The sequence below is a fragment of the Ellagibacter isourolithinifaciens genome (assembly GCF_008831035.1).
Lineage (GTDB): Bacteria > Actinomycetota > Coriobacteriia > Coriobacteriales > Eggerthellaceae > Ellagibacter > Ellagibacter isourolithinifaciens.
In genome coordinates this window covers 1-57,671 of sequence record NZ_WAJR01000003.1, presented here as the reverse complement: position 1 = coordinate 57,671, position 57,671 = coordinate 1, and the positions used below count along the sequence as shown (strand labels likewise).

The 57,671-nt window shown below is 61.1% G+C and carries 50 protein-coding genes, 1 tRNA gene and 1 rRNA gene; 45 read left to right on the top strand and 7 right to left on the bottom strand.

Translation table 11 applies throughout. The annotated features are described in order from the left end of the window. The first annotated feature begins 321 nt into the window (after positions 1–321). The 8 genes from F8C90_RS02390 to F8C90_RS02355 all read left to right on the top strand — a co-directional run bounded on the left by F8C90_RS02390 (position 322) and on the right by F8C90_RS02355 (position 10,889). Positions 322–2,637, top strand: a complete 2,316-nt coding sequence (locus F8C90_RS02390; RefSeq protein ID WP_158048852.1) for a molybdopterin-dependent oxidoreductase — start codon at positions 322–324, stop codon at positions 2,635–2,637. 17 nt (positions 2,638–2,654) lie between these two features. Next, on the top strand, positions 2,655–3,014 hold the full coding sequence (locus tag F8C90_RS02385) for an oxidoreductase (RefSeq protein ID WP_158048851.1): 360 nt from the start codon (positions 2,655–2,657) through the stop codon (positions 3,012–3,014). Between the two features lie 83 nt (positions 3,015–3,097). Next, positions 3,098–3,373 carry a hypothetical protein gene (locus F8C90_RS02380; protein WP_158048850.1) on the top strand — a complete coding sequence of 92 codons (276 nt, stop codon included), beginning with the start codon at positions 3,098–3,100 and terminating at the stop codon, positions 3,371–3,373. Positions 3,374–3,599: 226 nt separating this feature from the next. Further along, entirely contained in the window at positions 3,600–3,935 is a 336-nt protein-coding gene (locus F8C90_RS02375) for a hypothetical protein (protein ID WP_158048849.1), read from the top strand. A 155-nt stretch (positions 3,936–4,090) separates the two neighbouring features. Continuing rightward, complete coding sequence (locus F8C90_RS02370) at positions 4,091–6,397, top strand: leucine-rich repeat domain-containing protein (protein WP_158048848.1); 2,307 nt, start codon at positions 4,091–4,093, stop codon at positions 6,395–6,397. Positions 6,398–6,406: 9 nt separating this feature from the next. Continuing rightward, a complete protein-coding gene (locus tag F8C90_RS02365; protein WP_158048847.1) occupies positions 6,407–8,053 on the top strand; it encodes a vWA domain-containing protein in 1,647 nt (548 codons plus the stop codon). A 27-nt stretch (positions 8,054–8,080) separates the two neighbouring features. Further along, entirely contained in the window at positions 8,081–10,513 is a 2,433-nt protein-coding gene (locus F8C90_RS02360) for a methyltransferase domain-containing protein (RefSeq protein WP_158048846.1), read from the top strand. Between the two features lie 97 nt (positions 10,514–10,610). Beyond that, positions 10,611–10,889, top strand: a complete 279-nt coding sequence (locus F8C90_RS02355; RefSeq protein WP_158048845.1) for a hypothetical protein — start codon at positions 10,611–10,613, stop codon at positions 10,887–10,889. 84 nt (positions 10,890–10,973) lie between these two features. Here the strand turns inward: F8C90_RS02355 and F8C90_RS02350 are convergent, their stop codons facing one another. After that, a complete protein-coding gene (locus tag F8C90_RS02350) occupies positions 10,974–12,023 on the bottom strand; it encodes a DUF262 domain-containing protein (RefSeq protein ID WP_170264499.1) in 1,050 nt (349 codons plus the stop codon). Between the two features lie 10 nt (positions 12,024–12,033). Continuing rightward, a complete protein-coding gene (locus F8C90_RS02345; protein ID WP_158048843.1) occupies positions 12,034–13,113 on the bottom strand; it encodes a DUF262 domain-containing protein in 1,080 nt (359 codons plus the stop codon). A 278-nt stretch (positions 13,114–13,391) separates the two neighbouring features. On the opposite strand from F8C90_RS02345, the gene F8C90_RS02340 reads away from it, so the two are divergent. From F8C90_RS02340 to F8C90_RS02265, 16 genes are all read left to right on the top strand, one after another. Continuing rightward, positions 13,392–14,213, top strand: a complete 822-nt coding sequence (locus F8C90_RS02340) for an arylamine N-acetyltransferase family protein (protein ID WP_170264498.1) — start codon at positions 13,392–13,394, stop codon at positions 14,211–14,213. A gap of 40 nt (positions 14,214–14,253) precedes the next feature. Beyond that, positions 14,254–14,328, top strand: a tRNA-Val gene (locus F8C90_RS02335). A 26-nt stretch (positions 14,329–14,354) separates the two neighbouring features. Further along, positions 14,355–14,555 (top strand): hypothetical protein, encoded by a 201-nt coding sequence (locus tag F8C90_RS02330; protein WP_158048841.1) that lies wholly within the window; start codon positions 14,355–14,357, stop codon positions 14,553–14,555. A 98-nt stretch (positions 14,556–14,653) separates the two neighbouring features. Next, positions 14,654–15,508: a Flp pilus assembly protein CpaB gene (cpaB, locus tag F8C90_RS02325; RefSeq protein WP_158048840.1), complete on the top strand. Its 855-nt coding sequence runs from the start codon at positions 14,654–14,656 to the stop codon at positions 15,506–15,508. After that, positions 15,498–16,766, top strand: a complete 1,269-nt coding sequence (locus tag F8C90_RS02320) for a CpaE/TadZ family protein (protein ID WP_170264497.1) — start codon at positions 15,498–15,500, stop codon at positions 16,764–16,766. Before cpaB ends, F8C90_RS02320 begins: the two co-directional genes overlap by 11 nt. Further along, a complete protein-coding gene (locus F8C90_RS02315; RefSeq protein ID WP_158048838.1) occupies positions 16,763–18,088 on the top strand; it encodes a TadA family conjugal transfer-associated ATPase in 1,326 nt (441 codons plus the stop codon). Before F8C90_RS02320 ends, F8C90_RS02315 begins: the two co-directional genes overlap by 4 nt. A gap of 224 nt (positions 18,089–18,312) precedes the next feature. Next, entirely contained in the window at positions 18,313–19,035 is a 723-nt protein-coding gene (locus F8C90_RS02310) for a type II secretion system F family protein (protein WP_246155746.1), read from the top strand. Beyond that, the gene (locus F8C90_RS02305; RefSeq protein ID WP_158048836.1) at positions 19,035–19,964 is read left to right on the top strand and encodes a type II secretion system F family protein; all 930 of its coding nucleotides are present in this window, start codon (positions 19,035–19,037) and stop codon (positions 19,962–19,964) included. Before F8C90_RS02310 ends, F8C90_RS02305 begins: the two co-directional genes overlap by 1 nt. Positions 19,965–19,993: 29 nt before the next feature. Then, on the top strand, positions 19,994–20,206 hold the full coding sequence (locus F8C90_RS02300) for a Flp family type IVb pilin (RefSeq protein WP_246155745.1): 213 nt from the start codon (positions 19,994–19,996) through the stop codon (positions 20,204–20,206). Next, positions 20,203–20,445 (top strand): hypothetical protein, encoded by a 243-nt coding sequence (locus F8C90_RS02295; RefSeq protein WP_246155744.1) that lies wholly within the window; start codon positions 20,203–20,205, stop codon positions 20,443–20,445. Before F8C90_RS02300 ends, F8C90_RS02295 begins: the two co-directional genes overlap by 4 nt. Positions 20,446–20,453: 8 nt before the next feature. After that, a complete protein-coding gene (locus F8C90_RS02290; protein WP_158048834.1) occupies positions 20,454–20,957 on the top strand; it encodes a TadE family protein in 504 nt (167 codons plus the stop codon). After that, a complete protein-coding gene (locus F8C90_RS02285; RefSeq protein ID WP_158048833.1) occupies positions 20,947–23,094 on the top strand; it encodes a molybdenum cofactor biosynthesis enzyme in 2,148 nt (715 codons plus the stop codon). The genes F8C90_RS02290 and F8C90_RS02285 overlap by 11 nt, the downstream gene beginning before the upstream one ends. Continuing rightward, a complete protein-coding gene (locus F8C90_RS02280; protein WP_246155743.1) occupies positions 23,094–23,558 on the top strand; it encodes a TadE/TadG family type IV pilus assembly protein in 465 nt (154 codons plus the stop codon). Before F8C90_RS02285 ends, F8C90_RS02280 begins: the two co-directional genes overlap by 1 nt. Next, positions 23,558–24,082 carry a hypothetical protein gene (locus F8C90_RS02275; RefSeq protein WP_158048832.1) on the top strand — a complete coding sequence of 175 codons (525 nt, stop codon included), beginning with the start codon at positions 23,558–23,560 and terminating at the stop codon, positions 24,080–24,082. The genes F8C90_RS02280 and F8C90_RS02275 overlap by 1 nt, the downstream gene beginning before the upstream one ends. After that, positions 24,079–24,429, top strand: coding sequence for a DUF192 domain-containing protein (locus tag F8C90_RS02270; protein ID WP_246155742.1), 351 nt, complete (start codon positions 24,079–24,081; stop codon positions 24,427–24,429). Before F8C90_RS02275 ends, F8C90_RS02270 begins: the two co-directional genes overlap by 4 nt. Continuing rightward, positions 24,426–24,776, top strand: a complete 351-nt coding sequence (locus F8C90_RS02265; protein WP_158048831.1) for a hypothetical protein — start codon at positions 24,426–24,428, stop codon at positions 24,774–24,776. The genes F8C90_RS02270 and F8C90_RS02265 overlap by 4 nt, the downstream gene beginning before the upstream one ends. Here F8C90_RS02265 and F8C90_RS02260 read toward each other — a convergent pair. Beyond that, positions 24,773–25,117, bottom strand: a complete 345-nt coding sequence (locus F8C90_RS02260) for a winged helix-turn-helix domain-containing protein (RefSeq protein ID WP_158048830.1) — start codon at positions 25,115–25,117, stop codon at positions 24,773–24,775. The two genes, F8C90_RS02265 and F8C90_RS02260, sit on opposite strands and share 4 nt — an antisense overlap. Before the next feature lie 48 nt (positions 25,118–25,165). After that, positions 25,166–26,746: a threonine synthase gene (gene thrC, locus F8C90_RS02255; RefSeq protein ID WP_158048829.1), complete on the bottom strand. Its 1,581-nt coding sequence runs from the start codon at positions 26,744–26,746 to the stop codon at positions 25,166–25,168. 292 nt (positions 26,747–27,038) lie between these two features. Between thrC and F8C90_RS02250 the strand changes: the two genes are divergently transcribed. From F8C90_RS02250 to F8C90_RS02235, 4 genes are all read left to right on the top strand, one after another. After that, on the top strand, positions 27,039–27,308 hold the full coding sequence (locus F8C90_RS02250; protein WP_246155741.1) for a FeoA family protein: 270 nt from the start codon (positions 27,039–27,041) through the stop codon (positions 27,306–27,308). A 158-nt stretch (positions 27,309–27,466) separates the two neighbouring features. Continuing rightward, entirely contained in the window at positions 27,467–27,706 is a 240-nt protein-coding gene (locus tag F8C90_RS02245) for a FeoA family protein (protein WP_158048828.1), read from the top strand. A gap of 145 nt (positions 27,707–27,851) precedes the next feature. After that, positions 27,852–30,482, top strand: coding sequence for a ferrous iron transporter B (feoB, locus tag F8C90_RS02240; protein WP_158048827.1), 2,631 nt, complete (start codon positions 27,852–27,854; stop codon positions 30,480–30,482). A 78-nt stretch (positions 30,483–30,560) separates the two neighbouring features. Further along, positions 30,561–30,785: a hypothetical protein gene (locus F8C90_RS02235; protein ID WP_158048826.1), complete on the top strand. Its 225-nt coding sequence runs from the start codon at positions 30,561–30,563 to the stop codon at positions 30,783–30,785. A gap of 579 nt (positions 30,786–31,364) precedes the next feature. Here F8C90_RS02235 and F8C90_RS02230 read toward each other — a convergent pair. Next, positions 31,365–31,808, bottom strand: coding sequence for a GatB/YqeY domain-containing protein (locus tag F8C90_RS02230; protein ID WP_158048825.1), 444 nt, complete (start codon positions 31,806–31,808; stop codon positions 31,365–31,367). Positions 31,809–32,046: 238 nt separating this feature from the next. On the opposite strand from F8C90_RS02230, the gene F8C90_RS02225 reads away from it, so the two are divergent. From F8C90_RS02225 to purB, 9 genes are all read left to right on the top strand, one after another. Continuing rightward, complete coding sequence (locus tag F8C90_RS02225; protein ID WP_158048824.1) at positions 32,047–32,535, top strand: PH domain-containing protein; 489 nt, start codon at positions 32,047–32,049, stop codon at positions 32,533–32,535. After that, positions 32,535–34,325, top strand: a complete 1,791-nt coding sequence (locus F8C90_RS02220; RefSeq protein ID WP_158048823.1) for a PH domain-containing protein — start codon at positions 32,535–32,537, stop codon at positions 34,323–34,325. Before F8C90_RS02225 ends, F8C90_RS02220 begins: the two co-directional genes overlap by 1 nt. A gap of 281 nt (positions 34,326–34,606) precedes the next feature. Then, positions 34,607–35,209 (top strand): PAQR family membrane homeostasis protein TrhA, encoded by a 603-nt coding sequence (gene trhA, locus F8C90_RS02215; RefSeq protein ID WP_343030121.1) that lies wholly within the window; start codon positions 34,607–34,609, stop codon positions 35,207–35,209. Positions 35,210–35,290: 81 nt separating this feature from the next. Next, positions 35,291–36,166, top strand: a complete 876-nt coding sequence (locus F8C90_RS02210; protein WP_158048821.1) for a hemolysin family protein — start codon at positions 35,291–35,293, stop codon at positions 36,164–36,166. An 18-nt stretch (positions 36,167–36,184) separates the two neighbouring features. Continuing rightward, positions 36,185–36,523 carry a PspC domain-containing protein gene (locus F8C90_RS02205; RefSeq protein WP_158048820.1) on the top strand — a complete coding sequence of 113 codons (339 nt, stop codon included), beginning with the start codon at positions 36,185–36,187 and terminating at the stop codon, positions 36,521–36,523. Positions 36,524–36,802: 279 nt separating this feature from the next. Further along, complete coding sequence (locus tag F8C90_RS02200; RefSeq protein WP_158048819.1) at positions 36,803–37,558, top strand: CMP-2-keto-3-deoxyoctulosonic acid synthetase; 756 nt, start codon at positions 36,803–36,805, stop codon at positions 37,556–37,558. 92 nt (positions 37,559–37,650) lie between these two features. Further along, positions 37,651–38,313, top strand: a complete 663-nt coding sequence (locus tag F8C90_RS02195; RefSeq protein ID WP_158048818.1) for a potassium channel family protein — start codon at positions 37,651–37,653, stop codon at positions 38,311–38,313. 67 nt (positions 38,314–38,380) lie between these two features. Beyond that, a complete protein-coding gene (locus F8C90_RS02190) occupies positions 38,381–39,052 on the top strand; it encodes a potassium channel family protein (protein ID WP_158048817.1) in 672 nt (223 codons plus the stop codon). 77 nt (positions 39,053–39,129) lie between these two features. Then, positions 39,130–40,473, top strand: a complete 1,344-nt coding sequence (gene purB, locus F8C90_RS02185) for an adenylosuccinate lyase (RefSeq protein ID WP_158048816.1) — start codon at positions 39,130–39,132, stop codon at positions 40,471–40,473. 428 nt (positions 40,474–40,901) lie between these two features. Here purB and F8C90_RS02180 read toward each other — a convergent pair whose 3' ends face one another. Continuing rightward, a complete protein-coding gene (locus F8C90_RS02180; protein ID WP_246155751.1) occupies positions 40,902–41,990 on the bottom strand; it encodes an FAD:protein FMN transferase in 1,089 nt (362 codons plus the stop codon). A gap of 237 nt (positions 41,991–42,227) precedes the next feature. On the opposite strand from F8C90_RS02180, the gene F8C90_RS02175 reads away from it, so the two are divergent. Next, the gene (locus tag F8C90_RS02175; protein WP_158048814.1) at positions 42,228–45,188 is read left to right on the top strand and encodes an S-layer homology domain-containing protein; all 2,961 of its coding nucleotides are present in this window, start codon (positions 42,228–42,230) and stop codon (positions 45,186–45,188) included. Between the two features lie 39 nt (positions 45,189–45,227). On the opposite strand, the gene F8C90_RS02170 is transcribed toward F8C90_RS02175, so the two are convergent. Then, positions 45,228–46,517, bottom strand: a complete 1,290-nt coding sequence (locus F8C90_RS02170) for a twin-arginine translocation signal domain-containing protein (RefSeq protein WP_158048813.1) — start codon at positions 46,515–46,517, stop codon at positions 45,228–45,230. Positions 46,518–46,853: 336 nt separating this feature from the next. Between F8C90_RS02170 and F8C90_RS02165 the strand changes: the two genes are divergently transcribed. From F8C90_RS02165 to F8C90_RS02135, 7 genes are all read left to right on the top strand, one after another. After that, positions 46,854–47,564 carry a response regulator transcription factor gene (locus F8C90_RS02165; protein ID WP_158048812.1) on the top strand — a complete coding sequence of 237 codons (711 nt, stop codon included), beginning with the start codon at positions 46,854–46,856 and terminating at the stop codon, positions 47,562–47,564. 110 nt (positions 47,565–47,674) lie between these two features. Next, positions 47,675–49,282, top strand: a complete 1,608-nt coding sequence (locus F8C90_RS02160; RefSeq protein WP_158048912.1) for a sensor histidine kinase — start codon at positions 47,675–47,677, stop codon at positions 49,280–49,282. Between the two features lie 105 nt (positions 49,283–49,387). After that, positions 49,388–50,269: a phosphoribosylaminoimidazolesuccinocarboxamide synthase gene (locus tag F8C90_RS02155; protein ID WP_158048811.1), complete on the top strand. Its 882-nt coding sequence runs from the start codon at positions 49,388–49,390 to the stop codon at positions 50,267–50,269. A 103-nt stretch (positions 50,270–50,372) separates the two neighbouring features. Continuing rightward, the gene (locus tag F8C90_RS02150; RefSeq protein WP_158048810.1) at positions 50,373–51,020 is read left to right on the top strand and encodes a Rossmann-fold NAD(P)-binding domain-containing protein; all 648 of its coding nucleotides are present in this window, start codon (positions 50,373–50,375) and stop codon (positions 51,018–51,020) included. A 27-nt stretch (positions 51,021–51,047) separates the two neighbouring features. After that, on the top strand, positions 51,048–54,869 hold the full coding sequence (locus F8C90_RS02145; RefSeq protein WP_158048809.1) for a phosphoribosylformylglycinamidine synthase: 3,822 nt from the start codon (positions 51,048–51,050) through the stop codon (positions 54,867–54,869). Positions 54,870–55,007: 138 nt separating this feature from the next. Next, entirely contained in the window at positions 55,008–56,375 is a 1,368-nt protein-coding gene (gene hisS, locus F8C90_RS02140; RefSeq protein ID WP_158048808.1) for a histidine--tRNA ligase, read from the top strand. A gap of 716 nt (positions 56,376–57,091) precedes the next feature. Next, positions 57,092–57,671: ribosomal RNA gene (locus F8C90_RS02135) — 16S ribosomal RNA — on the top strand; the annotation flags it as partial.

Here is a 57,671-nt window from a genome sequence, read left to right as displayed (position 1 = left end):
CAGCGTGTGATTCCGCGCCTTTTCATACCTGATTTCAGGGGAGCGAAGCGAAATGCCAAAAAGTTGAAAAATGGACATGCCGTTCGCGGAATATTTCATGACCAGGGGAAATAGAGGGTCATATCGAGAAAATCAACCTGAAAGGATGAGGTTGAACTACCCAAAAACAACCCGCTGATTCGATTCCAAACCCCGTAATGTCTCTAATATGAAACGTGCCTTGAGGCGGTGACGCGAGGAAGCAAGACAGCGGCTTCCAAGCAACCCCGCTCGGTAAATGTGGAGAAAGAAATTGGCGAGGGAAAAGGAAGGAAGAAGACTATGGCATATGGTAAGCAGTGGCGTACCGAGCTTGAAGACGGTACCGTAGTCACTCGTAGCAACACTTGGTCTCCTCCGGGATCTCACCCGGTTGGATACGGTGTCAAGGTCGTTACGAAGGGCGATCAGCTCATCCGTATCGAAGGCGACGACGATAACCCGATCACCACTGGTCGTGTTAACGCCATGAACCTTGCTCTTCGCGAGTACACCCATTCTCCGAATCGCGTCATCTACCCGATGAAGCGCGCATTCGAAGATCGCGGCAAGGACAAGTGGGAGCGCACCACTTGGGACGAGGCAATGGACACGATCTGCGAGAAGGTCCGTTACTTCCAGAACACCTACGGCCCCGAGTCCATCGTTTGCTTCGGTGGTACCGGCCGTGAGGCTTGCATTTACTACTACGCGCTGACGTTCTCCGTTCTGCAGTCCCCCAACTGCTGCTACACGCAGTCTGGCTGGTCCTGCTACGGTCCTCGTTGCTCCATCTCTGACTACGTGCTCGGCGCAGGCTATCCTGAGCTCGACTACGCTGGTCATCTGCCCGGTTCTTATCATGACCCGCGTTACACGCTGTCCAAGTGGGTTGTGGTTTGGGGCAAGGAGCCGCTGCCCTCCAACGGTGACGGTTTCTTCGGCCACTGCCTCGTCGACATGATGAAGCTTGGCACGCACATCATCTCCATCGATCCCCGCATCACCTGGGTCGGCGCTCATGATGGCAACATCAACCTGCAGGTTCGTCCGCAGACCGACACGGCTCTCGCACTCGGCCTCATCAACCTCCTCTTCGAGAACGATGAGTACGATCACGAGTTCGTCGAGAAATGGATTTATGGCGTTGACGAGCTGAAGGCTCGCGCCGCTGAGTATCCCGTGGACAAGGTCGCCGAGATCACCACGGTCGACGCTGAGGATATCAAGCGCGTCGCCCACATCATCGGCACCGAGCGTCCTATCGGTTGGGCTTGGGGTCTGGCATTCGACCAGAACAAGAACGGCGTTCAGCTGTCCCAGTCCTTCATCATCCTGGCTGCTATGTGCGGTTCTATCGACCGTCCTGGCGGACTTACCCTTGGTCCTCCGTCGGCACTTCTCGGCAAGTGGCGCATGGAGCAGCGCGGCGCTATGACCGACGAAGTTTGGTCGAAGCGTATCGGTGCTGCGCAGTGGCCTGGCCTGTCCACCGGCATGGCTACCACCCAGCCTGACGAGACCCTGAACACCATGGAGACGGATCAGCCGTACGCTCTGAAGATGGGCTGGTTCAACAGCTCCAACTTCCTGACGCCGACCTGCTCTGCTCAGCCGAAGCGTTGGCACAAGGCTCTCCAGAAGCTCGAGTTCGTCGTCATCCAGGACCTCACCCAGACGCCGACTTCCATGGCTCTCGGTGACTACTTCCTGCCCATGTCCACCTGGGCTGAGCATGACGGCATCGTCCTCACCCACTATGGCCGCAACACTGTGTTCATGGGCCCCATGAACAAGGCTCTCACGGTTGGCGAGTGCAAGTCCGACATCGAGATCTGCCTCATGTTCGGTCAGCGCCTCAACCCCGAGTGGTGGCCGTGGTACAAGCCTGCAGACGGCAAGTCGCTTGACCTCCCTGCTCTGCAGCAGGCAGTCGAAGACTTCTTCAGCGATCAGCTCAAGGAACTCGGCTTCGACTGGAAGACCTTCCAGGAGCTCGGCCTTTATCAGCCTGGTGCTCATGGCTTCGAGTACGAGAAGTATGAGAAGGGCATGCTCCGCTTCGATGGCGCTCCCGGCTTCAACACCATTACCGGCCAGATCGAAGCCTACTCGATTCTTTACGAATCCTGGGGCGAGGATCCGCTGCCGTACTACGAGGAGCCGAACTACAGCCCGATCAGCAAGCCCGACTTGGCTGGTCAGTATCCTCTGATCACCACCTCTGGTTCTCGTCGCTACAGCTCCTTCCATTCTGAGCATCGTCAGGTTCCGTCCCTGCGCCAGATCGATCCGTGGCCGTGGTGCCAGATCAATCCGGAGACCGCTGCAGAGTACGATGTGACCGACGGTGACTGGATTGAGGTCTACAACATGTTCGGCGAGGCTCGCTTCAAGGCAGAGATCACGCCGGTCATGAAGCCTGGTATCCTCAACTGCGCTCACGGCTGGTGGTTCCCTGAGCAGGACGGCGAAGAGCCCAACCTGTTCGGCGTTTGGAAGTCCAACTTCAACAGCCTCGTGCCGCATCAGAACATTGGTAAGCTTGGCTTTGGCGCTCCGTACAAGGGTGTTATGTGCAACATCCGCCGCGTCCATAGCCTGAACTCCGACGACTAAGAAAGGAAGTGGCATAAATGGCAGATCAGAAGTACGCACTGCTCGTAGACTACACGTACTACTCCGGTAACCATGCCGCCGAGATCGGCTGCAAAGAAGAGCTTGGCCTTCCTCTCGAACAGTTCGGTATCAAGGAAGTTCAGGTTGGTCCCTTCAAGAAGGGCGAAGGTAATGACGGCGACGCTTGGGAGTGGTTCTACATTCCTTGCCCGACGTCCATCTTCTCCGAGCATTGGGGAACCAATGGCGACAAGGCCGGCCAGCGTCCGCTCGCGGTGCAGGTCGACGAGTCCGCTTCGATGTACTACGGTACCGTCGAAGAGATGGTCGCTAAGATGGCAGAGTTCGATCGACCGATGGTTCTCTTCCAGCTGTAACTCTTTAGTGTGTTAAGATGTCCGTGGTCGCTAGGCGACTGGCGACCACGGCATCGTGCGATAGACCAATAAGGAGGGAAAACATGACCCGCGATGAATTTTTTGAGCTCGACGCTGCAGCAGCAGCTGCTGAGCTGAACGCAGGCCTCGAGGCTGGCAAGAGCAAGGACGAAGTCCTCGCCGATCATGGCATTGCTCAGGCTGACCTTATGAAGGCTCAGATCTTCTTCGTGAAGGACAAGTTCATTGCTCGCGCTTGGGGTGGATACACCTCTACGAAGCGTACCGGCAATGAAGCTGGCGACACCGCTAATGGCGTTGGCGACTCCGATCCTTCGAAGGGCTACAACGGCATCTAGTTCCCTCCAGGGGATGTTTTTCTAGGGGCCTGAATTAAGCTCGCTTAAGAACCTCTTCGTAAGAAGGGGTTCTTTTTTTTGTCCCGAAAATGCGGATGAAACGATTTCAGCCATACTGTTCCACTAGCTTCGACCTGCTCAAATGGCGATTTTCCAATGATAAGATACTTTCATCAGAAGAGTTATGCGTTTTCGCGCTACCTACTCAAGGAGGATTGCTTTCGATATGGCTATGACGAATGAAGAGGAAATTCGCGCTGAGGTTGAAGAGCTCGGGCGTCTTACGGAAGCTCAAGAAGATATTCTGTACAACATTGCTTTGAAGCAGGACGAGCTTGGCCGCGAGGCGACGAATATGTTGCTTGAGAAGGTTGTCGATAGTGAAATTTATCAGCCGATGATTGATCGCGAGATGCTGACCTACGAGGTCTTCAACAAGGGCGGGAAACATGAGATTGCCTGCTTGTATGTAACGCTCAAGGGCATGCGCTATTGCATCATGTTTGGCGATGAGATTTCTTCTCGTCGCCCGGTCGACCCCGCAGGCGTTCCTCGCAAGTAATCGCATTTTCCGAAAATGGCCCGGCACCCTCGCGTCGGGCCATTTTGCTATTTAATGGAGCGATGCGCTCAAACTGCTCAAACCGGGTAATTATGTATTATTTCGATTGGCATATCAGTCACGTATGTTGTTCGTAGTTGCTTTGAGGTGCGGGAATGGCAGACGGTCTTTTGGGAATTCCTCATATCGCCTACGCTAAGGCTCAGGTGAATCGTAACAAGTCGCTCGATGTTAGCAAGCTCGATGTGAGCTTTGGAGGTTTTACCTCTATGCCGCTCAATGACGGAATGGCGACAAGGGAGCAGGTCCTCTCGACTGAGGCGCGAATTCGTGAGCGCCGTGAGGCTGCTCTGCGAGCGCAGGCCTTGCAAGATGCCTGTACCTCAGACTCTCGTCATTTCGTCGACGATGCTGGTACGGACTGGGAATACGTCGTGTTGTCGGGGTCTTCGATCCGCATCGAGCGTTGCTCGCATGCGGAAGGCGAGGTTGCAATCCCCGATTCAATTGAGGGTTTGCCGGTTCACTCGCTAGCGCCCGATGCCTGCTCGAGCTTAGAAGATGTGACGTCGATCGTCGTACCAGAGGAAGTGCAGTTTATCGGGGGCTGCGCTTTCCGCTTCTGCAAGCGTTTGGAATGCGTTGTGCTGCCGCGCAACCTTGCCACTTTCGAGTCTGACTGGTTTCGTGGATGCCCTTCGCTTTCGAGGCTGCATATGCCGGGGCTTTTGGAAGAGGTTGGACCGAGCTTGTTCGACATTCCCCATCTCGAATACGTTGAGTTCGGCGCGGCGCTTTCCCGTGTTGAGCCAGGAACGTTCCAGAAGAGTCGGCTGATTGGAATATCAATCGATCCTGAAAATCCTTGGCTGCAGACCGATGGTGCTGCGATCTACTCGAAAGACGCCAAAACGCTCGTGGCGCTTGCGTGCCCCTTGCCTTCGTATGCCGTTGCGCCTTCGTGCACCACGATCGCGCGGAAGGCATTCAGTTCTTTCTGCAATCTCGTGCAGGTGGAGTTGCCGAGCAGCGTTGAGGTAATAGGCCCCTACGCTTTCGCCCGTACTGCGGTGCGGATATTCGAGGCGCCTTCCGCTTTGAGGGAAATAGGAGAGCGCGCGTTCTTCGCCTGTGCCTCCCTTGAAAGTGTCTCGCTCAACGAGAAGCTGCAGGTCATTGAGGCGGATGCGTTTAGTAATTCGGATATTTCAACCTTAAGGATTCCGAACAGCATTGTCGAAATCGGCTATCCCGTTGCTGCGCGAACAAAACTGGTTTACGCAGGCGAGGGTGCAACGTTTACACTGGAGCCCGGTTCGGAGCGGCTCATGCTCGACGAATCTGGCGCCCTCTATGAGCTTCAGGGCGATGGCATGAAACTGCTGTGTCTGTTCGATAGCGAGGCGAAGCGATTCGAGACGGCGGAAGGAACGACGGAGGTGGCCCCGGGGGCGCTGCTCAACCATGCCGAGCTCGAAGAGGTAGTGCTGCCCGAAGGCGTTCGCATTATCGGTGCCGCTGCATGCAAGGGCTGCCGGGCGCTGCGCCGTATTGCCATTCCCGAGGGAGTTGTCGAAATGGGCTCTGAGGCGCTCATGGACACGGCTCTTGAATCGCTTCATATCCCTGCTTCGCTTGAGAAGATCGGGGAGAACGCGCTTGTCACTTACAACGCGCACAACGGGAAGCGCCAGCCGACGCTTCGCGAGGTCACGGTGGCGCAGGGCAATGCTCGCTACGAGGAAAAGAACGGCATGCTGCTCGAGAAATGGAGCAACGGCAAAGCCCGCGTCGTGGTAAACACCGATTCTCGGGAATGCGTGAGAATCCCTGAGGAAGTCGTCGCCATTGCGCCGTACGCTTTCAACGGCGATAGGAGCATTCGCGAGCTCTACCTGTCCAATCGAATCAAGCTGGTGGGAATGCGCGGCCTTGCCTTCCAGTGCTTCATCGAGCTGATTCATATCGACCTTGAAGAGCCAATTGAAGATCATACCAGCTTTGACGTGCGCTTTCCCGAAATCGACCGGAGCGTCAAGCAAATCGAGCTTGCGTTCAGCGTCCCCGACCATGTGAGCGTTGAGGCTATTCTCGACCATTACGACGGATCGATTGTGAGCGGCTCGAGCTACGATGCGATGGTTGACGGCGGCATCGGTCTCTACGACCAGAGCAAGATGATCATCGCGCGGCTGAAAGACCCCGTTCTCATGACGCCTTCAAACAGGAGCATGTGCGATCGCGTGATGAGGAGCAATCTCGTCGACATCATCGTGCAGGCGGCGCGCCATGATGATCGGCAGGTCGTGGATGACATGCTTGATTTGGGCTATCTCACAAAAGATAATATCGATATCGTGGTAGAGCGCGCGGGTGATGTGCAGGATGCCGCGATGACGGGATACCTTCTTGAAGTGAAGCGCCGATTCTTCGGCAGCCAATTGATGGACTTCGATCTGTAAGGGGGCGGCATGTCGGAGCATGAGACGATAGCTGACGCGAAACTTGCGCGACGCGCGCGCGAAGACGAGCTCGCCCGGGACATCCTCGACGAATGTCGCGTTCAGCTCATGCTGAAGTTCCGTTTCCTGGACATGGCCCTTTGGCGGATGGAGAACGTACCGATTCGTGCGGGGGCGCGGTATCCGCTGACCACTGATGCGCGCCGTGTGGCGTTCGATCCGCCGCGTGTGATTGCGCGGTTCGAGGAGGGCTTCGACGAGCTCATCCGCGACTATCTGCATATGGTGATGCACTGCATCTTCCGCCACCCGTTCGATAAGGACCACCGAAATCGACAAGCTTGGAACCTGACGTGCGATATCATCGCCGAAAGCGTGGCGCTCGATATGTGCGCGGGGCGATTTTCCTCCCCGCAGGACGCCGAGCGGATTGAAGCGCTCGACAGGATAAAGATGCTGACGGGAAGCCTTCTTCCCAATAAAGTATATGCGCTGGTGAAGGGTATGGTTCTCACGCCTTCCGGACAGCAGCACCTCGGGATGGGCCGCTCGACGCTCAACGATTGGGTCGCACTGTTCGAGAGGGACGATCATTCGGCATGGCCGTCGAATGCCGATGAGGATTCGCCCGCTGAGCGTCGTGAGGCTCAGAAGCCGGAAGAGGTGAGCGAGCGCGATTCCGGCGAAGCACCCGAGTCCGATGACATGGAGCTTGAATCTGCTGGCGGTGCCGATGAGCCAACCGACACGGACGATAAAAGGGATGATTCGCAAACCGAACAGGCGGAAGATGCGGCGGACGATATCGACGATGCCGAGGATGGAGAAGGCGACAGCGCCGAGCCCGTTCCGCTGACCAGCGATGATGAGGAACGTGAGCATTCCGAGGACGACGAGGCTGAGCGGGAATGGGAGGAAATCTCGAAGGAGATCGAGATGAACCTCGAGACGTTCTCGAAGGAATGGGGCCGCGAATCGGACAGCCTGATGCAGCATCTGTCGGTGGCGAACCGCAAGGTGTACGACTACACGGAGTTTCTGCGCAAGTTCATGACGATGAACGAGGAGATGCTGCTCAACCAGGACGAATTCGACTACATCTACTACACCTACGGCATGGAGCTCTACGGGAACATGCCGCTTGTCGAGCCGCTCGAGTACAAGGAGACCGATCGGGTGCGCGAGTTTGTCATTGCTATCGATACGTCGGGATCGGTGCGGGGTGACTTGGTCCGTCGATTCATCCAGCACACGTTCGACATCCTGAAGGAGTCGGAAACCTATACGACTGAGGTCAACGTGCATATCGTGCAGTGCGACGCGCGCGTGCAGTCCGATACGCGGATCACCGATATCGGCGAGATCGACAAGCTCATGGAGGACTTCGTCATCAGGGGGTTCGGCGGGACCGACTTCCGTCCGGTGTTCGACTACGTCGAGACGCTGCGCGATCGCGGTGAGCTGGCCGAGATGAAGGGTCTTATCTATTTTACGGACGGCCTGGGGAGCTTTCCCGAAAAGCCGCCCGATTACGACACGGCGTTCGTATTCATGGACGAAGAGGGGCGTGACCTTCCGCCAGTGCCGCCCTGGGCGATGAAGGTCGTCATCGACGAGGCGGGCATCAATCGGTTCAAAAGCCAAGGCATCCGCTAGCTGCGGGCGCGTGAAAGGACGGGCACTATGAATATCGTCTCGGCGAAACAGCAGGTGAAAGACACCGTTGAGGCATACTTGAAGAGGGATGACGCGGGGCTGCTCTCGATTGCCTCTGTGCACCAGCGACCGATTTTCTTGGTGGGCGCGCCGGGAATCGGCAAGACCGCCATCATGGAGCAGGTCGCCCGCGAGCTGGGCATCGGCATCGTGTCGTACTCCATGACGCATCATACGCGCCAGAGCGCGCTCGGCCTTCCCCATATCGAGCATCGGGAATTCGAGGGGAAGGAATTCGATACATCCGAGTACACGATGTCGGAGATCATCGCGGCGATTTACGATTACATGGAGCGCACGGGGTTGCGTGAGGGCATCCTGTTCCTCGACGAGATCAACTGCGTTTCGGAGACGCTGTATCCCTCGATGCTCCAGTTCTTGCAGTTCAAGACGTTCGGCAAACACAAGGTGCCTGAAGGATGGGTCATCGTGTGCGCGGGCAACCCGCCCGAGTACAACCGCTCGGTGCACGAGTTCGACATCGTGACGCTTGACCGTTTGCGCGAAATCGATGTCGAGCCCGACTACGGCGCGTGGAAGACCTACGCTTCCGAAGCGGGTCTTCACCCTGCCGTGACCACGTTCCTCGAGGCGAAGAAGGACTGCTTCTACAAGGTCGAATCGCGGCCGGGCGGCGGTAAATCGTTCGTGACGGCCCGCGGTTGGGAGGATTTGGCGAAGGTCATCTCGCTGTATGAGCAGATGGGAAAGCCGGTGAACCGCGATTTGTTCGTGCAGTTCCTGCGCGACGACGACATTGCCGACCAGTTCACCGTGTACTACTCGCTGTTTGAGAAGTATCGCTCCGATTATCAGGTGGGGTCGATTCTTTCCGGCACTGCGACGCCGTCCATTAAAGATCGCGCGAAGGCAGCGCCCTTCGACGAGCGCATTGCGCTTCTTGGCCTGATGATCGATACGCTGTCGGCGGACTGCTCGAAGGCGCTCGATCAGGAGGGCATAGTTGTGACGCTTCGCGACTTGCTGCGCGAGACGAAGCCTGAGTTCCTCGCAGGTGCGAGCGTCGACGAGGCGCTTGCCCCTCGCGTGTCCGAACGCGAACGCAAGCTGGCGAGAAAGATAGAATCTGGCACCGCCTCGCGGAAGTTCATTCGAGAGGAGCGCTTGGTCATCGATTTGCTGAAAGGCTTTGCAGCGCAGTGCATGCTCGAGAAGGCGACCGAGGGCGATGTTGCGTTTCACGCTATCGAGCGCGCGTACAAAGCTGAGGTCTCGAAGATTTCGCCTTTGGTTGATGCCGCGGGCGAACGTATGAGCAACGCGTTCGACTTCATCGACGAGACGCTCAGCAGCCGCGAGATGCTCGTGTTTCTAGCCGAGCTCACCACGCGCAAGCCGACTACGCGCTTCATCTCCCATTATGGAAACGAGAAGTACTACGAGTACAACCAGGAGCTTCAGGTCGATGCGGCTCGCATGGGGCTCACCGAGCGGGTGAGCAAGCTTGCCGAGATCGATGCCTCGCTGGCAGAAGAGCGCGAGGTGGGCGAGCCCGGCGCGGTCGGGATGCGCGTCGGTTCGAAGCCAAAGGGCGAGCCGGGTGCGACGGCGGGCTCGCGCGGTGCGGCGCCTTCCTCGACATCTGCGGGCGGCGTGGCCGATAGCGGCGCGGCGATTTCCGCCCCTGCCGCTGTGGCCTCCGCGAGCGCACAGGGCTCGCAAAACGTGCCGGCGGAGATTCCTGCGGGCGCGCTTGCAAAGCACTATGGCGGGAAGCAGTTCGAGTACGGCTTCGCGAGCGTGTGCAAGATGCTCTTGCCGTGTGAGGAGCTCAAAGGCAAGAAGGTGCTCGACGTATGCTGCAGGCGCGGGCGCGGCGTATACAAGCTCAGCTCCCTGGTCGGCGATAGCGGCGAGGTGATGGGCGTCGATTGGAGCCCGTCGTATGTCGAAGAGGCGAAAGACGGCATGAGCCGCGCGTGGCACGAGAGCGGGCTTTCGCGCAACAACATGGAGTTCCGCGTCGCCTTCCCTGAAGACCTGATTGGCGCAGGCATCGGGTCGTCTGTCTACGATGCAATCTACGTGAATAACGTGATCACGCTTTTCTACGACCAGGAGCAGGCAATACGGGAATTTGGCCGTGTCTTGAAACCGGGCGGACTGCTGATTTTGGAGACCATCTTCGCGGACCGGCCGCGCACCGACTCGGTCGTGGACGAGGCACGCTCCATCGGAAACAGCGTGCAGGCCGCGCGAACCGAGCAGGAGAACTTCGCGTGGCTTGAGGCTGCGGGCTTTGAGGCGCCCTCTGTCAAAGAGTCCTTCGAGGTCGAGGCCGATCGCGGTTACAAGGCGGGGCATGTCGTGCCGAAGGTGGCAGGAGACGAAAACGTGAAGTTCACGGCTGTGTCGCTCTACGTTCGCAAGAAGCGCTAAACTTTGCGGCTAGGCGTCGTGCCTTGCAAAGGGAATGAGGCGCCTGCCAGGCTGCTGCGGCTTGGCAGGCGCCTTTCGCATAAAAAAGGGGGAAACAATGGCTGAAGTGCCTGTTGACAAGCGGTTTCGCGGGTCGGTTCGGCTGGTGACGCTGCTGTTGTGGCGCATCGCGAAGTCGACCAACGTGGAAGATGGCTTTCGTGCTGCGCGCGAGCTCAAGATGTTCGATGCCGAAAACGAAGCGTTCACGAGGCGCTGCTTTGCGCTCGACGCTCAGCTGGAGGCGGGCGAAGAGCTTGCGGAGCCTCTTACGATGGAGCTGGTCGACGAGCTCCAGGCGTGCGCCATCAGGCTGAACTCCGCCGATCCGGCGTAGCGCAGGCGGGGGTTCTCGGCAAGGCGGCCAGCAACGGGCGAGGCTTTTGCTTGTGGGTGTTTTGCCACCCGCAAGCTGGCGCGATCATTCCCCGAAGAGGCTTCGATCGACGGGCAACCCTTTTGTTCTTCCACCGATTCCCCAGGTCGTGTGCATATCGGCGGTTCGCGCTCCCTTCGACTGGGAACGGGCGCGGAACGTTTCGCAAAAGCCTTTGAATCCGCGCAGCAACGATTCGGTATCTGAGTGGTTCTCGGTTTGCAAGAACGCCTTGAGCGCGTCATAGACGTCATCGCTCGCCCTGCTGCGCAGGCGTGGCGCCTTCACGGCGAGCCATCCTCGCAAGGCGGCGTTCATGCTCGTGGCGTCATCGTCATCGTCCGCGAACAGGTTCTCGATGGGCTTCCAATACTGGTCATAGAGCCGCTCCTGCTCCTCGTATTCGACGTCGGAGAACAAGAGGTTCCTCGCAAGGTCCGCTGTGGTGAGCGGCATTCCTTTCGAGTTCAGGCTCTCGAACACCGTTTGGGGACAGTCGCTTTCCTCGACCTCGGCGGCGATGATGGTCAGCTGCTTGAGGCCTCGCCATATCGTTTCCGCATCAGATTCGGCTTGCAGGTAGCTTTTGAAACGCTGGTAGTTGGAGACGACGTTTTTCGACAGGTCGTCCTCCTCAGGAGGGTCGGTATGGTTGAGCACCGCGGTCATGGTCGCCCTGTCGAGCCGCGAGAGAGTCAGCTTCTCCTTGCGCGAAGCTTCCTCGGGATTGCGACCGTCCGCGAGGAGGAACCGCGCGCGAAGCTCGGCTGCGTCGGTTCCGTCTTCGAGGACCATTCCTTGCTCTTCCAGATAGTCGGCCAAAGCGGCGATGAGCAGCGAGATCGTTGCCGTGCGCTGCTGCCCGTCGATAATGTCGATCGCCTGTGTCTGCGCGCTTGCGAGCTCCGGGTCGGGCGAATAGAGCACCGTCCCAATGAAGTGCTCGCTTTGCGTCTCGCCCGCATGAGCGCAGTCGCGCCAAAGCGTCGCGCATTGCTTGTCGCTCCAGGTGTAGACGCGCTGGTAGACGGGAATGATGAAGTGCGTGTGCGGTGCCCCGAGGTAATCGAGGAAGGTGCGCTGCGTCGTTTTCATGCCATCTCTCCTAAAGTGTCGCGTCCGTGTTGCGCATCTCGGCACGTACCCGTTGCGCATATGCTTCGTCGTGGGCTTTCTGACGGGTGAACCCGCTGGTCAATGTGGGGGCGCCGTTAACGGCCCAATCCATGGTGCGGAACTTCTTTACCGCATGGTAGCGGTAGTTTTCCGCCCAGACGAAGCAGAAGTTGCGCAGCTCCCGCAACAGGTCCTCAGTCGTGCCGGTGTAGTCGTCCTCGACGTAGCGCTTGAAGATGCTGTACACCTCACTGGGCCCGTGCGCACGAACCTTTCGGAACCTTACCGAAAGCCATCCTTGGATTGCGTTGTCGAGTCGGAGGGAGCCAGGGTCGGGCACGAACAGGCTCTCGATGATGCTCCAGTACGTGTCGTAGAGATAGGTTTGCTGCGTGTGCGTTTCGGCGAGTAGAAGATAGTTTCTCACCAGGTCAGCGGTAGTAAGAGGTGCACCTTTGGAGTTCAAGCTCTCGAAGATCGGCTGCGCGCTCTCCGTTTTCTCGACTTCGGCGAAGATGACGGAAAGGAGGTTGAGCCCCTGCCAGAGCGTCTCGGCGTCGAAGTCGGGCTCGGCCATCTTCTCAGTGAAGAACGCGAGGTTGTGCGCGATGTTCTCGGAGGCGATATCGTCGGGCTTGGCGCCGAGCAGCGCGTCGAAGTAGGAGGCGCGGTCTCCTCGGGAGAGCACGAGCTTGCCGGGAAGACTCGAATTGCCGTCGAGCAAAAGGTAGCGCGCCTCGATTTCGTCTGCCGTGGTATGGGTGAGGGTGATGCCCGTGTTCTTCAGGTGGCGAACGAGCGCGACCAGGATAAGCGAAACGGTCGTCGTGCGCTGCTGGCCGTCCACGATGGAGAAACGGGCGTTGCCATTCTCGTCGTTGCGCTCGGGGGCGTAGAGGAGCGTTCCGACGAAGTGCTGCGAGGCGGACCGTGCGGCACGGAAAATGTCGAGCCAGAGCTCCTCGCATTGGCGGTGCTTCCACGAATATGCTCGCTGGTAAGGTGGAATGACGAATCGAGTTCGGGATGCGCCCACGATATCGAGCAAAAGCGCATTACTGGTTTGCATACGAACTCCTCAGATACGGTGGTGTGTCCTTTTGTTTAAGTATGCGGTGCGCGGGGGGTCCGCTTGGACGGTGCGGGAATTATGGGACGAATCGCACGGCTTTGTTATGGAACGGGCGTAAGCCTTCGCGCGGGCAGGCTGCCTTCCTTGGCGCCGGCGGCAAGCCTGCTTCCTGCCGAGGCGGCGCAGCTTGTTCGAAATGAGAGTGCAGCCGATATATGGGCGCTCGGGTATCATGGAACCGACGGGAGATGCGACGATTTGCAAGGAGGCCCTCTATGGCGATGGAGATGCTCAATGACGTTATGACTTCGACATACTTGGCAAGAATCGGATGGGAAGGCGACGCCCCGGTGACGAGGAAGACGCTCGACGGCTTGGTGTACGCGCATCAGTGCAGCATCCCGTTTGAGACTGCGGATTTGGTTGCGCTTGGGAAGACGCCCTCCCTTGAGATGAGCGACCTTTATCAAAAGATCGTTGTCGATCGTCATGGTGGATTTTGCTTCGAGCTGAACAAGATGTTCGAGCTGCTGCTCCGCTCGGTGGGATTTGAGGTGCGTCCCTGCCTCAGTCGAGCTGTACGCGGCAGGGAGGGGCGCATGCCGATCAACCATCGGGGCACGCTTGTTTTCCTCGATGGGGAGCTGCTTTCGGTCGACGTCGGGTTCGGCGGACCGCTTCCTGCAGGCTCCCTTGTCATCTGCGACGAGCGCGAGCAGACGGTTCGCGGTGAAGTCTACATTCCGCGCCGTATCGACGAGCACTGGTGGGCCATCGACCGGATTTCGCAGGCGAAGCGCGACTTATACGGCGACGAGGGCCCGTCGAGGCGTCAGACCGAGCTTGAGTTCTGTCTTGCCTCTGTTGAGGACATTGATTTTGCATCGCTGAGTTTGGCCTGCTCGCAGCCGGGGACCGTGTTCCGTGATACCGTGATGGCGAATATCCGCACGGCTTCCGGCTTCAAGAGCATCGGCCGCGGGGTGTTGAACGTGCGCGAGTCCGGCGCAAGTGAGAAGACGCCGCTCGAGGACGATTTTGCGGTTTCCGCGGCGCTTCGGGAACACTTCGGCTTCACGCCATATTGCGCTCGCTAGGAAGGTGTGGGACAATACCAAGGCGCATTCGCGCAATAACGGTCGCTTGGCGCAGCGGGAGCGCAAGTGCCTTACAAGCACTGGGTCGGGGGTTCAAATCCCTCAGCGACCACCAGACATTCGACGGGTCACGGGTTTTCCGTGGCCCGTTTTGCTTTTGGCAGTGATTTCCGCGCTTTGCCGGACCGTCGGGCCTGCCTGTTTTCTGCCGACGTCGTGCCGGGTTCCTGCCAGGTTTCTGCAAGGTTTTTTCGATTTCGCGCCTCGTTCCTGCAAGAAAATGACGCGTTTTTAGAGGTTTGCTGCCAGGTTTTTGCGCGCATTATCGGAAAAGCTGACTAATCCCTGCGGATAAGGCGTGGGTTTTTGAGAAGCTATTTGGGCGAGCTGTGCCTGAATCGCTCGCTAGCATGTCCTTCACTTGGATGAGCGGAGGACTCATGAGGCAAACGAAATCGTGGATCGTCGGTATCGCATGCGGCGCGTTATGCGCTGTCTGCGTGTTTATGTACCTGCAGGATGCGGGTGCGCAGGTCGATGCGGCGCGCGCCGAGGCGCTCGAGCGTTTTGGCGGCGAACAGGTCGAGGTGTGCGTGGCGAAAAGGGACATCGCAGCTGGTGAGGTAGTCGATGCCTCCTCTTTCGAGAAACGGATGTGGGTCACGGCGCTTCTGCCCGATGACCCTCTTACGCAGGATAGCGATGTTCTCGGCAAGCAGGTGACCTCAACGGTGCTGAAAGGCGAGGTGCTGACTTCGAGGCGATTCGAGGAGTCGTCATCTTCCATCGATGTTCCCGGCGAGCTGACCGCCGTCAGCGTTCCCGCGCGCGATGTGCAAACGGTCGGGGGCGCGCTTCGCCCAGGTATGTTCGTCGACGTGTACGCGACGGGCTCGGCGGGAACGACGCTCATCGCCCATAGCGTTTTGGTGCTTGCAACGAATGCGAGCTCTTCGTCGAAATCAGGGGCCGATTCCGTTTCATGGGTAACGCTTGCGCTCGACCCTGCGAATGTTCAGGAAATCGTTTCGGTCGCGCAGGGATCGGAGCTGTATTTCACCCTTCCCGGCGAAGACGTTCCCGAGCCAACGGTGTCGAAGTCGCTCGATGCGAACGAGGGTCAGAAGGGATCGAGTGTCCAGCAGAGGTCGGACGCGGCATCTGATTCGGGTTCGTCTCAAGTTTCGCAACCTGATGGTCGCTTCGCGGCTACTGACGCATCGCAGGCTGAGGGCGCCTTGCCGGCGCCTGCTTCCGACCTCGGCTCTGGAGAAGGGGCTTCCCATGAACGCTAAGGTTTTGCTGTGCGCCGACGAGGAAAGCGCGCGTCACCCCGAGCTTATCGGCCTTCGGGAAGAGAATCTGCTCGAGCAGCCATGGCTTGCGGTTCGTACGACGGCTCGGGAAGCGCGGGACTTGGCCGCGAAAAGCGCCTCGATTGAGGAAATATGGGTGGTCTCTTGCCCCGACGTCGAGCCGATTAACTTGGCTGCGGCGGTGAAGCGCGACAATCCAAGGCGTCGCGTGTCGATGCTCTGTTCGCAGCCGTCCGGCTCGCTTCATAGTCGGACGAAGGCGGCGGGGATAGATGAGACGATGACTCACCAGGTGCTTGTTGAACGCTATGCGGCGCGCAAACGGCAGGTCCGTGCGCTAGCTTCGGGATCGCGCGATTCCAAAAGGGAGACTGGCCCTTGCGCGGCCCCCCACACGGGCTCGGTTTCGCCAAAACCTGTCGTTTCACCAGGTGAAAAGCGAGCTACTCTGATTACCGTCGTCAGTGGAAGCGGCGGCGCGGGCAAGAGTGCGGTATCTGCGGTTGCAGCGGCGACGTTAGCTTCGGCGGGAATTAAGACGTTGCTTCTCGATTGCGACTTCCAATTCGGGGATATGCGCGAACTGCTCGGGGCCAAGCGTGCTTACGGGGTTGACGAGGTGCTCTCCGGTGCTGTTCCCCTGTCCGATTTGCCGCGCGACGAGCAAGGGCTCTGCCTTATCGCTGCACCGAGAAGGCTTGAGCAATCCGAAACGATAGTGCACGAATTGCCCGCGCTGCTCGATTCGGCAATGGCTCACTTCGACGCGATCGTTGCAAACACGGGCGCAAACTGGGGAGAGCAGCATGCGGTGCTTCTCGAGCGATCTTCTCGGGCGCTGTTCCTCGTCGATCAGAGGGCATCGTCTCTTCGGGCATGCAAGCATGCGGTCGAGCTGTGCGCTCGTTGCGGGATTGCGGCAAGCCCCTTCCTGTTCGTCGCGAATCGCTGCTCGAAGCGCTCGCTGTTCTCGTCAATCGATGTGTCGTGCGCGATGCAGGGTGCGCATGCTGCCGAACTTAAAGATGGCGGAGTGGAAGTCGAGCAGGCGCTCGGCACAGGGCTTGCTTACGATTTGCTTTCCTCGCGCAATGCCTTCGCGCAAAGCGTGAGAGAGCTTATGGGCGAGGTGGTCGGGGAGGCTGCGGGCTCATTGGCTTCGTCCGAAGAGTCCGAGGCGCCTTCGCGCGGGCTTTTCTCCTTCAGGCGCGCTCGCCGGGAGGGGGTGCTCCCATGACGCTTCTCGATCGTGTGAGGGCGGCGGGAAATGAAACTCCTGCCGCTTCTCGGGCGACTCGCGATGAAATGCTCGAGTGGTTGAAGGGGCGGGTTCGCGAGCAGCTTCCCGCCGACGATATAGCGTCGCTTGCCAAAGGCAATCCCGAACGGGCGCGCAATGAGATCCGAGCGGTTTGCCGGGCAGCGTTCGAGGGAAGCGGCCGCTTCGATACCGGCCTTGCGGAGCAGGAAGCGCTTGCCGACACCCTGATTGATTCCATGCTGGGCTTCGGGCCTCTCGAACCCTTTCTCGCGGATGAGTCGATCACCGAGATCATGGTGAACGGATCGCGCTCGTTGTTTTACGAGCGCGACGGTGTTTTGCATCAAAGCGAGTTTTGTTTCGCGAGCGATGACGAGGTGAGGATGCTCATCGACCGCATCATCGGCCCGCTCGGCCGGCGAATCGACGAGTCGTCGCCTATGGTGAACGCCCGCCTTGCGCAGGGGCATCGCGTGAACGCCATCGTGCCTCCTCTTACGCTCGACGGCCCGATGCTCACGATCCGGACGTTCTCCTCGAGGGTCATCACCTTGCAGGACATGGTGGAGAGCGGCTCGATTGAAGAATGCGTGCAGCGCTTGCTCATCTGGGCTGTTCGCGCTCGCAAGAGCATCGCTGTTTCCGGTGGAACGGGGAGCGGCAAAACAACGCTTCTCAACGCCCTTTCTTGCCACGTTCCCCCTGATGAGAGAATCATCACGATAGAGGACTCCGCTGAGCTGCGCTTTTCGGAGCATCCTCACGTCGTGCGCCTTGAGGCTCGTCCGCGCAATGCGGAAGGGGTGGGGGAAGTCACCATTCGCGATTTGGTCGCGAACGCGCTTCGCATGCGACCCGACCGCATCATCGTGGGCGAATGCCGCGGCGGCGAGGCGCTCGACATGCTCTCCGCCATGAACACGGGGCATGAGGGGTCGCTTACTACGCTTCATGCGAACTCTCCCAAGGAGGCGATTTCTCGCTTGGTGACCATGGTGCGCTTCGTTGCCGATTTGCCCGTGGATGTCATCGAATCGCAGATTGCGAGCGCTTTCGACCTTATCGTCCAGACGGCCCGCGGCGCCGATGGCTCGCGGATGGTTTCTCAGATTGCAGTGATTTCTCCAGGTGAAAGTATAAGGGAGTGCATCGTTGCGCCGATTTACCAGCGGGATATCTGCGGCGGCGCGGGCGTGTGGCTCTCTGCTCCGGAATGGGTGGGCGACTTGGTGAAGCTGGGGATTGCGACCGATAAGGAGGTGCAATCGTGGAAGGAAATGTCGCTTTGTGTGTCGTAGCGGTCCTGTTGGCGTTCGGTGGCGCCGCCGTTTTGGGGAGCGCTGTTGCGAGGCGGCTGGCAAAAAGATCTCGCTCTGCTGCGTACTCAATCGGCGGCGAAAAGAACAGGGCGGGTTGGGTTTCGTGGCTTGTGCGCAATGGGGTGGGGCTCATGCGCCCTGTTGCCCGGGCAGTCCTTCGCAATGCGCGGGTTCGTGCGTCGGTTACAAACCTGCTCACAGCCGTGGAAGGGATTGGATTCATAGCGACCGAAGAGTCGTTGCTGTCGCTCGTCCTCGCCGCGATGCTCATCGTAGGAGTGGGCGGATCTGCGCTCACTGCGGCTCCGATATGCGGTGTGGCCCTCGCCTTGTGCGTGGCCGCAGCGTGCGCAATTTACGCGAAGGGCTCGGAAGACAAGCGGCGCGAGCGTATGCGCGAGGCCGTTCCCGACGCGCTGCGCTCGATGGCGGTGTGCTTTCGGTCGGGGCAGTCGCTTCTCCAGACGATGCAGCAGGTTGGGGCTGCTACGAAAGGTCCTGTTGGGGTACTGTTCCAGCGCGCAGCTCACCTTCTCGAGACGGGCGGCAGCACACGCGAGGCACTCTCGGTTTTCCAAGGGAGGAACTCGGTTCCCGAGCTCGCCTTCGTTTCCGTTGCGCTTGACGTGCAGCATCAAACGGGGGGAAGCATGGAGCGCGTGCTCGACGCCGCGCGGGAGACCGTCGAAGGTGAGCTCGAGCTCACGCGCTCGCTTCGCGTCCAGACCGCTCAGGCGAAGCTTTCGGCCCGCATCGTCAGCGTGATGCCGATTGTCCTTGTCGCCCTGTTTTCGCTGGTGAGCGAAGATTTTCTCGGTCCCTTCTTCTCGAGCTTCGCGGGGATGGCGCTTCTGTGCATCGCCGTTGCCATGCAGGTCGCGGGCATCGTGTCCGTGCGCCATATGTTGAAGGTCGAGGTGGAGTGATGGTTGCGGAAAGCGGCGTTGTCGCGGTGATTGCGAGCGTCGGAGCATTCGGCATGGGATTCGTCGCGTCTGCCGAAGCCGTTCGCGCGCGCGAGAAAAGCCGTGCCGCGGCGAGGCGCCGGGCTTCTCTCTCGGGGGAAGGTCTGGCTGGCCCTCGTGGGGGCAAGGGCATCTCGGACGGGGTGATCTCATTTGTCGAGGCGCGAAGCCGCGTTGCGAAGAAGCGGTCTGCCCGCCCGGTTCCCCCACGACGGGAAGAGGCCCTTGCCCAGGTAATTCGACAGGCGGGCTTGGCCTCGTCGGCATCGATCGCAGGGTTCCTCGACGCGCGGCTTCGTTTGGCGCTCTTCGCAGCCGCCGCAGGTGCTCTTCTCGGGTGCGCGCTTTCCTCGGAACTCGCCGTTCTGCTTGCGGCGGCGGGTGGGCTGTGGGGCTTCTCGGCTCCGAAAAGGGCGCTTGAGAAAAGAAAGAAGGATCGGGCGGAAGAACTCGAACGGCATCTTCCCGAAATGCTCGAGGTGGTCTCACTTGGTTTGAGGAGCGGCCTGTCGTTTGATAGGAGCCTTGACGTGTACATCGGTCATTTCGACACGCTGCTCTCACGTTCCTTAGCGTCAGCTCGTCAGCAATGGGCCTTAGGGCTCGCTCGTCGGGACGATGCGCTTCGCAGTGTCGCCGAAACCTACGATTCGGCGCTTTTCTCGCGGGCAATCGAGTCCGTGATCCGGTCTTTGCGATACGGCTCCTCGCTTGCGGAGGGGCTCGAGGCGACGGCGCGCGAAGCGAGGGCGTCGTATCGTGCGCTCAAGCAGGAACAGGTCGCGAAGGCGCCGGTGAAGATGATGGTCCCGACGGGGACGCTTATGCTCCCCGCGATGCTCATCTTGGTGTTAGGGCCGATGCTGCTTGAACTGGTCGGCGGTTTTTAGAAAGGAAAGGTGGATGCAGGATGATGTTCATGAGAAGGGTGCGTGCCGAAATCGGTCAACGCACAATAGGCGCATGGTGTGCAGCAAAGGCGAAGCTCGCTTGCGAGAAGGGGCAGGGGACGACCGAGTACGCGATTCTCGTCGGCGTGCTCGTCGTGATCGCGATAGTCGCCATAACCTTGTTCCGGCCGAAAATCCAGGAGCTTTGGGATGCGATTGCAAACGGTATCAACGGGCTGTGACGGTCCCGAGGGCAAAGGCCGCCCTCGCGCCCCTCGCCGACAAGATGCGATCGGAGCGAGGGCAGGGTACGGTGGAATACGCCGTCGTGCTCGCCGGTGTGCTGTGTATGGTCGTAGCGCTGGGCGTGCTTGCCAAGGCGATGGGGGAAGGGCTGTTCGTGGAGCATGCGCTCATGTCGGCCTCCCATCACCTGCAGCTTGCTGCCTTGGGGTCGGTGGCGGACGTGTTCGCGTTCTAGTTTGCAAGATGTTTCGCGAAGATGCTGGTCAAGCGACCGTGGAGGCGGCGTTTGCGCTTCCTATCGCGCTTGCGTTGGTGATACTGCTCGTACAGCCGGGCATCTTGCTCTATGACCGCATCGTCATGCAGCAAGCTGCCGCGGAGACGTGCCGTCTGCTCGCGACAACTCCCGAGGGGGACCCTTCGGGGGTGTGCAGGGCGTTCGCTCTCAGGCGGCTGGGTGCGGTGCCCGAGCAGGATTGCTTCCATGTTCACCAAGGAGGCTGCACGTGGGAGGTGGAGCTTGAGGGCGGGGAGTCGAGCGATGTTGTTCGCGTGCGCATTGCGACGAAGGCGAAGCCGCTGCCGCTTATCGGGGTGGGCGCCCGCCTTTTAGGGGCAGTCAACGATGGCGAGGACTTCGAGGTTTCCGTCGAGGCCTCGGCGCCTGTGCAGCCGGCATGGGTTGCCGAGGCCGCGGCGGGTAGGTCTCCCTCTGAATGGATTGGAGCGTGGGCCGATGAGGCTTAAACGCAAGAGCGGGCGCGGTGCCTTCTGGGACGACGATGGGGGATTCTCGACGCTCGGCATGGCGGTCGCCCTCTTGGTCACGTTGTCCCTCGTGTTCTCAGCGGCCCAGGTGTATCGGGTCTCTTCGGCCTCCGCGGACATACAAGACGTTGCCGACGCATGCGTTCTCGCGGCGGAGGGCGAGGTCGCCGAGTTCATGATTGCCGTGCGCGTGTGCGATGCCGTGGTGCTTTCCCTTTCGCTGACGAGCGCCGCGATGTTCGGCTTGGGCGTCGTCGCGCTCTGCGCTCCTCCTGCAGCAGAGCTGGGAATCGAGCTGGTGAACCTGGGGACGAAGGTACTTCAGGCGAGGAACACCTTCGCCGAGCGTGCCGCATCGGGGCTCAATGCCCTCCAGGAGGCCCTGCCGTTTCTTGCGGCGGCGAGCGCGTATGCGACGGCGAGCTCAAACTCGGGCGGTGCCATGGCTGCGAGCTATCTCGGTATAGCGATGCTCGTCCCCGCAGAGGGGGAGCGGATTGAGGTGGCGGCATCGAAGGCGCTCTCCGATGCCGCCGACGCTGTATCCGAGGACGCCGAGTCGCTCAAACAAGCCTCTGAAGAGGCCGAAGAGGCTGCAAAAGAGGCCTTCTCGGCAAGGGAGGAAGGATTCAAGCGCGATTGCGGCGATGCGCCTGCGTACTGCATGTACGAGCGCGCCGAAGCCCTTTCGAGCATTTCCTCGACATCGAACCCGCTGTTCCACACGGTCGATGCGTGGTCGTTCTCCGTTGCCCTCGATCGCACGAAAGCCTATTACTCGGCGCGCTTCGAAGACGAGGCTCCTCAGTCCTCGGCGATAGAGGAGCAAGCCGAGTCCGCCCTTCGCAAGGTGTTCTACCGTTTTGCGCTTGCCGAGGTGTCGCGCGGGTTCGTGCTCGACACGGGAGATTCCTTCGACGCCTTCTTCCCTTTGCTCCCTAAGAACACGGCGGAGATGAAGGCGACGAGGCTCTATACGGATTCGGTGTTCCCGCTTGGGAAGGACTCATCGGGCGCGACGACGCTCCATGCGTGGGGAGGTTGCCCGAATGCGTCTCCCAGCATGGGCACAGCTTCCATTGCCCAGATGGAGGCGGGAAACTACCCCGTGTGCGATGTCTGCCGCTTCACCGCCTCGAGTCTCGGGAAGGTGGCCGCCGCATCAAGCTCTATCTCGAACGGCTTCGAGTACCACTACAGCGCTGTGGCGCGAGCTGCGGCGGATTACACGGCTGCCCGCGCAAAGCAGGACGAGGCGGCGAGGGAGGTGAAGGGCAAGGCTGGCGGGCTGCTTGAAAAGTGCAAGGAGGCGCTCTCCGAAATCGGCGGCATGCGCATCGATGCGAAGCCTCCTGGATACAAGGGGGCCGTCTCGATGGTCGTGAACCTCGTTGCGGCGCCTGCGGATACCGGGTTCGCGAGCTCGTTCGTGGAAGGATCGTCCTCGCTCGGGGCGAGAGCCGCCGTTTCGGGTGCAACGCTGCTCGAGGAGGAAAGCGAAGAGGGCCGCACGGTCGTCTCCTCGCTCCTCGACGGCTTGGCCGAAGACGGAGGAGCGGCTGTTGGCGCTGCGAGGTTTGCGCTCGACGTGTGGTCGCTCGCCCTCCGCGCTTACTGCGACGGGCAAGAGGCGATCGACAACGCGATTCGCCGTTCGCTCGATTCGCTGCCGCTCGCAAGTGCAAGCGGGTTGGGCGTATGGGCGGCAGGCAGGCTTGCGAACATCGTCGAAGCAGCGGGGTTTGCGCCTGCGAAACTGGATGCTCTCAAGCCCGTACTGGTGAGCACGGGGTACGTCGCCGCGTCTGACTCGGGTACATTTTCTAGCCGCTATCAGGTGATTCGCAATGGAGTGCTCTCGACTTCGGGCTCGTCGGCAAGCTTGTTCGACTCCCTTGTCGGGAAGGTCGAAGACGAGGCGCTTCGGGCCCTTGAGGGTGCGGACGGCGCAATCGAGGTCGTGTGTATCGAGTTTCCGTTTGGCGGTGGTTCGATTCCCATAACCATCACGCTACCCGATTCGGTGAGGCGGGCGACGGGAGAGTTGGTGAGCGCGGCGGCGGATGCGCTCCGCGGGGTTGTTGCGAGCGTCACCGGCACGAGGGTGTGGCACTGATGAGCGGGCTGCTGAAGGAAAGGTTCGGCTGCGCGCGCGACGAGCGCGGGCAGATGACCGTCGAACTCGCCGTGATGATCCCGGTGCTCGTCGCTATTGCGGTGATTGCGATGAACGCGATGCTCTTCTTCTCGGAGTGCGCCGCATTCGACAGGCTTGCCCGCAATGCGGTGCGCGTGTTTGCGACGTCTCCGGCTTATGGCGAGGACACGAGCCAAAGCTGCGCCGCTGCGCTTGATGCAATCGAAGAGGGAATGGGTATCGCGGACAAGAACTACTTAGAGGCAAGCGTTTCGGTGGCAAGCGAGTCGTTCGGGCAGAAGCGTTTCAGAGCGACTCTCCGCTTCACTCCGACGCTTTTCGGCATGGGTTTGAAGTCCTCCGTTTTCGGCGTGTCGCTTCCGCAGTTGGAGCATTCGACGGAGTTGGTGGTGGATGTCTACAAGCCGGGGGTGCTGTTCTGATGGGGCAGGGGCGTCGGGCGCTTGCCGCCTTGCTTTCGGTCGCGGTCGCCGTCGTGCTTGCGGTGGCGATCGACGATGGGCTTGGAGTTGCGGGTGCGGCGACGAAGATGGGCCGCGCGCTCTGGGCTGAAGATGCGGGAGACCAGGTGAAGTTCGCGCTCGAGGGCGGCTCTGGTTCGGGCGACGGTGATGCTGCGGTGTCGCTTGCGGGCGAGCAAACGGGAATCGAGGCGGTGCCCCCATGGTTCGAGGAAGAGCTCTTCGCACTCGGTGGGGCTAAGTCGGTGCGGGTTTCGGGCGAGGGCGGGGTCGTCGGGTTCTCGTGCGCACATTCGGCGGAAAGCGAGTTCTCGCAGATAGAGGGCGAGCTTACGCGTAAGGGATGGGTCGAGTCGGAAACGGGCATCGAGGGATGCTCGGTCTTCGTGAAGGAAGGGGGCGTGTGCCTGTGGGCGATGGTGTCGTGCGTGCCTGTGGGGGAGGGCGCAAGCGTGGTCGTGCAGTGCGCGATAAGCGAGGATTGAGGTCGAGCGATCGCGCCTGGTCGCAGCTCATGGTGGCGACGGACGGCCCGTCGAGGGCGCGCGGGCTGCTTTTGCGGCGCAGGTGCAGCGAGCCTTTGATTCTCATGCCGTGCAACGACGTGCATACCGTCGGCATGGTTCGAAAACTTGACATCGCGTTCGTCGACCGCTGCGGCGTGGTGCTCGAATCGTATCGCGCGGTGGGCCCGATGAGGCGTCTGCGATGCCCTCGTGCGGTGGCGACTATCGAGCGCTTTGCCGAATGCGGGACTTGGTTTTCAGAAGGGGATCGCGTGGGGCTTGTTGCCTACGCGGCGCAAAGGGAGCGGAAAGGACCAGCAAGATGAAAATGTGCCCTGCGTGCAAGGCGCGGGTGTTCGACGATATGGACACTTGCTACGGATGCCTGCATCGATTTGATTCCTCCGATGTCGAAAAGGCGCATGGGGGCGGGTTTGAACCAGAGGAGCCGCCAGGTTATTCGGGAAAAGCCCGCAATTTGGCTGAAGCCGAGGAGAAAAAGAAAGGCGCACGCCCTGCGGACGTGCGCCAAGAAGGCAAAGCGGATGCGAAACCAGCTAAACGGGACCTCGTACTTCATATCGCGGTGCCGGAAGGCGCCGCAGGCGTGCGGGTTGCCGTCGATTTTGCGGGATGCGCCCCAGCTGGGCAGACGAGAGCCGTCGATGCCTAGTCGACAAGACGGTGGAATTCCTTCTCGGCTGCTTCCTGAACGCGCTTGGCGATTTCAAGATAGGAGTCGAGGAGCTTGTTTCCCTCGTCGGTAAGGCTGCTTCCGTGGGCGCCGTCGCGATTGAGCAGCTGGATTTCCAGGGCTGCTTCGGTTTCTTTGATGATGCGCCAGGCCTTGCTGTACGCCATGCCGATGCTCTTCGCGGCGGCGTTCAGCGAGCCCTTCTCGCGAACGCCGAGGCACAAATCGGCGATGCCGCGGCCGAACACCGATCCGCTTTCGGAGTTCGGGTTCTTGATAGAAAGCCTGATGGACGGAGTGAGGTTGGTGAGCTTGCTCATGGGTTCCCCTTTTTCGACGGTTTCTGCTTGCCTGTGGTTTTCTGATTGCTAGTTCGTTTTGCCGAGGAAAGCCGCTGCTGCGTGCTCGATGTCCTCGGTCGAGTTATCGATAACCTCTTCGAAGCGCACGTGCGCCGCGTCGAGGGTTGCCAGGTTGGCGGGCACGTTGTGCTGCCCGGTCTCGTCGGCGATCAGCTCGTTGAGCTGGCATCCCGAAAGCGCAGCAGCCTCTTCGGGAAGCGGCTCGCCGGGCGCCATGCCGTGAAGCGCGCGATACACGTTGTCGCCGAACTTCGCCCAATGGGCCGTGCTTGCAATGAGCACGGGATTTTCGCCGCGCAGCTGCTCGGCGACCTTGTAGGCGACCGCGGTGTGCGGGTCGATGAGATAGCCGTTGGCATCGAAGACCTCCTTGATGGTGGAAAGGCAGGTCTCGTTGTCGACGGAGTCGGCCGCAAACTCGGCGCGCACCGCAGCAAAAGTGTCGGCGTCCACGCGGAAGCACTTCTTCTCGCGCAGGTCGGACATCCAGCCGCGAACCGCCTCAGCGTTGCGCCCGGAAAGCTCGAACAGCTGGCGCTCCAGATTGGAGGACACCAGGATGTCCATCGACGGCGACGGCGTCAGTGCGAAGTCGCGCTCGGAGATGTCGTAGGTGCCGGTGTTGATGAAGTCGGTGAGCACGCGGTTCTCGTTGCTCGCGCAGAAGAGCATCTCGATCGGGGTTCCCATGCGCTTGGCGTACCATGCGGCGAGGATGTTTCCGAAATTGCCCGTGGGGACGCAGACGTCGATCGGCTTGCCGGCTTCGACCTTGCCCTTCGCAACCAGCTCGGCGTAGCTCGAGATGTAATACACGATCTGGGGCATAAGCCGTCCCCAGTTGATGGAGTTCGCGCTCGATAAGGTCACGTTGTGCTCGGAGAGCAGCTTCTCGGCGTACGCCTCGTTGCCGAAGACGTTCTTCACGCCGGTCTGGCAGTCGTCAAAGTTGCCGTGCACGCCCCAGACCTGCACGTTGTCGCCGGTGGTCGTGACCATCTGCTTGCGCTGGATGTCGCTCACGCCGCCATCGGGGAACAGCACGCCGATGCGCACGTGCTCGGCGTTCTTGAAGCCTTCGAGCGCGGCCTTGCCCGTGTCGCCCGAAGTTGCCACCAGGATAAGGAAGTCGTGGTCGAGCTCTCCGCGCTCGCGGAGCGCTTCGGCGCTTGCAGAGAAGAAGCGGGGCAGGCACTGCAGCGCCATGTCCTTGAACGCGCTCGTGGGGCCATGCCACAGCTCGAGCACGTGGGTGTTCTCGTCGAGCGAGGTGATCGGGCAGATGCGCTCGTCGTCGAACTGGTCGCCGTAAGCGCTCTCCATGAGCGCCTCGATGCGCTCGGTCGGCAGGTCGACGCCGAAGGCGCGGTAAACCGTGGCGGCGCGCTTGGAGTAGGGCATCTCCGCCAAGCTGCAAATCTCGTCGATCAAAAGTGCCGGCACGTGAGCAGGGACGTAGAGGCCGCCTCCGTGTGCCAGGCCGTCAATGACCGCCTTCGTGAAGGGGACGGGGTCGCTCACGAGGCCGCGCGTGTCGGAATAGAAGTTCTCGTTTACGCCTGCAGCCGGGGCGAAGCTGTCTTTCATGTTGCAACCTTCCGCGTTCAGATAAGTCATGCTTACTATACTATCTGCGAAAACATCTTAAAGGGAAATTATCCGCAATTTTTGCAATTCAACCATTATCGCAACCTTTGCTTCGGCGCCTGGTTGCAAGGCGTTTCGTAATGAAAAATTAACCATGGCGAATTATGGAGATTAGCCGCAGGAAACAAAAAAGTTCACCAAGGCTTCCAAATCGAGCCAGCAATGGCATATGATAGCTAGATGTTAACCACGGTTAGCAAAGAAAGACGAGGTAGCTATGATGCAGGAAGCAATGGCGATGGACAAAGGCATGAGCACCGCAACCGTTGCGGGACCTTCCATGGCGCAGATGCCGCTCACCTTCATGAAAACGGGCGAGACGGGCACCGTCGTCAAGGTTCGCGAAAAGGGCGATGTGCTCCATCATCTCGAGAATCTCGGCTTTGTCGCCGGCGCTGAAGTGAAGGTCGTCTCGGAACAGGCGGGCAACTTCATCGTCGAGGTCAAAGGTGCGCAGGTCGCGCTGAATAAGCAGGTCGCACAACGAATCATCACCCGTTAGTTTTCGTGGACGGCTGCACTTTCCGCAAAGGGGAGTGCGCCCGCCCCGTGAAAAGCTAAAGCTGCAGCAAGGGGCGCATTGCGCCTGTTTCCGCAACTGCGCGGAAAGCTGCGGCAATAAGACGACTTTTGAGGCAGGAAGGAAAAGGAGGAGAAGCTATGGCAGAAGCAGGCCAGGACAAGACGCTGCGCGATGTCGCCATCGGCGAGACCGCCACGGTGCGCCGCCTTGTGGGCGAAGGTGCCCTCAAGCGCCACATTATGGACATGGGCATCACCAAGGGCGTCGAGGTTTTCGTTCGCAAGGTGGCTCCGCTCGGCGACCCTATCGAGGTCACCGTTCGCGGCTATGAGCTTTCGCTGCGCAAGAGCGAAGCCGAAAGCGTGCTCGTTCTCTAGTTCGAGCAGGGCCTTTGCAGGCCTTTTTCTTTGCTTGGCGGTTAGTGCTATCTAACTTATCGAAGCGACCGCACCAACTCTTCAGGGTGCCGCCGTTTCGGCGAAGCAGCAAAGGTAAGCATCGTTGATTTTGGAAAGGTAGATCATGGGAATTCGCATTGCGCTTGCCGGCAACCCGAACTGCGGCAAGACGACCATGTTCAACGACCTGACCGGAGCCAACCAATACGTTGGCAACTGGCCTGGCGTTACTGTTGAAAAGAAGGAAGGCAAGTACACCAAGGACAAGGATGTCACGGTTACCGACCTCCCCGGCATCTATTCGCTCTCGCCGTATTCGCCTGAGGAAATCGTCGCGCGCGACTATCTTCTCGATGGCGACCCGGACGTCGTCATCAACCTGATCGACGCGACCAACCTGGAGCGCAACCTGTATTTGACCACGCAGATTCTTGAACTGGGCCTGCCTGTGGTCATCGCCCTCAACATGATGGACCTCGTCGAGAAGAACGGCGACAAGATCGACGTCGACAAGCTTTCCCGCGAACTCGGCTGCCCGATTGTTCCCACCTCGGCGCTCAAGGGCCGCGGTATGGACGAGCTTGTGAAGACCGCGATCGAGCTCGGCAAGAAGGGCGTTCCCGCCGCGCCGCAGATCCGCTTCTCCGACGAGATCGAAACGGCGCTCGCGAAGATCATCGACGCCCTCGGCTCGAGAGTTTCCCCTGCGACCGCCCGCTGGTTCGCCATCAAGGTGCTCGAGGGCGAGGAGCGCACGATTTCCCAGCTCAAGTTGACGGACGCCGACAAGAAAACGGTCGACGCCATCCGTGACGCGCTCGAGACCGAGCTCGACGATGACGCGGAGTCCATCGTCACCTCCGCCCGCTACGACGAGATCGCTGGTGTTGTCGACGACACGGTGAAGAAGTCGACCAAGGGCATGTCCACCACCCAGAAAATCGACCGCGTCGTCACGAACCGATTCCTCGGCCTGCCGATCTTCATCGTCATCATGTTCTTCGTGTACTGGCTTGCCGTCTCTGTTGGCGGCGGCGTTGTGACCGACTGGGCCAACGACGGCATCTCCGGCGACGGTTGGCTCTACACCGGCGGCGAGGCGTTCGACGAGGCCACGGCCGAGTACGAAGACGCCCAGGCGCAGATTACCGCCTACGTTGAGAACATCCTCGGCGAGGACGAGGTGTCTGGCCTTCCCTCCGATGACTCCCAGGAAGTGCTCGACGCACTGGCCTTGGCCGAGCCTGAGGCTCCCGAAGACGCCACCGACGCCGATGCTATGGCCGAGTACCAGGATGCCGTTGCCGAGTACGACGATGCCCAGGCCACGATTGCGGCGTTCGACGAGGAGGCCCAGGCCAAGCACGCTGTTGCCACGATGGAAGTCGAAGGCGACGACGGCGAGGTCGAGGAGCAGGCGATCACCTTCGCTGATTACCAGGCTGCCCTCGAAGTCGAAGAGCCCGACCCCTCCGATGGCTCTTGGGGCCTGTGGATCCCGGGTCTTGGCGCTATCATCGGCAACGCCCTTGAGGCCGCCGACGTCGCCCCGTGGCTGCAGTCGCTCGTCATGGACGGCATCGTCGCAGGTGTTGGCGCCGTTATCGGCTTCATCCCGCAGATGGTGATCCTCTTCTTGCTCCTTGGCTTCCTGGAGCTGTGCGGTTACATGTCCCGCGTTGCGTTCATCATGGACCGCATCTTCCGCAAGTTCGGCCTGTCCGGCAAATCCTTCATCCCGATGCTCATCGCCTCCGGCTGCGGCGTGCCCGCCGTCATGGCAACTAAGACCATCGAGAACGAGAAGGATCGCCGCATGACGATCATGACCACCACCATGATTCCCTGCGGTGCGAAGATGCCGATCATCGCCCTCGTGTTCGGCGCGATTGCCTCTGGCAACTCCGACGCCACCTGGTATGTCGCCCCGATGTTCTACTTCATGGGCGTCATCGCGATCATCATCTCCGGCATCATGCTGAAAAAGACCAAGCTCTTCGCCGGCGAGACCACGCCGTTTATCATGGAGCTTCCGCAGTACCATATGCCGGGCGTGAAGAACATCCTGCTCTCGATGTGGGAGCGCGTGAAGGGCTACATCATCAAAGCAGGTACCATCATCTTCCTGTCCACGATCGTCATCTGGTTCCTCATGAACTTCGGCGACGCGGGCGAAGGCTTCGGCCTGCTTGACTCCGAGGCGCCCGACTACATGGAGTACAGCCTCATGGCTGGCCTCGGTAACCTGCTGGCCTGGATCTTCGCGCCGCTTGGCTTCGCGAACTGGCAAGCCACCGCAACCGCCGTCACCGGCCTCGTTGCGAAGGAGAACGTCGTCGCGACCGTCGGCATCATCACCCAGCTCGGCGACTTCGGCGAGGCGGACCCGCAGCTGTGGTACGGCTTTGCCCAGATGCTCGGTGGGTCGACCGCCGCGATCGTCGCCTTCTGCGCCTTCAACCTGCTGTGCGCGCCGTGCTTCGCGGCAATGGGCACCATTCGCCAGCAGCAGCGTTCGGCTAAGTGGTTCTGGATCACCATCGGCTACATGTGCGGCTTTGCGTGGTGCGTGGGTTGCATGCTCTACCAGTTCGTTGGTCTGGCTTTGGGCGAAGTGAGCTTCGGCATCTGGACCGTGATCGCCATCATCATTGCGGCGCTCATGCTCTTCCAAATCTTCCGCCCGATGCCGAATTACGACAAGAAGGACGAAAAGGTCGCTCGCAAGCTTGAAACCGAGAACGAGGCAGCGTAAAGTATACTAAGAGTAACTTTTGGGGATGCGCTTTCGGGCGCTTCCCCGATATAGAGCCGCAAGAAAGGAGGCGCACCTATGATAGGTTTGGTCTGGACGCCATCGACGATCGTCGTCGCACTCGTCATCGCCGTGCTTGCTGTGCTGGCGGTGCGCCGCATCGCGACGCGCGGCCTGTGCGATTGCCACGACCACTGCGGGGATAGCGATAGCCCTCGAAGCGGATGTGGAAGCTGCCATGGCTGTTCCGGCTGCGGATCGGTCGAGTGCATGGTAGCCGACATGGACAAGGCGCTCAGATAGCGTGTTTTCTTACGAGCCAATGGGGAAGGCCGGGTGCGAAAGTGCCCGGCTTTCCTGCGTCTAGGGAGAGGGTCTTCATGCGAGCATCTTCCTAGCAGGATCGCCCTCGGGGATAAGGCCGCTCTTAGGGATGGCTATTTTTCCTACCAACTTACAAGATATTTGTGGAGGAATTGTAAACCATGGCTAACCCCGTTGACGCGCCAGCAAGGTTAACCTAAGATAACAAATGTCAGCAGCGAGGGTTCGAATCCCCCCCTCTCTCTCAAGAAAACGAACCCGCTGACCAGCACACTTCTTAATGCTGACCCGGTGGTGGAGGCTCCTCTCGTCTGGCCATCCATCACAAGCCGGTGAGGGCCTACCCCCCCTCGCCCTCACCGGCCTCCTCTCCTCGAAAAGAAAAGCGCCTTCGGGCGTTTTTTATTGCCCTACGTACAGCGGTTCCGCCTGTCGTCTCGCACAACACAAGCCGAGTTCCCGCAAAAAACAGCGCCCGACCGCTTTGAAGCCCTTGCGGACTTAGAAGCAGTCGGGCGCTGTTTCCAGAACGTAGCAGCGGGTCGCGCGGGTTCTGCGCTAGGCGAGGCGCTTGCCGAGCTCGGCCGCGGCCGCGGCCTTGTCGAAGTTTCCGCCGGTCGCCTTCGTGAGCGCTCCCATTACCTTCCCCATCTCCTTCTTCGAGGCGGCGCCGGTCTCGGTGAGCGTCTTCTCGATGAGCGCGATAAGCTCGTCGCCCGAAACCTGCTTGGGAAGATACGACTCGAGAATTTCCACCTGCGCGGCGAGAAGGTCGGTGCGCTCTTGGTTGTTCCCCGCCTTGATGGAACCCTCGAGCGTCTCCTTCGTCTGCTTGATCACGCGCTTGAGCATGGCGTCGACGTCGGCGTCCGTAATCTCGCGGCGCTCGTTCACCTCGATGTTCTTCACTTCGCCGTGCACCTGGCGCAGGATGGACACGCGCGGTTTGTCGTGCGCCTTCAACGCGGCCTTCACTTCGTCTTGCAGCTCCTGGTATTTCATGATTCCCTCTTTCCTGCTGCGCAATCGATTCAGCCTTTCCATCGTACACAATTTGGCTGGCCCATGCGGCCTTCTGCAAAAAGGCGACAAATGCCATCGATGCCGTGAGCAGGTTCGATGGCTGCATTACCCCTTGGCGTCGCAGGGCTTTCCCATTCGCTTTACGAAAAGTTTGCCGACACTTGTTATCATGGGGAAAGCGCTCGCATCGCGGGCGCGCTCGAGAAAGGCTTTCCTTATGAACGGAACCCCTCAAAGCAAGCTCGATCCTCGGGTGAAGAACGTGTGGCGGGTAAACGACGCCATCTGGATCGTGCTCGGCTACCTCTGCTGCGCTGTCCCCTTCGCCATTTGCGCCGCCATCGAACCGGCGCCTTGGGCGTTCGCCCTTGTCGCCGTGCTCTCGGCCATTGCTGCGGTGCTGCTCGTGGTGTTCCTCGTTGTGCTGCCGCCCATTCGCTATGTTCGCTGGCGCTATGAGCTTCACGATGACTACCTCGACATCGCCAAGGGAATCATCTGGCGCAAGCGCTGCATCATCCCCTTCATTCGCGTCCAGAACACCGACACGCGCCAGGGGCCTATTCTGCGCGCCTTCGGGCTCTCGAGCGTCACCGTCGCCACGGCCGCTGGCGAGCACGTCATCCCCGGGCTTGCGAACGACGTCGCCGACCAGGTGCGTGACCGCGCGGCCGAGCTTGCCCGGATCGCGCGCGAGGACATGTGATGGACGGGGTCCAAAACCGCGAGAATCGCGAGAGGCACGGGAATCGCGAGAGGCGCGAGAATCGCGAGAGGCACGCGGTCCATTCCAGCTACATCTGGCTTGGCGGTCTTCAGGGTGCCGCTGCGGTGTTCGCGGCGCTTCTCGTCGGCGTGCTTCCCCAGATCATCCCCGAGTTGTTCAACCCCGACAGCCTCGGGCAGTTCGTGAACGGCGGGCTTGCGGCTATTATCATCGCCCTGCTTTTCCTGGGCACGGTCATCGTCTCGCTCGCTGCGAGCCTCATCTACCGACTCGTGTCCTACAAGCACATCTGGTACGAGTTCGGCGACGAGGAATTCAGCTTCTATTCGGGCATCTTCAACAAAAAGCGCGTGCATGTGCCCTACCGGCGCATCCAGTCGGTCGACCAGACAGCCTCGCTTCTCCAGCGCGTGTTCGGCGTGTGCACGGTGCAGATCGACACGGCGGGCGGCGCGTCGAACAAGGCCGTGTCGGTGCCGTTTTTGCGCAAGGCCGACGCGGAGGCGCTGCGGGCCGACCTGTTCGCTCGCAAGTCTGCGGCCGTCGGGGCGCCCTTTCGGGAAGCCGACGCCCCGAGCAGCTTCGGCAACGTGCTCGATGCGCCTGCTGAGGTGTGGGACGACGTGCGCGGCGTATTCGCCGGGAGCGAGGTCGACACGGGGCGCATCTCCTTCCAGTACGGCATAACCAACAGCGAACTCATTCTCACCGGGCTTTCGAACAACACGACGCTGGTTCTCGTCGTCGTCGGCATCATCGGCGTGTTCTCGCAGATCGCCGACTTCGTCTCGCAAATGGCGGGCGAGGCTGGCGGAGCCGTTGCAGAAGTGCTCGCCGACGCGGGCCTCGCGCTTTTCGGCAACAGCCTCATCGCCCTTATCGTTGTCGGGCTCATCGCGCTGTCCCTGTTCGTGTGGGTGATGTCGGCGCTCGGCACCTGCATCTCCTTCGGAGGCTTCAAGGCGCGCCGTCGCGGCGACCGCATCGAGGTCGAGCGCGGCCTTCTCCAACACAGGTTCCACGGCGTGTCGGTCGATCGCGTGCAGTCGGTTGTCGTGAAGCAGACTTTCGTCAGGCGTATCTTCGGCTTCTGCGAGCTGTCGCTCGGGAAGGTGGATGCGTCGAGTGGGTCGGGTGGCATGGATGATTCCCTTTCCGAAGGCGCGCTCGTCGTGCATCCCTTCGTGAAGGTCGACCGCGTGCCCGAGATCGTCGCGGGTCTCGTTCCCGAGTTCGCCGACATGCCGACCGAGCGTCGCCGTGTTCCCAAGGTGGCCCTTCGCCGTGCGCTGGTCAGGCGCACGGTCATCCAAGGATGGGGGCTTTGGTGCGCTGTGGCGCTTGCGCTTCTCCACGTGGGCGTGATATTTGGCATCGGCGCTTATGGCGACGACTTCATGTCGGCGGGGGAGCTCTTCTGGTTCGATCGGATCGCGCTTGTGGGCTACGTCGCGTGCGCGGTTGCTGAGGTGCTCGCCGCCATGGGTGCGGTTCTCTGGGCCCGCTCGTCGTGGTTTTCGTTCAACAGGCGCTTTATGCAAGTGGAAAACGGCGGCCTCGGCTCGGTCTCGGTTTGCTTGCCTCGCGAGAAGATCCAGTTCGGCTTCTCGAAGTCGAACCCCCTCCAACGCCGTGCGAAGGTGGCGACCATCACCGCGCGGACAGCTGCGGGTTTGCAAGGCACCTCGACCAGGCTGATCGACGCATGTGAAGAAGATGCCGCCGCATGGCTGGCGTGGCTTGTCCCTGGGGGAAATGTGATAGAGTGATACGCATGGACACACATGCGACATCCGATTCGAAAGGCGGCCGAAGTTCGGCGTCTGACCCTTCGGCGCCTGGGCCTGCCGCCCGCAAAGACGCCCCTCTGCCCGCTGCGTCGCCTTCGCGTGCGCAAGAGCATCCTCCCACGCCTCGGGCGTGGACTCCTTCTCAGTTCAAGCCGCGCACCCTCTCTGAGGCGCGCGAACATAGAAACGAGCCCGCCAACACGTCTGCGAACGCCGATCGCGCACGTCGCAACGTTCGTGAGTACACGCTCGGCGAGGAGATCGCCAACTCTGTGACGCACGGTATCGGTGCGCTGCTCGCCATCGCGGCGATTCCCATTCTCGTGGTGATCGCGGTGCGCGCAGGCGGCGGCGTGAAGCTGGCGGCGGCGCTCGTCTACACCATCACCATGCTGGTGGAATACCTCATGTCGACGCTGTACCACGCTATCGCGGTGGATCGCGCCAAGCGTGTGTTCAAGGTGCTCGACCACAGCGGGATCTATCTGTTCATCGCGGGAACGTATACGCCGTTTTGCCTGGTCACGCTTGGAAACGACGGGGGGATCTACCTGGCTGCGTTCGTGTGGATCGTAGCGCTTGCGGGCATTGCCTGCGAGGCGTTCTGGGTATTCCGCCCGCGCTGGATTTCGGCGGTGCTCTACCTTCTTTTAGGGTGGTGCGTCGTTGCGTATCTGCCGGCTCTTGTGGCGAACCTTCCCATGGAGGGTCTTGCGCTCTTGGTCGCGGGCGGCCTGGTCTATACGGTTGGCTGCATATTCTACGTGTTGAAGAAGATTCCCTACATGCATTCGGTATTCCACGTGATGGTCGTTGCGGCGAGCGTGCTGCAGTTTCTGGCCGTGGCGCTGTATGTGATGTAGCGGCGAGGTGAGCGTCCGCACCGTCACGGGCGCAGCGGATGGATTTTCGGGGATGACGTCCCTTGAGAGTACGAGGAGTGGATGATTACGATGAGCGACGAGGAGCAGAAGGGTCTGACCGGCTTCTTCTCACGTTTCGGGTCGGCGAAGAAGCAGACGGTCTCCGAGGAGGAAATCAAAGACATCGTCGCCGACAACGATGAGCTCGCCGACGACGAGAAGCGCATGATCCACGACATCATCGACCTGGGTGACATGTCGGTGCATGAAATCATGCAGCCGCGCGTTGACATGATCATGGTCGAGGACACCGAGACGGTGCGCACGGCGGTCGAGCGCATGCACGGCACGGGCTACTCGCGCCTTCCCATCTTTCACGAGGACGCTGACCACATCATCGGCATCGTGCATTACAAGAACCTTGTCGGGCCGCTCATCGACGGCCGCGAGGACGACCTTGCTGCGAAGTACGCTTTCGAGCCTTTGTTCGTCCCCGAGACCAAGGACATCTTCCCGCTGCTCAAGGAAATGCAAACGAATCGGCAACAGATGGCCATCGTGGTGGACGAATACGGTGGGACCGATGGTTTAATTACCGTTGAGGATATCATCGAGGAAATCGTAGGCGAAATCGTCGACGAGTACGACATGGAGGGCAAGGAAATCACCAAGCTCTCCGACGGCGTATGGCGCGTCGATGGACGCTTCCCGGTCGAGGACGCGGCGGCGCTCGGCTGGCCGGTCTCCGAGTCGGAGGACTACGAGACCATCGCCGGCTGGCTGATCGACACGCTCGATTTCGTGCCGGAGATGGGCGATGAGTTCACGGTGGGCGGTTATTCGTTCAAAATCGAGCGTATGCGCCGCTCGCGCATTTCCACCATTCGCGTGGAACGTTTGGCCGGTGGGGCCGACGTCGCCGAAGAGGGGGAAGGCCAGCAGGAAAAGACGCACTAGGGCGAAAGGGACGGCACCGTGGTCGGAAGGAAGCTCACGCGAGATGCGAACGCGCGGCTCGGAGGCGTGTGCGCGGGCGTTGCACGCTACTTCGGCATCGACCCGATCGTCGCGCGCATCCTCGTTGTCGCGGGCACGCTGCTCACGGGCGGCCTTCTCGTCGTTGCCTATGTGGCGCTCATCTTCGTCTTGCCGAAATCGTCGGTTTCCGGGGACGTGTTCGACGTCCGTCCGGAGTCGGCGTCCTCCGAGAAATACGGGCCCATCGATTGCAGCGCGCCGTCCTCCGAAAGCGAGCGGCAAACCTATGTGGGGGTCGGCCATTTGCCTCCGAAACCGCCGCGCTCGTTCCGCTGAGTGTGAAATTCGTTCTTGTTCAATCCAAAATTAAGAACAACAACTACCAGGTACGATAAAAATTTCACTACTTAATATCGAACAAACCGTGGAGCGTTCTCCACAAGATTTTGCGTTGAAACCCCCGCATAAGGTAAAATTATGCCTTGCAAACAACAGCATAAGCTCTTCTCTTGGCAGCAATCCCACCCACAATTCAATACGCTGTCACCGCTTCGGCGGTTAGGTCTCGTGCTGTTCGAGAAAGGTTGACACTGCGTGGTAACACGTCGAAATAATATGAAGAAGACGGGCTTGGTCGCGAAAATCGCCGCGATCGGGTGCGCCTCCGTCGTGGCAGTCGGCTGCTTCGGCTATGGCCTTGCCGCGGCAGGCGGCTCGTCGTCTCCGTTCGGCGGCACTGCCTTTTCGGCGCCGGCTGCCGAGGTACTTGTCTCCAACGTGTCCGACACATCGGTCGGCAGCGTTTTGTCGCAGCCCGCATCGCGCGACATCACCCAAGGCGTTCAGGCCGTCGAGGCCGAGAAGGAAGCCGAGCGCATCGCCGCCGAGCAAGCCGCCCTCGCCGAGGAGCAGGCTCGCATCCAGGCTGCCGAGCAGGCGCTCTCCAAGGCGCGCACCACTGATGCCTCTTCTGCGATGTCTCAGCTCGCCGAAGTGGATTGGAGCTGCGGCAAGGACGCCTTCATCTCCGAGTGGGCGAATCGCATCAACAACTATCTCGCGGGGTCCCCGCTTGCCGGTCAAGGGGAGACTTTCGCCACCGCTGCATGGGAAAACGGCGTCGATCCTCGCTGGTCGCCGGCTATTTCCAATACCGAGTCCACCAAGGGTGCAAACTGCTTCCTGCCGCACAATGCGTGGGGCTGGGGCTCTACCGGTTGGAGCTCGTGGGAAGAAGCCATCAACGCCCATGTCGCAGGCCTTGCGAAGGGGTATGGCTATACCATCAGCTACTCGAACGCTCAGAAGTACTGTCCGCCGAACTACGACAACTGGTTCCGCGACACGCTTCGGGAAATGTCGAAAATCTAACGTAAGGTTGAAGGCCGGGCGCGAGTCCGGCCTTTTCTTTTCCGCATGCGCTATGCTAAGCACTTAAACGGCGTCGCGGCGAAAGGCGATTTATGAGCAATGTCATCGTGGTAGGGTGCGGGCGCGTGGGCTCGCAGCTCGCCAACATGCTTTCCGACAACGGGAGCAACGTCTGTGTGATCGACAGGAGCGCCGACGCGTTCGCGAACCTCGGTCGCAACTTCAACGGCTCCACGCTGCAGGGCGTCGGCTTCGACGAGGACACCCTCGTGAAGGCGGGTGTGGACGACTGTGATGTCGTTGCGGCCGTCACGCAGCTCGACAACACGAATCTCATGGTCGCGGAGGTCGCAAGTCGCCTGTTCGGCGTTCCCCACGTGATCGCGCGCCTGTACAACCCCGACCACGAGCGAGCCTACATGCAGCTCGGCATCGACTACGTGTGCGGCACATCGCTCGTCGCCGAGGATGTGTTCTCGAAGGTGGTATCGGGCCACGGCGCGCATATCGACACCTTCGGGGAATTCGAGGTGCTGCGATTCTCCCTCGACCTGAGCTCTCGCGAGGGGAAGCGCACGATCCGAGTGGGCGAGCTCGAGCGCGATCATGACATCCGCATCATCGCCTTCGAGCGCGGTGATGGGTCGGCGAGTTCCATTCCCAACAAGGAAAGCGTTCTCTACCAGGGGGATTCGGTGCTCGCGTGCGTGCGCCACGAGCTTATTCCCATGTTCAGCAAATACATCCAGGAGTAGGGGCTCGTCTGTCCGCATCGCGCACCGAGCCTTGCGGACGTCGCGCCCCTTTTGTGAAAGGGCATTCATGTATGTAGTGATCAACGGCGGCGGAAAGATCGGCGCCTATCTTGCGAACGTGCTTCTGAAGAGCGGCAACGAGGTTGCTGTCATCGAGCAGAACCGACGCACCGCCGACCGTTTGTCGGTGGAGCTCACGGGTCGCTACCTCATCATCCACGGCGACGGCTGCGACTCGAAGTTCCAAGAGGACGCAGGTATCCGCCACGCCGACGTGTTCGTCGCCACGACCGGCCAGGACGACAGCAACCTCGTGTCGTGCGAGATCGCGCAGCGCGTGTTCAGCGTGCCCCGATGCATTGCGCGCGTGAACAGCCCGAAGAACATGCGCATCTTCCATGAGGTCGGCATCGAGAGCGTCTCTTCCACCACGCTCATCGCGAACATGATCGAAGAGGAAGCGCTTATGGGATCGGTGAGCGTCGTGTCCTCGCTCACGCACGGCAACGTTGCGCTCTCCGAGGTCACGGTGCCGCGCATGCGCTACCATTCGAACGCTGACGGCGTGCTCGCGCGCGACATCCCCATGCCCGACGGTAGCCTGATCGTCGCCGTCGACACCGCCGACGACGTCGAGGTGGTGCGCCATGACACCGTGTTGCATCCCGGGGACAAGGCGGTCGTCGTCGCCGACACCGAAGCGCTCGACCGCGTGCGCGCTTTGTTCAAGGGGCTTTAGCCAGTGCGCGCGGGCGTATAGTATGCTAGCGACAAGCAAAACGGGAACGATCGACACGGGAAAGGCAAGCAAGCGCAATGATCAACCGCTACACGCGTCCTGAGATGGGCGCAATCTGGGAGCTTCAAAACAAGTTCTCCATCTGGAAGGAAATCGAGATTCTGGCGTGCGAGGCGCAGGCTGAGCTGGGGAAAGCCGGCATCACGAAGGAAGAGGCGAAGTGGATTCGTGACCACGCCGACTTCACCGTCGAGCGCATCGACGAGATCGAGAAGGTCACCAACCACGACGTCATCGCCTTCACCACCAACATGGCTGAGTACATCGATGCCGACGTGCCGGAGGGCGAGGAGAAGCCCTCGCGCTGGGTGCACTACGGCATGACCAGCAGCGACTTGGGAGACACGGCGCTTTCCTACCAGATCACCCAGGCAATCGACATCATCTTGGCAGATGTGAAGCAGCTTGGAGAGACGTGCAAGCGCCGCGCCTTCGAGTTCCAGAACACGCTGTGCGTGGGCCGCACCCACGGCATCCATGCCGAGCCGATGACCTTCGGCATGAAGTTCGGCAGCTGGGCATGGGCTCTGAAGCGCGCTCAGACGCGTCTCGAACAGGCACGCGAGGTTGCCGCGACGGGCGCCATCTCGGGCGCGGTCGGCACGTATTCCTCCATCGACCCGTTCGTCGAGCAGTACGTATGCGAGAAGCTGGGCCTTACGCCTGACCCGCTTTCGACCCAGGTGCTCGCGCGCGACCGCCATGCGCAGGTCATGTGCGCGCTCGCATGCGCCGCAGCGACGCTCGAGTCGATCGCCATGCAGGTGCGCCTGCTTCAGCAGTCCGACGTGATCGAGGCGGAGGAGCCGTTCAAGAAAGGCCAGAAGGGCTCGTCGGCGATGCCCCACAAGCGCAACCCCATCACCGCCGAGCGCGTTTGCGGCCTTGCCCGTGTGGTGAAGGCGAACGCCCAGGTGGCGCTTGACAATGTGGCGCTTTGGTACGAGCGCGATATTTCCCACTCCGGCACCGAGCGTGTCGCACTTGCCGACTCCTTCACGGCGCTCGATTACATGTTCGGCAAGATGCAGTGGATCTTGGACGGCCTGCAGACGTACCCCGACAAGATGGAGCACAACCTGTGGCGCACCCGCGGGCTTATCTTCTCCTCGAAGGTGCTGCTCGCGCTCGTGCAGACGGGCATCACGCGCGAAGAGGCATACGTCATCGTGCAGCGCAACGCCATGAAGGTATGGGCGGATATCCAGAACGCCGTCGAGGGACCGACGTATCGCGAGCGCCTGGAGGCCGACCCCGAGGCGAAGCTTACGAAGGAAACGCTCGACGAGATCTTCGATCCGTGGGATTTCCTCACGCGCAAAGACGAGGTCTTCAAGCGTCTCGAGAGCCTGGAGTTCTAGCCGCTTGCAGGCTGGAGATTCAGCTTGCTTGAATCTCTACTTTGGGATCGTTTGCAGCGAATTGCCTCGTTGGCTGCTTTTCGAGGCCCTGAAACCTGCTCGGGTTCCAGGGCCTTTCTTGCATCTATTGCTCTCGATGGGGCTACCCCTGTACAAAAATGACGATATCTTGTGTAGGAATTATGTGCTGAACCCCATAATAAAAGAAAGTGGGGAATAACTAGCTTTGAAAGTGTACCGATTGGGACGTTTTCAGGACATGCATAGCTCGAAGTTGCTTGTCTTCATATTTTCTTCACAACTTACCGTCATTTTTGTACAGTGAAATTCCTAACTTTGTCTTTCTTGAGTGCCCGCGCCCTGATTGCCCCTCGCCCGGCACTCGCATTCCCGGCCCGACGTTCGTCCCATGACGCATGCCGTACTTTCTACTTGACGATTTCCGCGCCGGCAATCTCGATTGCGTGCGTCTCTTTGAGGATCTCCTCGTTGCCGGCGACGGCCGCGGACCCGTCTCGCCTGATGAAGAGGGCGGCGGCGTCGGTCTGCTCACGGATAAACGCCGCAGCACGATCGCACCCCATGATAATAAGTGCCGTGGACAGGCCGTCTCCCTCTGTCGACGTGCGCGAAAGAACCGTTGCGCTCGCGAGGTCGCTTTCACAGGGGCGTCCCGTTTTCGGGTCAAGGATGTGGTGGTGGACCGTCCCGGTCGCCTTATTGAGAAAGCAGCGCTCGTAGATTCCGCTCGTCACTACGGACAGATTGGAACAGGTGAGAACGCATGCAGGCTTCTCGGGCCTTCTCCCCAAATCGCGAAGTGCGCGCTTGTCGATCCCGTGCGGCGATCGTGCGATGGCCTCGTTCTCGATTCGCTCTCTCTCCTGGTCGCGATGGAAATCGGGCGATCGCACCCCGATGTTCCACGGCCTGCCGTGAGGGGAGCGCCCCATGGCTACAACGTTCCCGCCAAGGCTTATGAACGCGTCGCGCACACCTTGGTCAACCAGTAAATCGCGCACGCGATCGGCGATGTAGCCCTTCGCGATGCCCCCGAGCGTTATCTCGGCCTCGGGGTCGGTGACGATGACGGTGTCCTCGGTTGCATCGACTCGCTGCCATCCCACATGGCGAAGCGCTCGGGCGATATCGCCCTCCGAAGGGGCGTGCGCCGCGTGGAAGTTCCAAAGGCGGGCGAGCGGCGCGAGCGTGATGTCGAAAAGGCCGCTCGACTTCGAGCAGTATCGAAGCGCCTCGCGAACGAGTGCTGCCGTTTCGGGATCGACCTTCGTGCGCCTGCCCTCTGCGTGGTTCACGGCCCAGATATCGCTTCCGGGCAACGTGTGGCTGAGGAGCCGTTCGTATCGCGCACAGAGAGAAACAACCTGGTCGAGATCGTGTTCGGTTGCGCGCGCTTTCACGAAGCACTCGGTGTCGAATGCGTGGAACCATCGTTCGCGCCACTGAGTTTCCTCGGGGTGGGGCACGTCTGTCGAAGAAGGTTGGAGCGCCCGCATCGAGGAAGGGGAGGGTGCGTCCGCCGAGAAAGGGCGGGGCACGCGGTGGCTTTCGTTCGAGTCGGTATTCGAGCTGCTTGCGTAATCGTTCACAGGTGTTCCTTGCAATGAGGCGTGAAATGTATCAAAAAAAGTTATACATGGCTTACCTATATAAGTCAACTATGGTAAACTCACGCGTCGACACGGGGAAAAGTGATTGTCCCGAAATGAGCCCACAGAAAGGCTGGGAAACATATGGAGAAACAAAAGGCGCAGACGATTAAACCGTGGGAAGCCGCGGCGCGAGCCGGTGTCGCGACGGTGCTCGCGGCGGGTATGGCAGGCACGCCCGTGGTGGCGCTCGCCGACGGGGAAGCGCAAGACGATGGCGGAATTCAGTCGCTGAGCACAAACGACGGATATTATTACATCGACGACAGCTCTTACGGGCTGTCGTATTATCTCGGTCAGGCCGCGTCGAACGGGTACACAAAAGTCCACGTCGGAACCAGCTTTTCGGATTCGGGGACGGTTACCATCCCCTCGTCGCTCGCTGAAATCGCCGGCTATTCCGAGGGCTTTTTCAGCCAGGGGCCGAAGGTTGTTAGCATCGGGTATGCGGGCGCGCTCTCCTTCGTCATCCCCTCAGGCAGCGACGTTTCGATTGACCGCGTGAACTTCTATGCGAAATCCGATGACGGTGGCGCGACGGTTACCGTTGATGCGGGCGCGAAGGTGAAGTTCTCCAACTGTTCGTTTTCCAAAACACCCGTGGTGAACGGCGAGGCGATCTTCGAGGACTGCACGTTCGCAACCGGCAAGATCGAGAACAACGGTACGGCAACCTACACCGGGTCGACCCAAGAGCCCGAAAACGTTAGCAAGCCTGCTGACACGTACCAGTCGCTTTCGTTTGTTTTCGCAGGCGACAAGGCATTTGCCCCTGCAGTCGAGGGAAGCTCGGTCGACCAGAATCTCGCGTTTAGCGTGGCGGGAACGAAGGCGGCGGACGCAAAGTTCTCGGCTGCCGTCGTCGATGCCGAGGGCAAAGATGTGGCGGGCCTTTCCGCGACGGTCGAAAGCGGCCAAGTGTCGCTTTCGGGCACGGCTCCTGCGGCGGGCAGCTATCAGGTGAAGCTCACCGCCGAGGCGACGAAGGACGACGGCTCGACCGATTCCATTGCTGAAATGCTCTCCTTCGAGGTCCAGCAGCAGATCCAGGTTCGCCTTTCCGGCAAGCTGCAGTGCTTCGTCGTCGATGGTACGAGCATGATGAGCCTCGACCACGACGGCATCGCCCTCGCGTCGGCTGGTGGCGGTGCGAGCGGCGGCAGCAGCTCGTCCGAGAACAACCGGCTCGATGTCGAGGTGAAGGAAGGCGAAGGCGAGTGGACGGCCTGGAACGACTGGGCGAAGAACGATGGCGAGCGCCAGGACAAGGTCAGCGTCTCCTTTTCTCCTGAAGGCAGCGGTATGGCGGCGAAGGTGACAATGGGCTCGGTTTTCATCACGGGTACCCCCGCAAAATCAGGCACCTATCAGGTCGTTGCCACGGTGACATCCGGCGCCCGCACGGAGCAGAGCAACGCGGTCGAGATGCGCATCTACGACAACGACAAGACGCTCGCCGAGCGCATCGCTGACCTTCCCGAGGGCACGACATCGTGGGACATGGAGCCCTATACCATTGCCGAGACGGGCAACGCGACCGTCCCCACCACGCTGGCCGACATCTACGGCTCGCACGAGTCCGGCACGTACGGCACCATCGGCAAGGGCGAGAACGGGAACTTCGGCACCGAAACGCTCACCATCCCTGCCGGCGCCGATGTCACGCTGCACAACATGAAGGTGCTTTCCAGCGTGAAGATCGTCGTCGAGAAGGGTGCGAAGCTCACTCTTGACGATTCCGTGGCGTACGGAACGGTCGAAGTGAACGGCGGCACGGTTTCCGCGAAGAACTCCTCGTCGTTTGTGGGTCAGATCGTGCTCAATGATGGGTCGACGCTCAAAGACGCCACGATTGTCTCGCACGCTAACTTCCTCTCCGATGGAAATTACCAGGTCAAAGCTCCCGAGGCGCCTGTCTTGGTAAATGGGAACGTCACGTTCGAGGGCGCGAACGCGATCACCGGTTGCGGTATCACATCGGGCAGTGATGCCCAGTCCGCCCTCGTGGTTGGCAAGGGTGCGACGGTGACTATCCCGGCGGGCTCTTCGCTTGTCGCCAAGGGCGGCTCGGTCGACACGACCGGCGGCAACGGCGGCGCGGGCGTGAAGCTCGACGGAGGCTCCATCGTCGGCGAGGGCTCGTTGACTGCCACGGGCGGATCGGTCGGCCTGGGGCTCGGCAACGGCGGCGCGGGCATCGGCGGCCAGGGCAAGGTCGGCGTTGCGACCGTCGTGGCCACGGGCGGCAACATCCCCGCGGCGGGCGAGGGCTCGATAGGCGGCCCCTCCAAGTATAAGGCGGGCGACGGCGTGGCCGCCGACGTTGCGGTGTCCCAGAAGTCGGACATCACCGTCGCGGGCGGCCAGGGTGCGACTCCCGGCAGCTCGGAGGTCGCGAAAACCTACGACCCCGATGCGGAGGGTTCCGATCCTGCCCCCTCTATCGAGAAGCGCTTCAGGGATGTTGACCCGAATGCGTGGTATGCGCCCGGCGTGAAGAAGGTCGCGGATGCCGGCCTCATGCGCGGATACAGCGAGGCGTCGCTGTTCGGCGTCGGCGCGTCGCTTACGCGCTCTGAGCTCGCGATGGTGCTCTGGCGCTATTCCGACCCGGCAGCCGAGGGCTCCTATGACGCAAGCGCTGCCAAAAACGAGACCTCGCTTCCCGATGTTCGCGACGGCGTGTGGTACACGGGCGCGGTGAACTGGGCGGTTGCGAACGGCGTCATGAACGGCTATGCCGACGAGACGGGCGCGCGCACGGCGTTCGGGCCGGATGACGCGGTGACGATGGAGCAGCTTCTCCAGATTCTCGCTAACCTGAAGGGCGCGTCCAATGCTGACGAGGCGGCGCTTTCGTTCCTCATCGATGCCGAGAGCATTTCCCCTTGGGCGAGATCCGCTGCGGCGTGGGCGATTCAGCAGGGCGTGGTCAGCGGGTATGAGCTGCCCGACGGCACGCATCAGCTCGTACCGGGCGAACGCATCGCGCGCGAACGCGTTGCCGTGGTGCTCTCAAATGCGCTCGAGAGGGGCATTCTATAGGAACCTACGGTAAGAAGAGCGTGCGTGGCTGGAGGGCTGCTAAACCGGTTCCCAGACGCGCACGCAGCAGTACTGCTGCGATTCGCCCTGAAGCGTGGTGTTGTCGATGTTCGAGTACGTGACGACGCGCTTGACCGAGCCGGTCGACGCCAGGTAGTCGCCGAAGCTCGGCGCGCCCGACTTCACCTCCAGCAGGAAATACTGCTTGCTCTCGGGGCTGAACCCGCACACGTTGTACGAGTCCTTCGCGATGATCCACCCACCGCACCATGCGGGCGGGGCGGTGGGGGTCACGCCATGACGGAACCACGGGACCAGGCTGTACGAGGCGTTGCCCTCCGCGTTGGTGTCGGGCTGCACGGTGCTTGCGGGAATGTACGTTCCCAGGTTGGCGATGCCTTCGCCGAAATTGTAGATCGCTTCGAACGAGAACATGAACCCCGTGTCGCCGTAACCCGCCTCGAGTGGCTTCATCGAAGAGGGAAGCACGAGGGAGTCGACCACGCTCGCGGATTGCGCGTCGATGCGCGTGAGCTGATAGCGCGATGAGGATGCCGCGGCGCGCGGGGTGATGACGACGGAGTCGCCCGTCGCATAGGGCGGTGTGCACATGCGGCCTTTCGAGGTGTAGGCCTCCTCGGTATCGCTCGAGCCAAAACGTGCTCTCATCAGGCGTGACGCTTCCTTGCTCGCCGATCCGTCCTTCTTGGGGAGAACCTGCCAGAAGGCGTATCCGCTCGATGCGGCGAGCGTCGGGGTCTCCCAATCGGCGTCGCCCTCTTCGGCCAGTGCCGCCGTCCCGAGTTCCCCGTTCGAAAGCGCGGCGCTGTAGATGCGCCAGGTACCGTCGAGGATGTTCGCCTCGGTCCACACGACGCCGGTCGCGCACGCGCGCACATCGTAGATCTCGAAACCTTCTTCTTGGCCTTTCGCCTGGGAAATCGCCGTGGTCTGGTTGCCTGACGAAAGGGAGAGCAACACCACCTTCGTAAGCGGCTTCGAGCCGTCGGTAGGAACGAGGCACGCCGCAAGGGAATCGTCGCTTGCCCAGACGAGCGTTCCGTAGGGAAGCTCGTAGGTTCCTGAAAGCCCGAGCACGGTGCTCGAATCTTCGATTTCGGTGAAGTTGCCCGGCGTCGCGGCAGAACACGACGTGACGGCGTCCTTAGAGACGGCCAGCGTGTTGAAGGTGGGCTCGTTCGCCTTCGAGGCGGCGTTCACTCCCACGCCGATGCCCCCGCCGACAACGGCAAGGGCTCCGATGCCGATTGCGCCGTAAAGGAAGTGCCGTCGGGTGAGAAGGACCTGCCCACCGCCTGGGGCGGGCACCTTGATGCCCTGCTCCGAGCGCCCTTCGGCGACGCGGACCGTCGGTGCGTGCGTTGCATGCGCCGCACGCGGGCGATAGCTCGCAGAAGTGCCCCGCCTCGTGCTTTGGCGAGGGCTTCTTTGCGCGTGCGCGCTGTTTTTTCCTGGAGTGGGTCTTTTCGTTGGCATGGTGGTAATTGTGTCATTTCGCCTACGCCTCGCGCGAGAATACGCCCAATTGCTACAATAAACCCAAAGACGAATCTGACGGTCCGCCGTAGGCTTTAAGCCTTGCGCGCTCCGCCGGCCTCGCGCATGGTCCATGCGCGCAGGAAAATCCCATGTTAGGAGACGTCAATGAACAACGAAACCCGACGCATTCTTCTTGTAGAAGACGAAAAGGCGATTCGCGATGCGGTCGCTGCTTATCTCGAGCGTGAAAACTACTGGGTAACCGCCGTGGGCGACGGCCAGGAGGCGCTTGAGGAATTCCAGAAGCATCATTTCGACCTGGTCGTTCTCGACCTTATGCTCCCGCGCGTTCCCGGCGAGCGCGTCTGCCGCGCCATCCGCGACAACTCCGATGTGCCCATCATCATGCTTACCGCGAAGGGCGAGGTGGAAGACCGCATCATCGGGCTTGAGCTGGGCGCCGACGATTACCTGGTGAAACCCTTCAGCCCCCGCGAGCTTGTCGCGCGCGTGCGCGCCCTGCTCCGCCGCGTGCATGCCGACTCCGAGCCGCAGCGCGAAGTGCTCGAGTTCGGCGACCTCACGATCGACGTTTCCGGCCACAAGGTTCTTGTGAAGGGCGAGGAAGTCGACCTCACGGCTTCCGAGTTCAAGCTGCTCACCACGCTTTCCCGCTATCCGGGCCGCGTGTACTCTCGTATGGAGCTGGTGGAGAAGGTGCTCGGCTACGACTTCGAGGGCTACGAGCGCACCATCGACTCGCACGTGAAGAACCTGCGCGCGAAGATCGGCGACAATCCGCGCAACCCGAAGTGGTTGCATACCGTCCACGGCGTGGGGTATCGCTTCGAAGACCCCACGAAATCCGGCAAATAGCCTGCGGGTGACCCGTGAGCGAAACGAACCGAGCACATAACGGCTCGACGCCCGAAGAGGCGTCGAGCCCCTCTGCGAATGCGGGCGGCGGGGCTGCCCGCATTCGCGTCATGCCCGACTCTTCCGAGGAGCGGGCTTCAACGGGCGAGCCCCATCAGGGAAAGCTTGCGCGAAAGGAGCGCCGCCGCAAGTTCGGCTGGACGAGCCTTTCCTACACTGCGCGCGTCACCTTGGCGTTCGCGCTCATCGCCGCGATGACCGGCCTTGTCGCCATCGGCGTCATCTCGTTTGTGTGGGAGCAGCATTTCCAAACCTATACCGCGTCTAACATGGAGACCCTTGCGGAGACGACCGCCAGCCGCATCGAGGAGCGCATGGAGGCCGACAGCACGCTCACCATCAAGAGCTCTGCGGCGCTTATGCCCGTCGAGGCCGCGCTCGAGGTCACGCCGGGTATCGCTATCAAGGTTGTCGACGAGAACGACGTCACCGTTTTCGATTCCTCGAACCGCATCAACGGCATCCCGAACGCCACGAGCTCCCTCGAACCGAAGGACGCCTCGAAGGTCGCGCTCGCCAAGATCGTGGTCGACGACAAGGTTGTCGGCTCCGTACGCATTTGGGTCTACGGGTCGGATACGCTTATGCGCGGCCCTGACCAGGAGTTCCGCGAGAATTCCTACCAAGCTATGCTCTTCGCGTCGCTCGTGGCCATCGTGCTTGCATCGTGCATCGGCTTTTTGTTCGCGCGCAATCTGGTGGCCCCCATCAACCGCATGACGAAGACGGCCCGCGCCATCAAGGAAGGCGACCTCTCGGCGCGCACCGATCTTCACGGCGAGGACGAGATCGCCCGCCTGGGCGAAACCTTCGACGAGATGGCGGAGTCGGTCGAGAAGGACCGCGAGCTGGAGCGCCGTCTCACAACCGACGTCGCTCACGAGCTGCGCACGCCGCTTATGGCCATCCAATCCACCGTCGAGGCGATGGTCGACGGCGTGTTCGAGGCCGATGCCGAACGCCTCGAGACTGTGAATTCCGAGGTGCAGCGCTTGAGTCGCCTGGTTGACGCGCTCTTGAAGCTCTCCCGCCTGGAAAACCGCGCCACCCCCATGAAAGAGGAAGTGGTCGACGTGGGCGAGCTCATCCAGAGCATCGTCTCCACGCACGAGGCGTTCGTTGCCGACTCGGGGCTCACGTTCGAGTACCGCGCCGAGAAAGGCGTGCTCGTCGTGGGGGATCCCGACATGATTCGCCAGGCCACGGCCAACCTCATCTCGAACGCGGTGCGCTACACCCCCGAAGGCGGGCATGTGTCGGTTACCGTGTCGAAGGGCGACATCATGGCCTCGATCGCTGTGAGAGACACCGGCATCGGGCTTTCCCCCGAGGAGGCGAAGATGGTCTTCTCGCGCTTCTGGAGGGCGGACGCCGGGCGCAACCGCGCGAGCGGCGGCTTAGGCATCGGGCTTGCGGTCGTGAAGGAAATCGTCGATCGCCATGGCGGCTGGGTGCAGGTCGAGGGCGAGAAGGGCAAAGGCGCCTGCTTCACGCTCCATTTCCCCCTCTACGACGAGCAGCGCACGCGCACCAACGATAAGCGCGAGCAACAAAGGCAGCGCCAGCAGCAAAAGCAGCAGCACCGCCAGCAGTTGCTCTCGGGCGCCCGCCAGCAACGCTCGGCCGAAGGAAAATCCGCTTCCAATCGCAAAAAGTAAGGCAGTGCGCGATAATGGGTCGCGACTCATTATCGCTTGTCGGCGTGCGGGGCACTTGCTCGCGCGCCGCATATTCGCAACGAGGTTTTGAAAGGACCTGAAATCATGAGCGTGATCGACATCGAACCCGATGCGCAAGGCAAAGTTCGCGACCTCTACGATCTGGGCGACCGTCTTCTGGTCGTCGCTTCCGATCGCATCTCCGCGTTTGACTACATTCTCGAGGACGAGATTCCCCATAAGGGCCAGGTGCTCACGCAGCTTTCGTGCTTCTGGTTCAAACTGCTCGACGGCGTGATCGAGAACCATCTCATCTCCGCCGACGTCGCCGACCTGCCGGAGCGCTTCAAGCCCTATGCTGATGCGCTGGAAGGGCGGTTCATGCTGGTCAAGAAGGCCGACATGTATCCCGTCGAGTGCATCGTGCGCGGGTATCTCGCGGGCAGCAGCCTTAAGGAGTACCAGGCGCAGGGCACGGTCTGCGGCATCGAGCTGCCAGGCGGCCTCGTGAACTCCTCCAAGCTCGAGACGCCCATCTTCACGCCTTCCACCAAGGCCGAAATCGGCGACCATGACGAGAACATCAGCTTCGAGCGCTGCGCCGAGATCATTGGCGACGAGGCGGCGGCCGAGCTGCGCGATGCGGCCATCAAGGTGTACACCGCCGCGCGCGACCACGCAGCCGACCACGGCATCATCATCGCCGACACCAAGTTCGAGTTCGGACGCGTCGGCGGCCGCCTCATCTTGGCTGATGAAGTTCTCACTCCCGACTCTTCGCGCTTCTGGCCCGGCGATGAGTACGAGCCCGGCAAAAGCCAGTCGAGCTTCGACAAGCAGTACGTCCGCGATTGGCTTACCGCCCATTGGGACAAGGAGTCCGGCACCAAGCCGCCCCGCCTTCCCGAGGACGTCATCAAGCGCACGAGCGAGAAGTACATCGAGGCCTACGAGAAGATCACGGGCGAGAAGTTCCCGTTCGCATAGGGAGCTTCGGTCCGTGCCGGCAGGCGGGCATTCCCGGCCGAGCGCGCTGCCTTAAAGGGCCTTCCCGCTTTTGAAGTAAGTGTCCACGAGAAAGAACCATTGCATGTCACAACGTAACTACATGAACGACCGCTACCAGGACGAGGGCCCTAAGGGTACGACGCGCAAGAGCGCGGCCTCGGCGAAGCCGAAGTCGAAAGCTGCCGCCTCGGTGCATATCCAGTCCTCGACGAAGACCCCTCAGGAGAGAAAAGCGGAGCAGAAGGCTCGCCGCAAGGCCGAGCGCGCCAAGCAAAACGAGCTCGACCGCAAGTACTACAATCCGCCCACAGCGGAATACAAGCGCTTGCGCCGCCTTTGGTGGGTCGTCCTGATCGCCGCGGTGCTTATGGTCGCGCTGTCGTGGTTCGCCCGCTCGTGGGAGCCCGCGTGGATCAGCTACGTTACGCTCGGCTCGTCCTACGTGCTCATCATCCTTGCGTTCTACCTCGACTTCTCGAAGATCCGCAAGTGCCGCCGCAAGTATCAGATGGAAATGGAATCCCAGAACACCAAGGAAAGCCGCCGCGCCGAGAAGGCAAAGCGCGCAGCCGAGCGCGAGGCGGAAAAGCAGAAGGAAGACGCTGCTGCGGAGGTTGCCGAGGAGCAGATCAAGCCCAAGCGCGGCCTGTTCAGCCGCAAGAAGGTCGACGCCGTCGATGCCGCGAAGCCGGCCGATGCCGCTTCTGCTGCAAAGCCTGCCGACAAGTAATCGCCTGCCACCCTGGAAAGGATCATCATGGTTTCGCGCGTATACGTGGAGAAGAAGCCCGGCTTCGATGTCGAAGCGCAACAGCTGCTCGCCGAGCTGCACACCGCCGTTCCCGAGGGACTTGCGAAGACGGCTCGCCTGCGCCTGATCAACTGCTACGACGTCGAGGGCATCGACGAGGAACTTTTCGAGCATTGCATCCCCACGGTGTTCTCCGAGCCGCAGGTCGACGATGCCTCGCGTGAGTTTCCCGTTACGGGCGTCGAGTTCTCGGGCAAGACTGCCAAGCAGCTTGCCGCGGAGGGGGCGGACATTTCCGGAATCGCCGCGGCTCCCGCCAACGTGCACGTGTTCGCCGTCGAAGCGCTACCCGGCCAGTTCGACCAACGCGCCGACTCCGCGTCGCAGTGCATCCAGTTCATCAGCCAGGGCGATCGCCCCGACGTCGCCTTCACGCAGGTCTACGTCATCGAGGGCGAGTGCACTGACGATGCGCTCGCTGCGGTGAAGCACTACGTCATCAACCCGGTCGAGACGCGCGAGGCGTGCCTCGTTGCGCGCGAAACGCTCCAGATCGCCCATCCGACGCCCAAGCCCGTCGAGGTCATCGAGGGTTTCCTCGATTTGGACGAGGCAGGTCTTTCCCAGTTCATCGAGGAGCGCGGTCTGGCGATGGACCTTGCCGACATCGCGTTTTGCCAGCAGTATTTCGCGGGCGAGAAGCGCTGCCCGACCATCACCGAGATCAAGATGATCGACACCTACTGGTCGGACCACTGCCGCCATACCACGTTCGGCACCGAGCTCACCAACGTCGTGATCGACGACGAGCAGGTGCGCGAGACCTACGAGCGCTACCTTAAGCTGCGCCATGAGCTCGGCCGCGACGAGAAGCCCATCTGCCTTATGGACATGGGCACCATCGGTGCGAAGTGGCTAAAATCCCAAGGCATCCTGACCGGCCTCGACGAGTCCGAGGAAATCAACGCCTGCACGGTGAAGTGCACGGTCGACGTCGACGGCAAGGACGAGGACTGGCTCTACCTCTTCAAGAACGAGACGCACAACCATCCTACCGAGATCGAGCCGTTCGGCGGCGCGGCAACGTGCTTGGGGGGCGCTATCCGCGACCCGCTTTCGGGGCGCAGCTACGTGTACCAGGCGATGCGCGTAACCGGTGCGGGTGACCCCACGGTCCCCGTGTCGGAAACGCTTGAAGGCAAGCTTCCTCAGCGCAAGCTCGTGACGACGGCTGCCGCCGGCTACTCGTCCTACGGCAACCAGATCGGCCTGGCCACAGGCTCTGTCCACGAGCTGTATCATCCAGGCTATGTCGCCAAGCGCATGGAGATCGGTGCCGTCGTCGCGGCAACCCCGGCCGATCACGTGCGTCGCGAGAAGCCCGAGCCGGGCGACGTCATCGTTCTTTTGGGCGGGCGCACCGGCCGCGATGGCATCGGCGGCGCGACCGGGTCGTCGAAGGCGCACAACCTGGAGAGCCTTGAGCATTGCGGTGCCGAGGTGCAGAAGGGCAACGCCCCTGTCGAGCGCAAGCTTCAAAGGCTGTTCCGCCGCGGTGAGGCCTGCCGTCTCATCAAGCGCTGTAACGACTTCGGCGCGGGCGGCGTGTCGGTTGCCTTGGGCGAGATCGCTGACGGCCTGCGTATCAACCTCAATAAGGTCCCGAAGAAATACGACGGACTTGATGGCACTGAGCTCGCCATCTCGGAGAGCCAGGAGCGTATGGCTTGCGCCATAGCCGCCGCCGATGTGGAAGAGTTTCTCGGGTATGCCAAGGAGGAGAACCTCGAAGCCACGGTGATCGCCGAGGTCGTTGCCGAGCCGCGCGTGCGCATCTTCTGGAACGACGAGGCCATCGTCGACGTGAGCCGCGAGTTTTTGGCATCGAACGGTGCCCCGAAGCATCAGGACGTTCATATCGAGGCAGGCAGCTCCTATGAGCGCACTTGGGCGGGCGACACGTTCGCCGAGCGCATGGAATCGCTCGTGAGCGATTTGAATGTCTGCTCCAACAAGGGTCTCTCCGAGCGCTTCGATTCCACGATCGGCGCGGCTACCGTGCTCATGCCGTTCGGTGGAAAATACCAGCTCACGCCCGCGCTCGCCATGGTGGCGAAGCTGCCGGTCGACGGCGAGACCACGACGTGCTCCGGCATGGCGTGGGGCTTCAACCCCTATCTCACCGAGAAGAATCAGTTCGTCGGATCCTACATCGCCGTCGTCGAGAGCGTTTCGCGCCTGGTGGCCACGGGTTTCAAGCGCGAGGACATGTACCTTACGTTCCAGGAATACTTCGAGCGCCTGCGCAATGAGCCTGCTCGCTGGGGCAAGCCCGCGGCTGCCGTTCTCGGTGCGCTTCAGGCGCAGCTCGATCTGGGGCTGGGCTCGATCGGAGGAAAAGACTCCATGTCGGGCTCGTTCGAGGACCTCGACGTTCCCCCGACGCTCGTGTCCTTCGCCACTGCGGTCGGCAAGGTCGATCGCGTGACGAGCCCTGAGTTCAAGGGCGCTGGCCACAGGGTCGCGCTCATCGCTCCGCGCTGCTACGACGCCGACGATGTGGCGCCCGCTGCCGAGGACGAGCTTGCGGCGATCGCCGCGGTCGAGGGCCTTATCGGCGAAGGTGCAGCCCTTGCCGTGTCGACGCCTGGTTACGGTTGCGCGGCGGAGTCGCTGTTCAAGATGTGCGTCGGCAACGGAATCGGCGTGGCGCTCGATGACGCCGACGCCGATGCGCTCTTCACCCCCTCATACGGCAGCTTCATCGTCGAGCTGGCCGACGGCGCGGTGCTTCCCGAGGCGACCGAGTGCCTCGATGTCGCCCTTCTCGGTACGACGACCGAGGACTACGTGCTCTCGGTTGCGGGCGAGGCGGTCGATTTGGCTCGCTTGCAGGATGCGTGGGAAGGCGCGATCGAGTCGGTGTTCCCGTATCGCAGCACCGCGGCGCAGTCCGACTCCGACATCGCCGACGTTGCGCCCATCACGTGCGACGACAAGCTGCCGCTCACGTATAGCGGTTCGATCGCGAAGCCGCGCGTCATCATCCCCGTGTTCCCGGGGACGAACTGCGAGTACGACACGGCGCACGCGTTCGAGCGCGCCGGCGCCCTGCCGACCACGCTCATCGTGAACAACTTGACGCCCGATGCGGTCGCCGAGAGCATCGCCGCCCTCGCTGCCGCTATCCGCGAAAGCCAGATCGTCATGATCCCCGGCGGTTTCTCCGGCGGCGATGAGCCTGACGGCTCGGCGAAGTTCATCACGGCGTTCTTCCGCGCCCCTGAGGTGACCGAAGCGGTGCGCGATCTTCTTCAGAACCGCGACGGCCTCATGCTCGGCATCTGCAATGGCTTCCAGGCGCTCGTCAAGCTCGGCCTTGTGCCTTATGGCGACATCGTTCCCATGACCGATGAATGCCCGACGCTTACCTTCAACACGATCGGCCGCCATCAAAGCCGCCTCGTCCGCACGCGCGTGGCGTCGTCGCTTTCCCCGTGGCTTTCCGAGTGCAAGGTGGGGGACACTCACACCGTTGCTATCAGCCATGGTGAGGGCCGCTTTGTGGCAAGCCCCGAACTGATCGAGAAGCTCATCGCAAACGGCCAGGTGGCGACGCAGTACGTCGATGCGGAGGGCAAGCCGTCGATGGACCTTTCGGTCAATCCCAACGGCAGCGTGCTGTCCATCGAGGGCATCACGAGTCCCGATGGCCGTGTGCTCGGCAAGATGGGCCACACCGAGCGTTCGGGCGCTGGGCTCTATCGCAATATCCCGGACTTCACGTATCAACCGCTCATCGAAGGCGGTGTGGAGTACTTCAAGTAAGTGGCGGGCGGCGGCTGATTCCAGCATGGTCGCCACTCTCCGATGGAATATGTTGAAGCGCGGGCAATCGGAGCCCGCGCTTCATTTACGTTACAATGCAAATCGCAATCAAGCTAAACGAAGGAAAAGGTGGGCGCAATGGCAATGCAGGCTGCTGAAGGCACGAGGGACTTTCTACCTGACGAGGCGGCGTTTTGGCTGCATTTTAAGGAGACGGCGTTCTCCGTTTTCGCCCGTTACGGGTATGTGCCCATCGAGACACCGATATTCGAGCAGACCGACCTGTTCGTCCGCGGCATCGGCGAAGCGACCGACGTTGTGTCCAAGGAGATGTTCACCGCCGTGTCGGGCGAGAACCTGAAACGCCTCATCGACGGCGGTACCATCAAGAGCAAAAGCCGCCTGTCGCTTCGTCCCGAGGGCACTGCCGGCGTCGTGCGCGCGGTGGCCCAGCATGACCTCGTTCCCCAGGGTGGCGCGCCCGCGAAATTGATGTACGCGGGCCCCATGTTCCGCGCGGAGCGTCCGCAAAAGGGACGTCAGCGCCAGTTTAACCAGGTGGGCGTGGAGTGCCTGGGCGCCGAGGAGCCGACGATCGACGCTGAGGCCATCATCATGCTCATGCGCTTCTACGAGACAATCGGCATCCCGCGCGAATCGATGCGCCTGCTCATCAACTCGATGGGGTGTGAAAAGTGCCGTCCCGCCTATCGAGAGCTCGTCCGCTCCTATATGAACGAGCATGCCGATGAGCTGTGTGAGACGTGCATGACGCGCGCCGAAATCAACCCGCTGCGCGCGTTCGACTGCAAGAACGAGGGCTGCGCTCACGTAATGGAGAGCGCTCCGAAGATCTCCGACCATCTCTGCCCGGACTGTCGTGAGCATTACGAAGCGGTGAAGACCTATCTTGATGCTGCCGGCGTCGCCTACGAGGAGGACTATAAGCTCGTGCGCGGCTTGGACTATTACACGCGCACCGTGTTCGAGGTCCAGGTGGACAACGGCATGGGAAGTCAGAACGCGATCGGCGGTGGCGGTCGCTACGACAAGCTCGTCGAGGAAGTGGGCGGACGCCCGACGCCGGGTCTTGGGTTCGCGCTTGGATATGAGCGCTGCGCGCTTGCGCTGCAGGCAGCGGGTGTTGAATTTCCCCGTGCTCAGCGGTGCGACCTGTTTGTCGCCTGCGTCGACGATTCGGTGCACGCTGAGGCGTTTTCCCTTGTGCAGGCGTTTCGCGATGCGGGACAATCTGCTGACATGGATCATCAGAAGCGCAGCCTGAAAAGTCAGTTCAAGCTTGCCGACAAGCTGAACGCATCGATGGTCGCCATTCTTGGTCCCGATGAGCTCTCCGAGGGCAAGGTGAAGGTGCGCAATATGACGTCGCACGCGGAGCGTCTGGTCGACCTTGCTGCAGTGAAGGCAATCCTTGCGAAATTCTCCAGCGAGGGCGCCGTCCTCACGCCGGAGCAGATGCGTGAAGTTCTCACTGAGGTTGAGTAGCGCTAAGAGAGAAGAGAACTGTGGGGCGAATGCCGTAGGCGATTGTCTCATCCATTCAAGAGGCCGGGTGCTCGAGAAACACTCGGCCTCTTTCTATAGCAAGGGTGCCACTATGAAGCGGGAAATATCTCTGCGTGGCAGAAAGCTACTATATATAGTGATGCGCCGACCCCTTTGGCGGATTTCGCTTCGAATGATTCTGCCCGACAGTTGTCCGAAGCGCCCAGGGACCGGGCTCTCTTAGTTAGTCGGGCTCGGGAACATTTGGTGGGTTCCCGCCCTCGCATATTGAGATGCCCCACACCGCCTCCCAGCGCCCTTCCTGGGCTTATGGAGGGAATGTGTGCGGGGCCCGAAAGGCAATAGAAGCGCGTCATCCCAGGTCGTATGGCGAAAACGGCCCTTGAGGCGCCCCTTCCCGGGAAAAAGGCGCGATTCCCCCTTGACCGCGGGAGGGGGTGCGCGTAATATATCTCCTTGCGCCGCGGACGGAAGGAAGCGGCGGGGCGGGGCGCTAGACGCCCCGGGAACCTTGAAAACCGGATACCGAGGAAAACGGATAGGAACGCGTGCGGGGCCCCCGCCGGCGAGGATGCCGGCGGAGATCTCCGACGAGAGACCAATTCCATGAGGAACCCGATCCCGGGTTCCGACCATCATTCCGATGGCTTTTTCTTTATTTTGATTCGAGCTTAGGCGCCCCTCAAGGGGGCGCCCGAACGAAGAGTTTGATCCTGGCTCAGGATGAACGCTGGCGGCGTGCCTAACACATGCAAGTCGAACGGTTAAGGCGGCTTCGGCCGCGGATAAAGTGGCGAACGGGTGAGTAACGCGTGACCGACCTTCCCCCCGCACCGGGACAACCGCGGGAAACCGCGGCTGATACCGGGTACTCCGGGGCCTTCGCATGGGGGCCCCGGGAAAGCTCCGGCGGCGGGGGATGGGGTCGCGTCCCATCAGGTAGTAGGCGGGGCAACGGCCCACCTAGCCGACGACGGGTAGCCGGGTTGAGAGACCGACCGGCCACATTGGGACTGAGATACGGCCCAGACTCCTACGGGAGGCAGCAGTGGGGAATTTTGCGCAATGGGGGCAACCCTGACGCAGCAACGCCGCGTGCGGGACGACGGCCTTCGGGTTGTAAACCGCTTTCAGCAGGGAAGAACCTCTGACGGTACCTGCAGAAGAAGCCCCGGCTAACTACGTGCCAGCAGCCGCGGTAATACGTAGGGGGCGAGCGTTATCCGGAATGATTGGGCGTAAAGCGCGCGCAGGCGGCCGCTCAAGCGGGACCTC

Coding starts and splice junctions, on each gene's coding strand:
- F8C90_RS02390 (WP_158048852.1), top strand. CDS start 322: ATGGCATATGGTAAGCAGTGGCGTACCGAGCTTGAAGACGGTACCGTA.
- F8C90_RS02385 (WP_158048851.1), top strand. CDS start 2,655: ATGGCAGATCAGAAGTACGCACTGCTCGTAGACTACACGTACTACTCC.
- F8C90_RS02380 (WP_158048850.1), top strand. CDS start 3,098: ATGACCCGCGATGAATTTTTTGAGCTCGACGCTGCAGCAGCAGCTGCT.
- F8C90_RS02375 (WP_158048849.1), top strand. CDS start 3,600: ATGGCTATGACGAATGAAGAGGAAATTCGCGCTGAGGTTGAAGAGCTC.
- F8C90_RS02370 (WP_158048848.1), top strand. CDS start 4,091: ATGGCAGACGGTCTTTTGGGAATTCCTCATATCGCCTACGCTAAGGCT.
- F8C90_RS02365 (WP_158048847.1), top strand. CDS start 6,407: ATGTCGGAGCATGAGACGATAGCTGACGCGAAACTTGCGCGACGCGCG.
- F8C90_RS02360 (WP_158048846.1), top strand. CDS start 8,081: ATGAATATCGTCTCGGCGAAACAGCAGGTGAAAGACACCGTTGAGGCA.
- F8C90_RS02355 (WP_158048845.1), top strand. CDS start 10,611: ATGGCTGAAGTGCCTGTTGACAAGCGGTTTCGCGGGTCGGTTCGGCTG.
- F8C90_RS02350 (WP_170264499.1), bottom strand. CDS start 12,023: ATGAAAACGACGCAGCGCACCTTCCTCGATTACCTCGGGGCACCGCAC.
- F8C90_RS02345 (WP_158048843.1), bottom strand. CDS start 13,113: ATGCAAACCAGTAATGCGCTTTTGCTCGATATCGTGGGCGCATCCCGA.
- F8C90_RS02340 (WP_170264498.1), top strand. CDS start 13,392: ATGGCGATGGAGATGCTCAATGACGTTATGACTTCGACATACTTGGCA.
- cpaB (WP_158048840.1), top strand. CDS start 14,654: ATGAGGCAAACGAAATCGTGGATCGTCGGTATCGCATGCGGCGCGTTA.
- F8C90_RS02320 (WP_170264497.1), top strand. CDS start 15,498: ATGAACGCTAAGGTTTTGCTGTGCGCCGACGAGGAAAGCGCGCGTCAC.
- F8C90_RS02315 (WP_158048838.1), top strand. CDS start 16,763: ATGACGCTTCTCGATCGTGTGAGGGCGGCGGGAAATGAAACTCCTGCC.
- F8C90_RS02305 (WP_158048836.1), top strand. CDS start 19,035: ATGGTTGCGGAAAGCGGCGTTGTCGCGGTGATTGCGAGCGTCGGAGCA.
- F8C90_RS02300 (WP_246155745.1), top strand. CDS start 19,994: ATGAGAAGGGTGCGTGCCGAAATCGGTCAACGCACAATAGGCGCATGG.
- F8C90_RS02290 (WP_158048834.1), top strand. CDS start 20,454: ATGTTTCGCGAAGATGCTGGTCAAGCGACCGTGGAGGCGGCGTTTGCG.
- F8C90_RS02285 (WP_158048833.1), top strand. CDS start 20,947: ATGAGGCTTAAACGCAAGAGCGGGCGCGGTGCCTTCTGGGACGACGAT.
- F8C90_RS02280 (WP_246155743.1), top strand. CDS start 23,094: ATGAGCGGGCTGCTGAAGGAAAGGTTCGGCTGCGCGCGCGACGAGCGC.
- F8C90_RS02275 (WP_158048832.1), top strand. CDS start 23,558: ATGGGGCAGGGGCGTCGGGCGCTTGCCGCCTTGCTTTCGGTCGCGGTC.
- F8C90_RS02265 (WP_158048831.1), top strand. CDS start 24,426: ATGAAAATGTGCCCTGCGTGCAAGGCGCGGGTGTTCGACGATATGGAC.
- F8C90_RS02260 (WP_158048830.1), bottom strand. CDS start 25,117: ATGAGCAAGCTCACCAACCTCACTCCGTCCATCAGGCTTTCTATCAAG.
- thrC (WP_158048829.1), bottom strand. CDS start 26,746: ATGAAAGACAGCTTCGCCCCGGCTGCAGGCGTAAACGAGAACTTCTAT.
- F8C90_RS02250 (WP_246155741.1), top strand. CDS start 27,039: ATGGCGATGGACAAAGGCATGAGCACCGCAACCGTTGCGGGACCTTCC.
- F8C90_RS02245 (WP_158048828.1), top strand. CDS start 27,467: ATGGCAGAAGCAGGCCAGGACAAGACGCTGCGCGATGTCGCCATCGGC.
- feoB (WP_158048827.1), top strand. CDS start 27,852: ATGGGAATTCGCATTGCGCTTGCCGGCAACCCGAACTGCGGCAAGACG.
- F8C90_RS02235 (WP_158048826.1), top strand. CDS start 30,561: ATGATAGGTTTGGTCTGGACGCCATCGACGATCGTCGTCGCACTCGTC.
- F8C90_RS02230 (WP_158048825.1), bottom strand. CDS start 31,808: ATGAAATACCAGGAGCTGCAAGACGAAGTGAAGGCCGCGTTGAAGGCG.
- F8C90_RS02225 (WP_158048824.1), top strand. CDS start 32,047: ATGAACGGAACCCCTCAAAGCAAGCTCGATCCTCGGGTGAAGAACGTG.
- F8C90_RS02220 (WP_158048823.1), top strand. CDS start 32,535: ATGGACGGGGTCCAAAACCGCGAGAATCGCGAGAGGCACGGGAATCGC.
- F8C90_RS02210 (WP_158048821.1), top strand. CDS start 35,291: ATGATTACGATGAGCGACGAGGAGCAGAAGGGTCTGACCGGCTTCTTC.
- F8C90_RS02200 (WP_158048819.1), top strand. CDS start 36,803: ATGAAGAAGACGGGCTTGGTCGCGAAAATCGCCGCGATCGGGTGCGCC.
- F8C90_RS02195 (WP_158048818.1), top strand. CDS start 37,651: ATGAGCAATGTCATCGTGGTAGGGTGCGGGCGCGTGGGCTCGCAGCTC.
- F8C90_RS02190 (WP_158048817.1), top strand. CDS start 38,381: ATGTATGTAGTGATCAACGGCGGCGGAAAGATCGGCGCCTATCTTGCG.
- purB (WP_158048816.1), top strand. CDS start 39,130: ATGATCAACCGCTACACGCGTCCTGAGATGGGCGCAATCTGGGAGCTT.
- F8C90_RS02180 (WP_246155751.1), bottom strand. CDS start 41,990: ATGCGGGCGCTCCAACCTTCTTCGACAGACGTGCCCCACCCCGAGGAA.
- F8C90_RS02175 (WP_158048814.1), top strand. CDS start 42,228: ATGGAGAAACAAAAGGCGCAGACGATTAAACCGTGGGAAGCCGCGGCG.
- F8C90_RS02165 (WP_158048812.1), top strand. CDS start 46,854: ATGAACAACGAAACCCGACGCATTCTTCTTGTAGAAGACGAAAAGGCG.
- F8C90_RS02160 (WP_158048912.1), top strand. CDS start 47,675: ATGCCCGACTCTTCCGAGGAGCGGGCTTCAACGGGCGAGCCCCATCAG.
- F8C90_RS02155 (WP_158048811.1), top strand. CDS start 49,388: ATGAGCGTGATCGACATCGAACCCGATGCGCAAGGCAAAGTTCGCGAC.
- F8C90_RS02150 (WP_158048810.1), top strand. CDS start 50,373: ATGTCACAACGTAACTACATGAACGACCGCTACCAGGACGAGGGCCCT.
- F8C90_RS02145 (WP_158048809.1), top strand. CDS start 51,048: ATGGTTTCGCGCGTATACGTGGAGAAGAAGCCCGGCTTCGATGTCGAA.
- hisS (WP_158048808.1), top strand. CDS start 55,008: ATGGCAATGCAGGCTGCTGAAGGCACGAGGGACTTTCTACCTGACGAG.